65 protein-coding genes and 1 pseudogene (2 of these 66 only partly in view) are annotated in these 54,388 nt (G+C 65.2%); 3 read left to right on the forward strand and 63 right to left on the reverse strand.

The genetic code is table 11. The features are described 5' to 3' along the window. Both C5B85_RS11780 and C5B85_RS11785 read right to left on the reverse strand, forming a co-directional pair. A protein-coding gene (locus C5B85_RS11780) for an Hsp70 family protein (protein WP_104286224.1) crosses the window boundary here: on the reverse strand, positions 1-1,522 show its 5' portion. 77 nt of this gene lie to the left of the window's left edge; 1,522 of the gene's 1,599 nt are visible here — the first part of the coding sequence; it begins with the start codon at positions 1,520-1,522; its stop codon lies off the left edge, out of view. A gap of 68 nt (positions 1,523-1,590) precedes the next feature. After that, positions 1,591-2,394 carry a hypothetical protein gene (locus tag C5B85_RS11785; RefSeq protein WP_146077943.1) on the reverse strand — a complete coding sequence of 268 codons (804 nt, stop codon included), beginning with the start codon at positions 2,392-2,394 and terminating at the stop codon, positions 1,591-1,593. A gap of 654 nt (positions 2,395-3,048) precedes the next feature. Here C5B85_RS11785 and C5B85_RS11790 point away from each other — a divergent pair. Then, positions 3,049-3,873 (forward strand): helix-turn-helix domain-containing protein, encoded by an 825-nt coding sequence (locus C5B85_RS11790; RefSeq protein ID WP_104286226.1) that lies wholly within the window; start codon positions 3,049-3,051, stop codon positions 3,871-3,873. 26 nt (positions 3,874-3,899) lie between these two features. On the opposite strand, the gene C5B85_RS11795 is transcribed toward C5B85_RS11790, so the two are convergent. The 9 genes from C5B85_RS11795 to groES form a co-directional block, all read right to left on the reverse strand. Next, positions 3,900-4,646 (reverse strand): hypothetical protein, encoded by a 747-nt coding sequence (locus tag C5B85_RS11795; RefSeq protein ID WP_104286334.1) that lies wholly within the window; start codon positions 4,644-4,646, stop codon positions 3,900-3,902. 549 nt (positions 4,647-5,195) lie between these two features. Further along, a complete protein-coding gene (gene guaA / locus C5B85_RS11800; RefSeq protein ID WP_104286227.1) occupies positions 5,196-6,803 on the reverse strand; it encodes a glutamine-hydrolyzing GMP synthase in 1,608 nt (535 codons plus the stop codon). 52 nt (positions 6,804-6,855) lie between these two features. Continuing rightward, complete coding sequence (locus C5B85_RS11805; protein WP_104286228.1) at positions 6,856-7,395, reverse strand: DUF3817 domain-containing protein; 540 nt, start codon at positions 7,393-7,395, stop codon at positions 6,856-6,858. Positions 7,396-7,400: 5 nt separating this feature from the next. Then, on the reverse strand, positions 7,401-8,351 hold the full coding sequence (locus C5B85_RS11810; protein ID WP_104286229.1) for an SURF1 family protein: 951 nt from the start codon (positions 8,349-8,351) through the stop codon (positions 7,401-7,403). Further along, positions 8,351-10,195, reverse strand: a complete 1,845-nt coding sequence (locus C5B85_RS11815; RefSeq protein ID WP_104286230.1) for a glycerol-3-phosphate dehydrogenase/oxidase — start codon at positions 10,193-10,195, stop codon at positions 8,351-8,353. Before C5B85_RS11815 ends, C5B85_RS11810 begins: the two co-directional genes overlap by 1 nt. A gap of 92 nt (positions 10,196-10,287) precedes the next feature. Continuing rightward, positions 10,288-11,412: a GuaB3 family IMP dehydrogenase-related protein gene (locus C5B85_RS11820; RefSeq protein WP_104286231.1), complete on the reverse strand. Its 1,125-nt coding sequence runs from the start codon at positions 11,410-11,412 to the stop codon at positions 10,288-10,290. Between the two features lie 81 nt (positions 11,413-11,493). Beyond that, positions 11,494-12,999: an IMP dehydrogenase gene (gene guaB, locus C5B85_RS11825; RefSeq protein WP_104286232.1), complete on the reverse strand. Its 1,506-nt coding sequence runs from the start codon at positions 12,997-12,999 to the stop codon at positions 11,494-11,496. A 131-nt stretch (positions 13,000-13,130) separates the two neighbouring features. Next, positions 13,131-14,069 carry an EamA family transporter RarD gene (gene rarD, locus C5B85_RS11830; protein ID WP_258070752.1) on the reverse strand — a complete coding sequence of 313 codons (939 nt, stop codon included), beginning with the start codon at positions 14,067-14,069 and terminating at the stop codon, positions 13,131-13,133. A gap of 135 nt (positions 14,070-14,204) precedes the next feature. Further along, positions 14,205-14,498: a co-chaperone GroES gene (groES, locus tag C5B85_RS11835; RefSeq protein ID WP_068479200.1), complete on the reverse strand. Its 294-nt coding sequence runs from the start codon at positions 14,496-14,498 to the stop codon at positions 14,205-14,207. Positions 14,499-14,636: 138 nt separating this feature from the next. Between groES and C5B85_RS11840 the strand changes: the two genes are divergently transcribed. After that, positions 14,637-15,854 (forward strand): class I SAM-dependent methyltransferase, encoded by a 1,218-nt coding sequence (locus C5B85_RS11840; RefSeq protein WP_104286336.1) that lies wholly within the window; start codon positions 14,637-14,639, stop codon positions 15,852-15,854. 26 nt (positions 15,855-15,880) lie between these two features. Here C5B85_RS11840 and C5B85_RS11845 read toward each other — a convergent pair whose 3' ends face one another. The 10 genes from C5B85_RS11845 to glmS form a co-directional block, all read right to left on the reverse strand. After that, a complete protein-coding gene (locus C5B85_RS11845) occupies positions 15,881-16,624 on the reverse strand; it encodes a hypothetical protein (RefSeq protein ID WP_104286233.1) in 744 nt (247 codons plus the stop codon). Between the two features lie 102 nt (positions 16,625-16,726). After that, positions 16,727-17,386 carry a hypothetical protein gene (locus tag C5B85_RS11850; RefSeq protein WP_104286234.1) on the reverse strand — a complete coding sequence of 220 codons (660 nt, stop codon included), beginning with the start codon at positions 17,384-17,386 and terminating at the stop codon, positions 16,727-16,729. 156 nt (positions 17,387-17,542) lie between these two features. Next, entirely contained in the window at positions 17,543-18,154 is a 612-nt protein-coding gene (locus C5B85_RS11855) for a DUF4190 domain-containing protein (RefSeq protein ID WP_104286235.1), read from the reverse strand. Between the two features lie 143 nt (positions 18,155-18,297). Next, the gene (locus tag C5B85_RS11860; RefSeq protein ID WP_104286236.1) at positions 18,298-18,864 is read right to left on the reverse strand and encodes a hypothetical protein; all 567 of its coding nucleotides are present in this window, start codon (positions 18,862-18,864) and stop codon (positions 18,298-18,300) included. Beyond that, positions 18,861-20,441, reverse strand: coding sequence for a tRNA (adenosine(37)-N6)-threonylcarbamoyltransferase complex transferase subunit TsaD (tsaD, locus tag C5B85_RS11865; RefSeq protein WP_104286237.1), 1,581 nt, complete (start codon positions 20,439-20,441; stop codon positions 18,861-18,863). Before tsaD ends, C5B85_RS11860 begins: the two co-directional genes overlap by 4 nt. Further along, positions 20,441-21,049 (reverse strand): tRNA (adenosine(37)-N6)-threonylcarbamoyltransferase complex dimerization subunit type 1 TsaB, encoded by a 609-nt coding sequence (gene tsaB / locus C5B85_RS11870; RefSeq protein ID WP_104286238.1) that lies wholly within the window; start codon positions 21,047-21,049, stop codon positions 20,441-20,443. The genes tsaD and tsaB overlap by 1 nt, the downstream gene beginning before the upstream one ends. A 10-nt stretch (positions 21,050-21,059) precedes the next feature. Further along, positions 21,060-21,659, reverse strand: a complete 600-nt coding sequence (gene tsaE / locus C5B85_RS11875) for a tRNA (adenosine(37)-N6)-threonylcarbamoyltransferase complex ATPase subunit type 1 TsaE (protein ID WP_104286239.1) — start codon at positions 21,657-21,659, stop codon at positions 21,060-21,062. A gap of 13 nt (positions 21,660-21,672) precedes the next feature. Beyond that, on the reverse strand, positions 21,673-23,538 hold the full coding sequence (locus C5B85_RS11880) for an alanine racemase (protein WP_104286240.1): 1,866 nt from the start codon (positions 23,536-23,538) through the stop codon (positions 21,673-21,675). Continuing rightward, complete coding sequence (locus C5B85_RS11885; protein ID WP_104286241.1) at positions 23,535-23,909, reverse strand: holo-ACP synthase; 375 nt, start codon at positions 23,907-23,909, stop codon at positions 23,535-23,537. Before C5B85_RS11885 ends, C5B85_RS11880 begins: the two co-directional genes overlap by 4 nt. Before the next feature lie 6 nt (positions 23,910-23,915). Then, positions 23,916-25,766, reverse strand: coding sequence for a glutamine--fructose-6-phosphate transaminase (isomerizing) (gene glmS, locus C5B85_RS11890; RefSeq protein WP_104286242.1), 1,851 nt, complete (start codon positions 25,764-25,766; stop codon positions 23,916-23,918). A 60-nt stretch (positions 25,767-25,826) separates the two neighbouring features. On the opposite strand from glmS, the gene coaA reads away from it, so the two are divergent. Further along, entirely contained in the window at positions 25,827-26,777 is a 951-nt protein-coding gene (gene coaA, locus C5B85_RS11895) for a type I pantothenate kinase (RefSeq protein ID WP_104286243.1), read from the forward strand. 353 nt (positions 26,778-27,130) lie between these two features. Here coaA and C5B85_RS11900 read toward each other — a convergent pair whose 3' ends face one another. The 42 genes and pseudogenes from C5B85_RS11900 to C5B85_RS12105 form a co-directional block, all read right to left on the reverse strand. Next, positions 27,131-28,267: a mannitol-1-phosphate 5-dehydrogenase gene (locus C5B85_RS11900; protein WP_104286244.1), complete on the reverse strand. Its 1,137-nt coding sequence runs from the start codon at positions 28,265-28,267 to the stop codon at positions 27,131-27,133. After that, entirely contained in the window at positions 28,267-28,701 is a 435-nt protein-coding gene (locus C5B85_RS11905; protein ID WP_104286245.1) for a PTS sugar transporter subunit IIA, read from the reverse strand. Before C5B85_RS11905 ends, C5B85_RS11900 begins: the two co-directional genes overlap by 1 nt. A 40-nt stretch (positions 28,702-28,741) precedes the next feature. Next, entirely contained in the window at positions 28,742-30,271 is a 1,530-nt protein-coding gene (locus tag C5B85_RS11910) for a PTS mannitol transporter subunit IICB (protein ID WP_104286246.1), read from the reverse strand. A gap of 106 nt (positions 30,272-30,377) precedes the next feature. Further along, a complete protein-coding gene (locus C5B85_RS11915; RefSeq protein ID WP_068479230.1) occupies positions 30,378-30,635 on the reverse strand; it encodes an HPr family phosphocarrier protein in 258 nt (85 codons plus the stop codon). Between the two features lie 267 nt (positions 30,636-30,902). Next, positions 30,903-32,267 carry a phosphoglucosamine mutase gene (gene glmM, locus C5B85_RS11920; RefSeq protein WP_104286247.1) on the reverse strand — a complete coding sequence of 455 codons (1,365 nt, stop codon included), beginning with the start codon at positions 32,265-32,267 and terminating at the stop codon, positions 30,903-30,905. Between the two features lie 15 nt (positions 32,268-32,282). Next, on the reverse strand, positions 32,283-32,768 hold the full coding sequence (rpsI, locus tag C5B85_RS11925) for a 30S ribosomal protein S9 (RefSeq protein WP_104286248.1): 486 nt from the start codon (positions 32,766-32,768) through the stop codon (positions 32,283-32,285). Between the two features lie 26 nt (positions 32,769-32,794). Next, positions 32,795-33,238, reverse strand: a complete 444-nt coding sequence (gene rplM, locus C5B85_RS11930) for a 50S ribosomal protein L13 (protein ID WP_104286249.1) — start codon at positions 33,236-33,238, stop codon at positions 32,795-32,797. Positions 33,239-33,430: 192 nt separating this feature from the next. After that, positions 33,431-33,760, reverse strand: a complete 330-nt coding sequence (locus C5B85_RS11935; RefSeq protein ID WP_104286250.1) for a hypothetical protein — start codon at positions 33,758-33,760, stop codon at positions 33,431-33,433. Positions 33,761-33,794: 34 nt separating this feature from the next. Then, positions 33,795-34,718 carry a tRNA pseudouridine(38-40) synthase TruA gene (locus C5B85_RS11940; RefSeq protein ID WP_104286251.1) on the reverse strand — a complete coding sequence of 308 codons (924 nt, stop codon included), beginning with the start codon at positions 34,716-34,718 and terminating at the stop codon, positions 33,795-33,797. Between the two features lie 97 nt (positions 34,719-34,815). Continuing rightward, positions 34,816-35,388, reverse strand: coding sequence for a 50S ribosomal protein L17 (gene rplQ / locus C5B85_RS11945; protein ID WP_104286252.1), 573 nt, complete (start codon positions 35,386-35,388; stop codon positions 34,816-34,818). Positions 35,389-35,433: 45 nt separating this feature from the next. Further along, positions 35,434-36,429 (reverse strand): DNA-directed RNA polymerase subunit alpha, encoded by a 996-nt coding sequence (locus tag C5B85_RS11950; protein ID WP_104242647.1) that lies wholly within the window; start codon positions 36,427-36,429, stop codon positions 35,434-35,436. A gap of 149 nt (positions 36,430-36,578) precedes the next feature. After that, complete coding sequence (rpsK, locus tag C5B85_RS11955; protein WP_068479244.1) at positions 36,579-36,977, reverse strand: 30S ribosomal protein S11; 399 nt, start codon at positions 36,975-36,977, stop codon at positions 36,579-36,581. 42 nt (positions 36,978-37,019) lie between these two features. Beyond that, positions 37,020-37,394: a 30S ribosomal protein S13 gene (gene rpsM, locus C5B85_RS11960; RefSeq protein WP_068479246.1), complete on the reverse strand. Its 375-nt coding sequence runs from the start codon at positions 37,392-37,394 to the stop codon at positions 37,020-37,022. A 193-nt stretch (positions 37,395-37,587) separates the two neighbouring features. Next, the gene (gene rpmJ / locus C5B85_RS11965; protein ID WP_008361054.1) at positions 37,588-37,701 is read right to left on the reverse strand and encodes a 50S ribosomal protein L36; all 114 of its coding nucleotides are present in this window, start codon (positions 37,699-37,701) and stop codon (positions 37,588-37,590) included. Between the two features lie 69 nt (positions 37,702-37,770). Then, complete coding sequence (infA, locus tag C5B85_RS11970; RefSeq protein ID WP_066056559.1) at positions 37,771-37,992, reverse strand: translation initiation factor IF-1; 222 nt, start codon at positions 37,990-37,992, stop codon at positions 37,771-37,773. A 131-nt stretch (positions 37,993-38,123) separates the two neighbouring features. Further along, positions 38,124-38,963, reverse strand: a complete 840-nt coding sequence (map, locus tag C5B85_RS11975) for a type I methionyl aminopeptidase (RefSeq protein WP_104286253.1) — start codon at positions 38,961-38,963, stop codon at positions 38,124-38,126. A gap of 80 nt (positions 38,964-39,043) precedes the next feature. Then, complete coding sequence (locus tag C5B85_RS11980) at positions 39,044-39,262, reverse strand: hypothetical protein (protein WP_104286254.1); 219 nt, start codon at positions 39,260-39,262, stop codon at positions 39,044-39,046. A 142-nt stretch (positions 39,263-39,404) separates the two neighbouring features. Further along, entirely contained in the window at positions 39,405-40,550 is a 1,146-nt protein-coding gene (locus tag C5B85_RS11985; RefSeq protein ID WP_104286255.1) for a CaiB/BaiF CoA-transferase family protein, read from the reverse strand. A gap of 15 nt (positions 40,551-40,565) precedes the next feature. After that, complete coding sequence (locus C5B85_RS11990; protein WP_258070756.1) at positions 40,566-41,738, reverse strand: acyl-CoA dehydrogenase family protein; 1,173 nt, start codon at positions 41,736-41,738, stop codon at positions 40,566-40,568. A 216-nt stretch (positions 41,739-41,954) separates the two neighbouring features. Next, a complete protein-coding gene (locus C5B85_RS11995) occupies positions 41,955-42,578 on the reverse strand; it encodes an adenylate kinase (RefSeq protein ID WP_104286257.1) in 624 nt (207 codons plus the stop codon). Next, complete coding sequence (gene secY, locus C5B85_RS12000; RefSeq protein WP_104286258.1) at positions 42,575-43,933, reverse strand: preprotein translocase subunit SecY; 1,359 nt, start codon at positions 43,931-43,933, stop codon at positions 42,575-42,577. Before secY ends, C5B85_RS11995 begins: the two co-directional genes overlap by 4 nt. A gap of 72 nt (positions 43,934-44,005) precedes the next feature. Next, positions 44,006-44,479 carry a 50S ribosomal protein L15 gene (gene rplO, locus C5B85_RS12005; RefSeq protein ID WP_104286259.1) on the reverse strand — a complete coding sequence of 158 codons (474 nt, stop codon included), beginning with the start codon at positions 44,477-44,479 and terminating at the stop codon, positions 44,006-44,008. After that, a complete protein-coding gene (gene rpmD / locus C5B85_RS12010) occupies positions 44,476-44,664 on the reverse strand; it encodes a 50S ribosomal protein L30 (protein ID WP_068479261.1) in 189 nt (62 codons plus the stop codon). The genes rplO and rpmD overlap by 4 nt, the downstream gene beginning before the upstream one ends. Beyond that, complete coding sequence (gene rpsE / locus C5B85_RS12015; RefSeq protein ID WP_104286337.1) at positions 44,664-45,353, reverse strand: 30S ribosomal protein S5; 690 nt, start codon at positions 45,351-45,353, stop codon at positions 44,664-44,666. Before rpsE ends, rpmD begins: the two co-directional genes overlap by 1 nt. 32 nt (positions 45,354-45,385) lie before the next feature. After that, entirely contained in the window at positions 45,386-45,757 is a 372-nt protein-coding gene (rplR, locus tag C5B85_RS12020) for a 50S ribosomal protein L18 (protein ID WP_068479263.1), read from the reverse strand. Positions 45,758-45,759: 2 nt separating this feature from the next. Further along, the gene (gene rplF, locus C5B85_RS12025) at positions 45,760-46,296 is read right to left on the reverse strand and encodes a 50S ribosomal protein L6 (RefSeq protein WP_104286260.1); all 537 of its coding nucleotides are present in this window, start codon (positions 46,294-46,296) and stop codon (positions 45,760-45,762) included. A 6-nt stretch (positions 46,297-46,302) separates the two neighbouring features. Next, complete coding sequence (gene rpsH, locus C5B85_RS12030) at positions 46,303-46,701, reverse strand: 30S ribosomal protein S8 (RefSeq protein WP_068479267.1); 399 nt, start codon at positions 46,699-46,701, stop codon at positions 46,303-46,305. A 125-nt stretch (positions 46,702-46,826) separates the two neighbouring features. After that, positions 46,827-47,414 carry a 50S ribosomal protein L5 gene (rplE, locus tag C5B85_RS12035; RefSeq protein WP_104286261.1) on the reverse strand — a complete coding sequence of 196 codons (588 nt, stop codon included), beginning with the start codon at positions 47,412-47,414 and terminating at the stop codon, positions 46,827-46,829. A 125-nt stretch (positions 47,415-47,539) separates the two neighbouring features. Further along, positions 47,540-47,884, reverse strand: a pseudogene (rplX, locus tag C5B85_RS12040) (50S ribosomal protein L24); the annotation flags it as partial. A 3-nt stretch (positions 47,885-47,887) separates the two neighbouring features. Beyond that, positions 47,888-48,256, reverse strand: coding sequence for a 50S ribosomal protein L14 (rplN, locus tag C5B85_RS12045; protein WP_068479273.1), 369 nt, complete (start codon positions 48,254-48,256; stop codon positions 47,888-47,890). Positions 48,257-48,295: 39 nt separating this feature from the next. Beyond that, on the reverse strand, positions 48,296-48,592 hold the full coding sequence (gene rpsQ / locus C5B85_RS12050) for a 30S ribosomal protein S17 (RefSeq protein WP_104286263.1): 297 nt from the start codon (positions 48,590-48,592) through the stop codon (positions 48,296-48,298). Continuing rightward, a complete protein-coding gene (gene rpmC, locus C5B85_RS12055; protein ID WP_068479277.1) occupies positions 48,592-48,921 on the reverse strand; it encodes a 50S ribosomal protein L29 in 330 nt (109 codons plus the stop codon). Before rpmC ends, rpsQ begins: the two co-directional genes overlap by 1 nt. Before the next feature lie 2 nt (positions 48,922-48,923). After that, positions 48,924-49,340: a 50S ribosomal protein L16 gene (gene rplP, locus C5B85_RS12060; RefSeq protein WP_068479279.1), complete on the reverse strand. Its 417-nt coding sequence runs from the start codon at positions 49,338-49,340 to the stop codon at positions 48,924-48,926. 2 nt (positions 49,341-49,342) lie between these two features. Beyond that, a complete protein-coding gene (rpsC, locus tag C5B85_RS12065) occupies positions 49,343-50,101 on the reverse strand; it encodes a 30S ribosomal protein S3 (protein ID WP_104286264.1) in 759 nt (252 codons plus the stop codon). Then, positions 50,101-50,484: a 50S ribosomal protein L22 gene (gene rplV / locus C5B85_RS12070; protein WP_068479284.1), complete on the reverse strand. Its 384-nt coding sequence runs from the start codon at positions 50,482-50,484 to the stop codon at positions 50,101-50,103. Before rplV ends, rpsC begins: the two co-directional genes overlap by 1 nt. A gap of 24 nt (positions 50,485-50,508) precedes the next feature. Beyond that, positions 50,509-50,790, reverse strand: a complete 282-nt coding sequence (gene rpsS, locus C5B85_RS12075) for a 30S ribosomal protein S19 (RefSeq protein WP_068479286.1) — start codon at positions 50,788-50,790, stop codon at positions 50,509-50,511. Positions 50,791-50,801: 11 nt separating this feature from the next. Continuing rightward, entirely contained in the window at positions 50,802-51,641 is an 840-nt protein-coding gene (gene rplB, locus C5B85_RS12080) for a 50S ribosomal protein L2 (protein WP_068479288.1), read from the reverse strand. A 25-nt stretch (positions 51,642-51,666) separates the two neighbouring features. Then, complete coding sequence (rplW, locus tag C5B85_RS12085) at positions 51,667-51,966, reverse strand: 50S ribosomal protein L23 (RefSeq protein WP_068479290.1); 300 nt, start codon at positions 51,964-51,966, stop codon at positions 51,667-51,669. Further along, positions 51,963-52,610: a 50S ribosomal protein L4 gene (gene rplD, locus C5B85_RS12090; RefSeq protein ID WP_104286265.1), complete on the reverse strand. Its 648-nt coding sequence runs from the start codon at positions 52,608-52,610 to the stop codon at positions 51,963-51,965. The genes rplW and rplD overlap by 4 nt, the downstream gene beginning before the upstream one ends. A 6-nt stretch (positions 52,611-52,616) precedes the next feature. Beyond that, positions 52,617-53,270, reverse strand: a complete 654-nt coding sequence (gene rplC / locus C5B85_RS12095; protein WP_068479294.1) for a 50S ribosomal protein L3 — start codon at positions 53,268-53,270, stop codon at positions 52,617-52,619. Positions 53,271-53,278: 8 nt separating this feature from the next. Then, positions 53,279-53,587 (reverse strand): 30S ribosomal protein S10, encoded by a 309-nt coding sequence (rpsJ, locus tag C5B85_RS12100; RefSeq protein ID WP_068479296.1) that lies wholly within the window; start codon positions 53,585-53,587, stop codon positions 53,279-53,281. A gap of 382 nt (positions 53,588-53,969) precedes the next feature. Continuing rightward, positions 53,970-54,388 carry the end of an acyltransferase family protein gene (locus C5B85_RS12105; protein ID WP_181064410.1) on the reverse strand. The gene runs 1,696 nt beyond the window's last position, so 419 of the gene's 2,115 nt are visible here — the last part of the coding sequence; its start codon lies off the right edge, out of view; it ends in the stop codon at positions 53,970-53,972.

The following is a 54,388-nucleotide window of genomic DNA, read 5'->3' on the forward strand; positions in this document are numbered from 1 at the left end:
CTTCCATCTCAATCGATGACCCGCTCGCGGGGTCCGTGGTTATCACCGTCACGAGGCCTTCGCCCGAAATCTTGATCTCGATCTCGATAGGCGAGTTCCGAGGCATAGGCTTTGGGAGCGGGAGAATCGCGTCTTTAAGCAGGCGGTTGTCGACTACCGTCGTTGACTCTCGCTCGCCCGCCTGCTCGTAGAGGCTGACTTCGACCGACGTCTGGCCTTCGCTGTTCGTAGCGGCCCGAATCGGCTCTGGGGCCATGGGAATGCCGTCGTTTGAGTGAGCGAAGAAATCAATGTAGCCGACCTCATCAAACTCGTCTTTGGAGAACCGAATGCCGACTGAACGCGACAGCGTGTTCTTTACGGTTAAGGTCGCCGAGGAGCCTGGCAGAAATGGTCTTGGTGCGTCCCCGGGGTGGCTGTTTACCGGTCGATCCTCATCGCCAGTCTCGAGAATCTCCTCGACCGCAGCCTGGCCGTAGATAGCAGCACCCTTGGCGACCGCCAAATCAAACTCGGTGTCCTGTGCGTCCCAGCCGAGCTTGTCCTTCAACGTGAACCGCACCGCTGGCATCCGAGACGAGCCACCAACAAGGAGCACACGGTCGATACGCAGTCCGGGAACTTTGGCTTCGGCAATCTCGACTGTGCGCTGAGCGATATCCACCGTCTGCAGAAGTAGGTGTTGGGTGGCGACTTCGAACTCGCTCCTGGACACTTCTACACTGGCCTTGGTGCCGTTGAAGGACGGACGGATCGTGACGTTATCGCGCTTTGTCAAAGACTTTTTTGTGTTCTCCGCTTCAAGACGGAGATCTAGCATGAACTCCTCGTCATGGCGGGGGTCTTCGTCACCTAGGTCTGCCGAAGACATGAACTTCTCGACGATAAGTTCAACCAGAGCTTCATCCCAGTCCGCGCCCCCCAGTTTGCGGTTGCCGTCCACGGCAATAACCTCTACTCTGCCGTTGCCGACCGTCATGACTGTGGTGTCAAACGTCCCGCCGCCTAGGTCGTAGACGAGGACCGTTTCAGCCCCCTCGTTGCGGGCCCCGATCGAAAGCGCAGCAGCAACCGGTTCCGTGACGATGCCCACGACCTCGAGACCGGCAATCGTTCCCGCCTGACGGGTGGCCTCGCGCTCCTGTACTCCGAAGTAGGCCGGGACCGTGATGACAACCTTCGAGACGTCAAGCCCTGTCGTATTGTTCGCCGCGTTGACGAGCTCCTTTAGGATCAACCCGGAGATCGCCTCGGGCGTGTACGTCTCACCCTGAAACTCCTGCGGGTACTCGCTACCCATGTGCCGCTTTATAAGCAGACATGAGTTGTCCGGGTCAGAAATTGCGATTCGTTTGGCCTCGGCTCCCACGATCGCGGAACCAGGGCTCTCAAAATAGACAGCCGATGCCGTGGTCGAGTCGCCTTCAAAGTTCGGGATTATCTCGGGGGCACCCAGGTCGCTAATCCGCGCAATCGCTGAGTACGTGGTGCCAAGGTCGATGCCGTAGGCAAAGTCGTTCATTCGCGCTCGTTTCGTTCTAGATGTGCATCATTGCGAGGAAAATATCGAACTACGAAGTTGGTCTTTTGCTACTCCGCAGACGAAGTCGACGTGGCCGACTGTTCGGTTGACGGGTCGCGGGATTCTGCGACGCTCTGGTTGTTCGCATGGACGGCCCGCTCGACATAGCGATGGGCAATCACTCGGGCAGGCAACATGGTCCGTCCGGCTCCGGAATAGGCGAACCCTTGGCGCTGAACGCGCGCGACGACCCCATCCAATTCAGGGCGATCAGTCACTTTCACACGAACTACCGCGTGCTGCCTAGCGTTAACGGCGTCGCCGGCGCAGGCACCGACCGAGACGATGTCATACAGCTCGAGCAGCTCCTCGATCGCGGTTGCAAAGAATGTGAAATCGTCAGCAACTTCGGAGTCGTTTGCGTGGTGGCCAGAACTCATCTCAGAAGCTTGGGCATGCAAGGACGCAAGACGCTCGAAGACGGGCTTCAAGAGCGACCGCACCTGATCTTGGTGCAAGGCCTCGTTCCTGGCATGTAGCTGGCGATTAGCCTCCTCGTAAGCCGCAGAACGAGCCTGAAAGCCCTCGATTGACGAGTTCAGCATCGCTATCGTCTCAAGAAGTGCGCGGGCCGCCATCCCAGACTCAGAAGCTGATTCTTCCTCCGGAATCGAGTCCGTGGAGGGCGCAACCACGACTGCGGAGACAGTTTCTTGTTCAGTTCCGCTCGGACGCGCTGACTCAGTCTGCTCAAGTTGCGTGGTGGGTGCACCCAAATCTTCAATGCTGGCTCGAACGTCAGGATCAGCCTCTCGCGGGATCGCGTCAGAGTCGGCCTGCACGGAATCAGGGTCGTGAACAAGTGGATCCATCCCAGCACCTCCCCTTAGTAGGTGGTCACATTCTCTCTATCTGGCGAAACGATAGTGTCACACTATGGTCAAGCGCAAATATCCACACACTACCCGGACAAAATAGTATGAAAATTCGCGAAGATACACATGTGCACCATAACGACCACGACTCTGTGATAAACGCTGGGACACAGCGGTGAGGATGACGACAGGTTTGCGTGCCTGACGAACCGCCACGAGACCTGTGATCAAACCAAAAAATTGCACGAATCTTCTTGCACTAACAGCCCAGAAACGCGGCGCGGCTGACCATCGAAGACTCTCGACACGCCGCAGAGGATTACACCTCGCATGAACTACAGCCGAACGAGGGCAAAGCTATCACTGACCTGCAGATCAGTCAAAGGTAAACATTACCCATCGTTGTGTCGGATGAGCCAGACTTCTTCAAGAGTGTCGCAGCACCTCGAATTACCCTACTTACCCGGTTATCAAAGATCTCGAACCCCGGTGACATGACCCATAGAATTGGCCAGCACCCGGGTGCCATCTACCGCGATACTTATCCGGACAATTCCCAACTCGAGGAGGTGCCGCCTCACTCCAGTAGATGAAAAACAAGTAGGCCATGCCGAAGATCCACTACCCCACAACGATACTGAGAGGCCGACTTTGACCACAGAGATCCCCGCGCCCCCGCAGAACGAGGACCCCCTCGAGCAGTTCGCCGCCGATCTGCGCAAGCTGCGCATCGCCGCGGGCTCACCCACGTACGAGCTCTTGAGCAGCCAGACGGGCGTCTCAAAGAGCGTTCTCGCTGCCGCGCTCTCGGGAAAGTCCGTCCCGTCGGCCCGCACCGTGTCAGCCCTCGTCCGTGCATTCGGCGCGGACATGGAGGCCTGGCTGGAACGGAGAGACGGACTTGCGGGCGGACAAAGGCCGCCCGTCCCCACCGGAGAAGCCTCAGAACCGCCCGCCGCCTGGTGGCGCCGTCGATCGACCGTGATCGCCAGCCTCGGGGGCTTCGCGGCCGGCGCCGCGATAGCGACCCTCGTGACGCTGCTTGTCGTTCCGCTCGCGGTGACGTCGTCGCTCGAGAGTGAGGCGAGGGCCGACCTTGCCGATCAGCCGCGCATCACCGTCGACAATGGTGATGACCCTGCGTTCACGGAATGCGTCGACGACGCCGCCGTTGCGACGGCCGTGACAGGTCCGGACGACGCACTCCTGGAGATCATTTGGTCGAACGAGTGCTACGCCGGTTGGGGCCGCATCACGCGCTACGACGAGAAGATGGTCGGCAACACCGTGTCAGTAGCGATCTATCCCGAGACTGCGCCCGATGGTCCCGACCGCCAACAGGCCACCGAGCACGGAGTCCAGGGGGCCTATACGACCCTGCTCGTGAGGAAGACGCCGGACACGCTCTTGTGCGCCGTCGGCAGTTACACGATCGACGGAGCTCGCATCGACATGGGCGAGCCCATCTGCATTTGATCGCCGGGCCGCCGCTGTGCCCGGCCTTAGCGACGCACCGGTAGGGTGCGGTCCTCGAAGCCGACTTCCGGGTCCACATCCAGGAGGTACAGCTCTTCTTCGTTGACGAGCTTGTTGCGCACTGCGTAGTCGACAAGGCGAGCGCGCCGGTTGGTTGCGTACGAGCGGGCTCCGCCGCGAAGCCCCTCGACGCCGATGCGGTCAAGCTTCTCGCACACATTGTCGAGCTTGCGGTTGAATGCAGTGACCGTCCAGCCGAGCCGCTCTGCGGCGCGGGCGCTCGTGGGGATATCTCCGAGGCCGTTCTCGCCTCGCAGCAACACCGACTCGCACAGGGCGAGCAGGAGCAGTCGCTGCGCTGGAGTGAGCGCGATATGCGTAAGCTCCCTGGCGGACGACTCCTGACCGACGCCGGAGCCAGCGGGGAGATCCATGTAGACCGGCGAAGCAGCATGCACTTTCACCTCGTACTGTCGTTCGCCCGCCGCGAAGTGGATGCTGGTTCGCTCGAAGACGATAGGGAGACGCGCGCCCGGCAGAAGCCGAGCCTGTACTCGCCCAGATCCGTCGACGACGCTCAGCGTCATGCGGGTGCCGATGTTCGACACGAACCAGATCCCGTCCTTCGCCGCAATCCGAAGGAGCTTGCGGTGAAGGAAAGGGTTCGCGTCGAGGCGAATGTCGGCATCCCGGCCGATCTCGATGCGCTCGCCCGGCATGACCGAGACCCACTGACCCTGATATTCGACAGACAGCCCGTGGTCGGGATTCATTTCGAGAAGCTGGTTGGCAGCGTCTTGAAGCAACTCGTGATCCACCAGGCGCACAGACGGCTCATCCTCGCGGGGCAAAGTTGGGAGCATGCCCGTGTCAACGGGTACCTGGGGAAGTGGGTCAGCTGGGAATCGTGGTGCCATGTCGCGAACTCTCTGAGCGGGGAGGTGAATTTGCAAGTCGTGGAACACCCCAACCATGCCACTACCCAGCGACGTTGACCAGACACGTTTTGGCTCGTAAACAGCGGTTTTTGTCCTTCCGGACGTCGGAAAATCTTGATCCGGAAATCCGGAATCCCGACTCGCAGAACCGAAAACCTTTCGCTTACTCCGTTTTGACCTCAACTACCAGGCATTTATGCCCGGACACTATTGCCCGGAGCTTTCGCAGGTCGCCCGACCCGACAGCGTCGAGTCAACCGAACCGAGTTCGGGGCCCAACCTTGCGGTCACATGACTCTGCGCAGATTTCACATTCCTTGGCACAGAATGCACGAACGGGGACGCACGATGTGCATCCCCGTTCGGCTCAGCTCTCGCCGAGGACTACTCCCACTCGATGGTTCCCGGCGGCTTCGAGGTCACGTCGAGCACCACACGGTTCACGTCGTCGACCTCGTTCGTGATCCGGTTCGAGATACGGGCAAGCAAGTCGTACGGGAGGCGTGTCCAGTCAGCCGTCATGGCATCCTCGCTCGAGACTGGGCGCAAGACGATCGGGTGGCCGTAGGTGCGGCCGTCTCCCTGAACGCCCACAGAACGCACGTCGGCGAGCAGCACAACCGGGCACTGCCAGATCTCAGTGTCGAGGCCGGCAGCGGTCAGCTCCTGGCGCACGATCGCGTCGGCCTCGCGGAGCAAATCGAGGCGCTCCTGGGTGACCTCGCCGATGATCCGGATGCCGAGACCCGGGCCAGGGAACGGCTGACGGGCCACGATGGGCTCCGGCACACCGAGCTCGCGGCCGACGGCGCGGACCTCGTCCTTGAAGAGCGTGCGCAGCGGCTCGACGAGCTCGAACTGCATGTCCTCCGGAAGACCACCGACGTTGTGATGGCTCTTGATGTTCGCCGTACCGGTGCCGCCACCGGACTCGACGACGTCAGGGTACAGGGTGCCCTGCACGAGGAAGCGGATGCGCTCCCCCGACTCCTGGGCCTCCTTGATGAGGTCGACCTCGGCCTGCTCGAAGCTGCGGATGAACTCGCGGCCGATGGTTTTGCGCTTGGCCTCCGGGTCGGTGATGCCTGCCAGTGCCGTGAGGAACTGCTCGCGTGCATCCACGGTCACGAGGCGAACGCCGATCGCGTCGACGAAGTCCTCCTCGACCTGGCGCCGCTCGTCTTGGCGAAGCAGGCCGTGGTCGACGAACACGCACGTGAGCTGGTCGCCCACCGCCTTGTAGACAAGGGCAGCCGCGACGGCGGAGTCGACGCCGCCGGAGAGGCCGCAGATGACCTTGGCGTCACCGATCTGCTCGCGGATGCGCGCAACCTGCTCGTCGATGACGGACGCGGGCGTCCAGTCGCTCGGAATGCCGGCGGCGCGGTGCAGGAAGCCCTCGATGAGCGCCTGACCGTGCTCCGAATGCAGCACCTCAGGATGCCACTGCACGCCGTACAGGCCGCGCTCGGTGTTCTGGAACGCCGCCACTGGCGTGTCCTCCGTCGTGGCAAGCACCGTGAAGCCCTCAGGCGCGCGGGCAACGGAATCGCCGTGGCTCATCCACACCGTCTGCTCGCCGGGCTGACCGTCGAGCAGGCTCGACTCGCCCGCCTCGAGCTTGACGGCGGTGGAGCCGTACTCGCGGCGGCCCGTCTTCGCGACCTCCCCACCGAGCTGCGTCGCCATGACCTGGAAGCCGTAGCAGATGCCAAGCGTCGGAACGCCGAGCCCGAGGATGCCGGCATCGAGCGACGGAGCCGCCTCGGCGTACACGCTCGAGGGGCCCCCCGACAGGATGATGCCAACTGGGTTCTTCGCGGCGACTTCTTCTGCCGAGATCGTGTGCGGCACGATCTCCGAGTAGACGCTCGCCTCGCGAACGCGCCGAGCGATGAGCTGCGCGTACTGTGCGCCGAAATCGACGACGAGCACGGGGCGCTGATCTGTCGACTGCTGAGGAGCTGCGGCCTGCGGGTCGGTGGTTGCCATGGACACCTTTCGGGTGGTGCAGAGAATGCGGCTGGAAAAGATGGGTGAGGCGCTACTTCGAGCGACGCTCGTGCTCGGCCAGCGACTGCTGTACGTCGCTTTCGAGCTGCTCGCGCTCCGACTCGCTGAGGCTCGCCTCGAATTCGCGGAGCTCCTGCTCCTCGCCATCTGCGGCGAGTCGCTGCTCTTCGCGGAGCACGAGGTCGCGCTTCGCCCGGCGGGACATGAACCACTCGGTGATGAACGACAGGAACGGCACGATACCGCCGGCCGCCATCGCGATCAGCCAGACGATCGGCCAGCGCATCTGCTGCCACAGCACGTAGGAGGCGATGAGGTACACGACGTAGAACCAGCCGTGCACGATGAGCACCCAGAGGCTCAGGTTGAGCGCCGTCGTCGTGTCCTCCTGCACGAGGGCGATGAACCCGAACGGGCCGAACGCCTCGACCTCGAGGTGGAAGACGTACTTCAGGAACATCTCCACGCACAGCAGGAGCAGCAGCACGCCCGTGACGTACGCCGTCACCTGATAGAAGCGGAGCGCCCGTCGGAAACCGGGATTGGCATTCAGCAGGGCGTCGTGAGGCATGGCCTCTAGTCTAGGCGAACGGCCTCGCCCTTCGTTCGCTCGTCGAGCATGGCTTTCAAGCGGTCGCGTTTGAACTGCTCCGCCAGCACGCTCGGCGCCTCCGAGGCCTCCCGGCGTTCCTTCTCGAACTCGTCACGCACGAGGCGCCACCACATGAAGATCGCGAATCCGGCGAAGAGCGCCCATTCGATCGCGTAGAAGATGTTGAGCCAGTTGAGCTGCGGCGCTTCGAGCGCCTGCTGAGTGATCGCCGCGATCTCGCCCGTACCACCCGCTGCGCCGAGCACGGACTGCATCGAGGCTTCGTCGAGGCTCACATAGACGCCGTAGTTCTGGTCCGCGGGCTCTGCCCAACGGTTGATGAGGTGCGTCGGCGCCATGGCCGTGAGCGCCTGCGGGTCGTCGCCGCGGTTCACCTGAGGCGCCTGCCCGTATTCGAGCCGGCCAGCAAGCTCGAGCTCGCTGTCGCTTTCCCCGTTTTGCAGGCGTGTGGCCAGCTCTCGAGCCGAGGCCTCGTCCTGTGTCCACCCCACCGCGACAGCGAGACCGGGGGCCTCGTCTGCGACAGTGAAGGCGCCTGCCTCATCGTCCGTTACGGCGACGTGCCCGATGACCCAGTACCCGAGCGCCTCCCCCTGGAGACGGTCGGCGACGACGTCGAAATCACGCGCATCTACAACACCCTCGAACGTCACCTGCCGCCCGACGGCGGCGTCAGCGATGCGCTCCTGCGGCTGCGCCAGCTCGCCGAGACCGACGGGCGGCTGAGTCGCGTCCTGAGCAACGGTCTGACCGTGCTCGAGCGACAGGAAGGCCGACTCCAGTTGCCAGCGACCCAACCAGGCGAAAATCGACGCGATGACAAGAGCGAGGGCAAGCACACCCAACCATTTGGGGCGGACGAGCACTCGAGCCATCGACGGTGACGCTGGCTGGGCGCGGGCAGCTGAGGACATTACGACTTCTGGGCGTCCTTCGACTCGGCCTTCGCGGTTGCAGCTTCGACATCGGCAGTCTCATCGACCTCGATCATCGGAAGGGACGGGGCGGTCCCGAATGGCGTGTTGTCGCCGGCGTGACCGAGCACGGAGTCGATGTCGGGGGCCTCGAGGCGAATGCGGTCGGCCGACTCGTCGTCCGGCTGCTCCTGGCTTGCGAGCTCAGCGGCGACGCGCTCCACGTAGGTGTCGATTTCGCGCTGGGTGCGCTCTTCGTCCCAGCCGAGCGCGTCAGCCATGAGGCGAGCGGCAACCGGGGCCGCTGAGATGCCGCGGTCCCATGCCTCGATCGAAATGCGGGTGCGGCGGGCGAGCACGTCGTCGAGGTGCAGCGCACCCTCGTGTGTCGCCGCATAGGTGATCTCGGCCTGCAGGTAGTCGTCGGCGCCCGGCATCGGCTCAGCCAGCTTCGGGTCCTGACGGATGAGGTCGAGGATCTCGTCCGTGAGCGTGCCGTAGCGGTTCAGCAGGTGCTCGATACGCACTCGGTGAAGACCGAAGGCTCGAGCGATCTTGCCGCGCCGGTTCCAGGCTGCCTTGTAGCCGACGGCGCCGAGCAGCGGGATGTCCTTGGTCGTCGAGACGGGGATCTTGCCGTCGAGCGCATCGGCCGCTGCGTCGATCGCGTCCTTCGCCATGATGCGGTAGGTCGTGTACTTGCCACCCGCGATGAGCACGAGGCCAGGCACGGAGTGCGCGACCATGTGCTCGCGGGACAGCTTTGAGGTCTCGTCCGACTCGCCGGAGAGCAGCGGACGCAGACCCGCATAGACGCCTTCGACGTCGGCGCGCGTGAGCTTCACCGCGAGGACCTCGTTGACGTGCTTGAGGATGTAGTCGATATCGGCTGCCGTCGCAGCCGGGTGCGCCTTGTCGAGCTTCCAGTCGGTGTCGGTTGTGCCGATGATCCAGTGGCGGCCGTTCGGGATGACGAAGAGCACGCTCTTCTCCGTGCGGAGCAGAAGGCCCGACGCGGACTGGAAACGGTCACGCGGTACGACGAGGTGGACGCCCTTGGACGCGCGCACCCGGAAGGACGCGCGCTCGCCGACCATCTTGTTGGTGTCGTCGGTCCACACGCCGGTCGCGTTGACAACCTGCTTGGCGCGGATCTCGAAGCGCTCGCCCGTCTCGAGGTCGACGACCTGGGCGCCGACCACGCGCTGGCCCACCTTGAGGAAGCCCTCGACGCGGACCCGGGGCGCGACGTGCGCGCCGTAATACGAGGCAGTACGGGCGAGTACCGCGACGAAGCGCGCGTCGTCGACACCCGCGTCGTAGTACGTGAGCCCGCCGGAGAACGAGTTCTTGGAGAGCCCTGGCGACATCTTCGCAACCTGGCTGCGCGTGTAGTGACGGTGCATGGGCACACCGGGCTTGACCTCGCCCGTCTTCGCGAAGAGGTCGTACATGAGCATACCGGCACCGATGTAGAAGCGCTCGAGCGGGTTCTTCAGCGGGTACAGGAAGCGGATGGGCTTGACGAGGTGCGGGGCGAGCCGCTGCAGGAGCAGACCACGCTCGAGCAGTGCCTCCCGAACGAGCCCGAAGTTCATCTGCTCGAGGTAGCGGATGCCGCCGTGGATGAGCTTCGACGAGCGGCTGGACGTGCCGGACGCGAAGTCGCGAGCCTCGACCATGCCGACGCTGAGGCCTCGCGTGACGGCATCGAGCGCAGCACCCGCGCCGACGACGCCGCCGCCGACGACGAGCACGTCGAGGTTCTTGGTCTTGAGGGATTCGATCGCCGCAGCACGTTCCTGCGGGCCGAGCTTGTCGCTTCGAGAGACGCTGTTCGCCATAACCTGCTCCTCGTTCTCAGTTGCTGCTTGTAGGGGGAAGTCTGAACGCCGAACCTTTGACCGAGCCGTCAGCCGGCTCCGCGATGGTGCGGCTAAGCCGTCGGCGTGTAGGGCGCCACGACCATCTCGGCCCGCTGGAACTCCTTGAGCTCCGAGTAGCCGGTTGTCGCCATCGCGTGGCGAAGAGCGCCGGTGAGGTTCGAGATGCCGTCCGCGCTGTCTGCCGGTCCAGCGACGATCTCCGCCATCGGCGCGACCTGGCCAACCTGCACGCGGTTTCCGCGCGGGAGCTTCTCATGGCGTGCCTCCGCACCCCAGTGCCAGCCGCGTCCAGGTGCATCCGTCGCGCGCGCGAGCGCCGCACCGATCATGACGGCGTCCGCGCCGGAGGCGATGGCCTTCACCAGGTCACCGGAGGTGCCGATGCCGCCATCCGCGATGACATGCACGTAGCGTCCGCCTGACTCGTCGAGGTAGTCGCGACGAGCGCCAGCGACGTCTGCGATGGCCGTCGCCATTGGGGCGTGGATGCCGAGCACACGACGCGTCGTCGAGGCAGCTCCACCGCCGAAGCCGACGAGCACGCCAGCCGCGCCGGTGCGCATGAGGTGCAGAGCGGCCGTGTAGGTCGCAGCCCCGCCCACGATGACGGGCACGTCGAGCTCGTAGATGAACTGCTTGAGGTTGAGTGGCTCCTGGTTACGGGAGACGTGCTCGGCAGACACGGTCGTGCCGCGGATGACGAACAGGTCGGTGCCCGCCTCGAGCACGTCGTTCATGAACTGCTGCGTGCGCTGCGGTGACAGGGCACCCGCGACCGGCACTCCTGCCTCGCGGATCTGCTGCAGGCGCTCCTTGATGAGCGTGCCCTTGACTGGCTCGCGGTAGATCTCCTGGAGCTTGGCCGTGGCCTGCTTCGCGGGAAGGTCAGCGATCTGGGCGAGCAGCGGGGCCGGGTCGTCGTAGCGAGTCCACAGGCCCTCGAGGTCAAGCACGCCAAGGCCGCCGAGCTTGCCGAAGCCGATCGCGGTCTCCGGTGACATGACCGAGTCCATTGGGGCGGCCAGCAGTGGGATGTCAAACGTGAACGCATCGATCTTCCACGTGATGGAGACATCCTCCGGGTCACGGGTTCGCCGCGATGGCACGATGGCCACATCGTCGAAGGAGTACACGCGGCGGGCTCGCTTTGCGCGGCCGATCTCGATCTCAGTCACCTGCCTAGCCTAGCCCTCCCCCGTGCTCGCTGCTGCGGCGCGGCGGCGGGGAGACCCCGACGCGCCGCGCCGTCCAGACTGCTAGCGCCGGTAGTTGGGCGCTTCCGACACCATCTGCACATCGTGCGGGTGCGACTCCTTGAGGCCCGCCGGCGTGATGCGGACGAAGCGGCCCTTCTCCTTGAGCTCTGGCACTGTGCGCGCGCCGACGTAGAACATCGACTGGCGCAGCCCGCCGGTGAGCTGGAAGACCGACTGCCGGATGGAACCGCGGTACGCGACCTTGCCCTCGATGCCCTCGGCGATGAGCTCGTCGTCGCTCGGAACATCAGCCTGGAAGTAGCGGTCCTTCGAGTACGAGGTGCGCTCGCCGCGCGACTGGAGCGCGCCGAGCGAGCCCATTCCGCGGTAGCTCTTGTACTGCTTGCCGTTGACGAAGATGAGGTCGCCAGGCGACTCGTCGGTGCCCGCAAGCAGCGAACCCACCATGACGGCGGATGCGCCGGCGACAAGCGCCTTCGCGATCTCCCCCGAGTACTGGAGGCCGCCGTCAGCGATGACCGGCACGCCTGCGGGAGTCGCGGCGAGCGACGCCTGGTAGACGGCCGTGACCTGCGGCACGCCGACGCCTGCGACGATACGCGTCGTGCAGATCGAGCCGGGACCGACACCGACCTTGACGGCGTCTGCACCCGCATCCACAAGCGCCTGCGCGCCCTCGCGGGTTGCGATGTTGCCGCCGACGACCTGCACGTGGCCCAGCACCGGGTCGCTCTTGATGCGTCGGATCATGTCGAGCACGCCGGCCGACTGACCGTTGGCCGTATCGACGACAAGCACGTCGACGCCGGCCGCCACGAGTCGCTCCGCGCGCTCCCAGCCGTCGCCGAAGAAGCCGATCGCAGCACCCACGCGCAGGCGTCCCGCGTCGTCCTTCGTGGCGTTCGGGTACTTGTCGCTCTTATCGAAGTCCTTGACCGTGATGAGTCCGGCGAGCTTGCCCTCTCCATCGATGAGCGGGAGCTTCTCGATGCGGTGCTTGCCGAGGAGCTTGTACGCGTCATCGCCCGAGATGCCGACCGGCGCAGTGACGAGGCCCTCCCCGGTCATGACCTCGTGCACACGGGTAGAGCGCTTCTCCGACTCTGGAACGAAGCGCATGTCGCGGTTCGAGATGATGCCGACGAGCTTGCCGGTCTCCTCGTCCACAACGGGGAGTCCGGAAACGCGGTACTGGCCGCAGATCTCATCCACCTCAGCGACCGTCGCGTTCGGAGTGGTCGTGACGGGGTTCGTCACCATGCCGGACTCCGAGCGCTTGACGCGGTCGACCATCTCGACCTGGTCGTCGATCGACAGGTTGCGGTGCAGAATGCCCATGCCGCCCTGGCGCGCCATGGCAATCGCCATGCGCGCTTCCGTGACCGTGTCCATGGCCGCCGAGATGAGCGGGACGCGGAGGCTGATGCCTCGCGTCAGCTGCGTCGTCGTGTCCACCTCAGACGGGATGACGTCGGTGTGCCCAGGAAGCAGCAGCACATCGTCGTAGGTCAATCCGGTGAAGCCAAAGGGGTCCGACTCGGTCATTACGCTCCAGGAGGTATCTGGGATGCGCCGTTCGGCGGCATCCTCATGGTTCGGGAAACAGCTCAGTGGTGGTGGAACAGCCCAAGCCCCGGACGCATTCCCGGGACCGCGGACTCCTCAGCCTTCGAGTCTCAACCTCGTGTCGGCGGACCGAGTTCATCCGCGACCGAGGGAATCTTGGCGCCAAGTCTAGCCGTCCGCACGAGGTCGACAGTGAAGAGGATGAGCGCGACCCAGACGATCGCGAAACCGATCCAGCGCTCCAGCGGCATGGGTTCCGAGAAGACGGCGACGGCGAGCACGAACTGCAGAATCGGCGCGATGTACTGCATGAGTCCGAGCTCGATGAGCCGCAGGCGCCTGGCGGCGGCGGCGAAGAGCAGGAGTGGAACGCTCGTGACGACTCCGGCGAAGAGCAGGACCCCCGTGTTGGCCGGCGAGATCGTCCCGAACGTGATGCCGCCCCCGAAGAGGATCGTCCACACGAGGCAGATCGCGCCGATGGGGAGGATCAGAGTGGTCTCCACGGCGAGGCCGGAGAGCGCATCCGCCTGCACCCCGACGCGTTTCTTGACGAGCCCGTAGAGGCCGAAGGTCATCGCGACACCGAGACCGAGCCACGGGATGCGGCCGTAGCCGAGCGAGATGACCAGCACCGCCACAAGCGAGAGTCCGACGGCGACCCACTGCAGAGGACGCAGCTTCTCCCGCAGGAAGACGAGCCCGAGCGCGACAGACACGATCGGGTTGAGAAAGTAGCCAAGTGCGGCGTCGAGCGTATGCCCCGTCGCGACGGCCTGCACGTAGAACAGCCAGTTCGCCGAGACGAGAATGCCTGCGATGCCGAGGCCGAGCACCACGCGCTTCTTCGAGATGAGTTCCCTGAACGGCCGCCACGCTCGCATGATGAGCACGCCGAGCAGGCAGAAGACGACGCTCAGGATGATTCGCCAGGCGATGAGCTCAACGGGGGTCGTCGGCGCTGTTGCCACCACGTAAAGGGGCATGAACCCCCAGAGCGCATACGCGCTGAACGCCAGCCAGAGGCCGGACCGAGGAGATTCCGTCACCTCGCGATCGTACGCCCGCGTGGAGGCCCGGCGAGCCGCCGCCCGGAAACACGAATGGCGCCCGACCCCGGAGGGTGGGCGCCATCACGCGACGTTCAGTCCCGAAGGACCTGGCAGTCTCAGTGAAGCGGGAGACTAGACGATCTTCGCGAGGATGTCGCGAGCGGAGAGCACAAGAAGCTCCTCGCCGCCGTACTTGACCTCGGTTCCGCCGTACTTGGAGTAGATGACCTTGTCGCCGACCACGAGGTCGAGCGGCACGCGGTTGCCGTTGTCGTCGATGCGGCCGGGGCCGACTGCGACAACTTCACCCTCCTGGGGCTTCTCCTTGGCGGTGTCCGGAATCACAAGACCCGAAGCCGTGGTCTGCTCGGCTTCGACCTGCTTGATGACGATGCGATCCTCGAGCGGCTGAATGTTCACCGACACGGTTGACCTCTTTCTCAGCGATAGGAAGTTCAGAATTAGCACCCTCCCCATGAGAGTGCTAACTCCGAGTGTAGGGGCGATGCGGCGGCAACTGCAACGCGGTGACGCCTCGTGGCGTACGCCGGTAGCGTAGTGACGGTGCAACGCGACGAACTCCTGGCCCTCCTCACCCCCGAGGCGATGACGCTCCTCGACGACGCGCCAGCCGTCGAATCCTCGGCCGACGCGCTTGCGCTCGTGACGAAGCTGCGGGCCGCCGGCGGCTCGCCTGAGGTCGTGGCCGCCGTCGTCACGCAGTCGAAGCTGAGGCGCCGCGCGGTCGCCAAGTTCGGCCCGTTCGCCGAGCGGATGCTCTTCACCGACGCCGGCCTCCAGCAAGCGACGCGCCTGCAAGTCGCCGCCCACCACGCGAACCGGTTCAGGCAGGCTGGCGCCGTGAGCGTCGCGGATCTCGGCTGCGGAATCGGCGCGGACGCCATGGCGTTCGCCTCGCTCGGGCTCGAAGTCACGGCCTACGACCTTGACGAGGTCACGGCAGCGATTGCGGCCCACAACCTCGCCCCGTTCCCCAACGCGCGGGTCAAGCACGGGCGGGCGGAGGACGTCGATCTCGGAGGTTTCGAAGCCCTCTGGTTCGACCCGGCCAGACGCACCACCAGCGCAGGAGGCACGGCACGGCACTTCGACCCGGCCGACTGGAGCCCCGCCCTCGACTTCGTCTTCGCGGCTGGCCGTGAGCGACCCACCGGCATCAAGCTCGGCCCCGGCATCGACCACGCGTACCTCCCGGACGATGCCGAGACGCAGTGGGTCTCGTCCGGTGGCGATCTTGTCGAGGCGACCGTGTGGATGCACGACACGGCCAGGGCTGGCATCCGTCGGTCTGCGCTTGTCATCGGCAAACAAGGCACCGACGAGCTCACGACCAGCGAGAAGGTGCACGACGCCGAGGTCGGCCAGCTGGGTGCCGTGCTCTACGAGCCGGATCCTGCCATCATCCGCGCGCGGCTCATCGGCGACCTCGCGCGCTCCCTCGGCGCGACGATGATCTCCGAGAGCATCGCGTGGATGACCTCGGACGAGTTCACCTCGACGCCCTTCGCGAGCGCCTTTGCCGTCCGGGAGGTGCTTCCGCTGCACACTTCATCGCTCAAAAGCGAACTGCGGAAGCGCGGCATCGGGATCCTCGAGATCAAGAAGCGCGGCGTCGACATCGACCCCGCGGAGTTCAGGCGCAAGCTTGCACTCAAGGGTGACCTGTCGGCAGTGCTGATCCTGACGAGGGTCGGCGACAAGCGAGTTGCCATCCTCGCCGACCGCCTGAGCGCGGGAAGCGGTCCGAGCTCAGAGAACTGAGGCAGCCGCCCGGAGTCTGATCCGAGTCAGACGGTCAGGACGACAATGAGCGTCGCGATCGCGACAAGCACTGCGAGGCCACCCGTCACGAGTCCGACGATGCCGAGCGTTCGGCCAAGGCCCTTGGGAGAGCGAAGCCCGGCGATGCCGAGGCCCACGGCTCCGAGGCCGAACACCAGCGACACGATGTACGCCCATCCCGGGAGCAGAAGGAGGAGCAACGCAAGAGCACCGAGTGCGACCGCGATGATGCCGAGCACGGGCGCTGGGGCTTTGGGCTGCTGCCCGTAGCCCTGGACCCCGAACTGCTGGCCGGGCTGCTGACCATATTGAGCCTGCTGCGTTGGCGCGTACTGTCCCTGCTGTGGGGCGCCGAACTGCGGCTGGCCGTACTGGTCCTGCTGCGGCTGGCCATACTGCGGCTGACCGTACTGATCCTGTTGGGGCTGCCCGTACTGCTGCGCTGGAGCCTGTTGCGCGGGGGCCGGATGCTGACCGTACCCGCTTCCGTAGCCCGGCTGCTGCTGGCCGTAGCCGCCATCACCCTGCCCGTAGCCGGACTGCTGCTGGCCGTAGCCATCCGGCTGCTGCCCAAACTGCTGACCGTTCGGCTGGGGATCCTGCCCGTACTGTGACTGAGGTTGCCCGTACGTGGGCTGCCCGTACTGGGCCTGGCCGGGCTGCTGCGCGCCGTACGGGGGCTGCCCGTTCTGCGGCTGGCCTCCCTGGTGGGGCTGCTGCGGGTACTGGGGGCCGTTCGGGTCAGACATGGTGTCCTTCTCAGTCGTCGACAAGGCTGCAGATACTGGTCAAGCTTAGAGTGCGGGCGGATGCATCCGCCCGCACTCTCGCTGAGTCCTGTCAGCTGATGATCAGTATCCGCCGTACCCCATGTCGTTGAACGCCGCCATGAAGGTGATGATGCTGAACACAACCAGCACGACGTTCAGAACGATCGCGCCGATCGAGACCCAGAATCCTGCCGTCCGGAGCGCCCCGGCCTGGGGCTCCCTGGTCTTGGCGAGGATCGCGCAGATGAGTCCAGCGATGCCGAGCGGGAGTCCGAGGATCGGGAGGAGGCAGAAGATCACGCCAGCTCCACCGAGCACAAGCGCGACGATACTGAGCGTTCGCTTCGGAGCGGTCGACTGAGCGGGGTATCCGGGAGTCGCGTAGCCCTGAGGTGCGCCGTATCCGGGAGCCTGCCCCTGCGTCTGCGGAGCTCCGTAGGCGGGAGCAGCGCCAGCCGCAGCCTCACCAGCGGTTGGTGCCTGACCGTACGGGGCAGCGCTCGGGGTAGCCGCGGGCTCACTCGGCGGCGTGTAGCTCACAGAGCCCGATGCAGTCGGCGGCGTGTAGTCAGTGCCAGACACGGAGGGTGGCGTGTAGTCGGTCCCAGAAGCCGAAGGCGCCGAGTAGTCAACCGACTCTGCAGGCGGTGTGTAAGCGGCAGGCGCCTCGTACTGGGGAGGAGTGCTTCCCTCTTCTGGAAGCTTGGGCTTGTCGCCTGGGACCTGGTTGCTATCGCTCATTGCGGAGCTCCTTCCGGTTCACCGTTCTCGCGGTGCTTGGGGTTGGTGTTCACGTGCGTGGAGCAGGTGACGCCGAACGTGCGGGCGTGCGCCATTTCCAAGGTTCCCAGGGTTTGACTGGGAACCGTCACACAAGGTTCGGAGATGCTGTCGCCCTTAGTACGAGCTGAGGCCGCCGAGGAGACCGATTCCGCCGAAGAAGAGCAGAGCCAAGACGATCAGGAGCAGGAACCCGAAGACCGAGATGAATCCGAGCACGATGGACGTGATGGCGAGGGCGCGACCACGCGGCTCGCGTCGGAGCGCAATGAAACCGCAGACGATTCCGGCGATACCGACCATCCACCACACGAACTGCAGGACGGGGATGAGGGCGACGAGGAACGAGCCGCCGCTGAGGCAGAGCGCAACGATGCTCAGCGTGAGCGCTCCGGCCCCGGATGCCCTCGGGGTGGTGTACGGAGCAGGAACGTAGGGGGCGATCGGGTAGGCGAGGTGCTCCGGTGGCGCGGCCGGACCGCCGCCTGCGAATCCCTGACCGTATCCGTTCGGAGCGGAGCCGCCAATCGGGAAACGAGGGTCGGGGTTGGCGGGCTCTCGATAAGCGGGCTCGGGGTAGTTCGGCGTGGAGAACAGCGGGGCATGCGCGCCTGGCGCGCCAGCCCCACGGCCGTCATCCTGCGCGTCTCGGAGCTCGTCGGCTGGTCGTGCGCCTACGTTCGGGGCGGCGATCCGCTCACCGGGGTTTTCTGGTGTTGACCAGGTCATGTCCGCTCCTTTCGAAGGGTCTTGGGATGCTCCCACGATACGGCGGCGACCGAGTCACCGCGTCATACCGATGGCCACGGGTCTGTCATCCCGGAGGATGACTTCGCCTGCGATGCGATGCCGCGACGGACTGGACCTCGTGCTCAGGCGACGACGAAAGCGAACGAGATGCAGCCCACGACAACTGCCGCTGAGAGCAGGAGCGCGATGATCCAGCCGCGGTGGCGACGCGCGAGCACCGCGAGCAGCACGGAGACCGCGCCGATGCTCGCCCCGAGGTAGAGGGGCCAAAACGGAGACGGACTGGTCGCGGCTGACAGCACGATGGCGAGCAGGGCGGCGGTGAGAGAAAGGAGCACCGAGACGACAAGGGCCACGCGGCTGAGGCCGAGGCCTGTTGTCTCGCCTGTGGAGGTGGAGCGGGCGGATGCGGTTGGGCGGACGGATGCGGGAGCCGTGGCGGTCGCCTGGACGTGCGCAACCGCGGGGTCGGCCTCGGCTTCGCCGAGCGCCGACTCCGACGGCACCGCGACTGCTCTCCCCTCGGCCGGAGTCTCGGCCGTCTTCTCGGCCGGGCTGTCGGCCGCATGCTGGCGTGGGGTGAGCGCGGAGTATGCGGCGTTGCTGGTGTCGTCGACCGGAGTGCGGTCGATGGGCGGCAGCTCTACCGGCTTCCGCGGCGGCAGCTTCGGCTGTTCTGGCATGGTCATGCGTGCTCCCCCATGGATGTTGTCCCCGCTGACACGTGCGGTGTCGCCACCGGCAAAGTGGAGTCTGCCGCGAAATCGAGAGGCGCCTGCGGCTTGCCGGCAGCGACCAGCATCGCCCCGACCGCGGCGATCATCGCCCCGTTGTCCGTGCAGAGTCGGAGCGGCGGGATGCGGAGCTCAATTCCGGCGGCGGCGCAGCGCTCCTCCGCCAGTTCGCGCACGCGGGCGTTGGCCGCCACTCCTCCACCGAGCACAAGCCGAGGAACTCCGAGCGCGGTACAGGCCGCGACGGCCTTCGCCGTGAGCACGTCGGCGACGGCCTCGCGGAAGCTCGCGGCCACGTCCGCCACCGGCACCGGCTCCCCTGCGTCCTCCTTCGCCTCGACCCACCTGGCGACGGCCGTCTTCAGACCGGAAAACGAGAAGTCGTAACGATGCTTCTCGAGGTCTTTCGGCTTCGTGAGGCCGCGCGGAAACCGGATGGCCTTCGGGTCGCCGCCCGCGGCCGCCTTGTCGATCTCCGGCCCGCCCGGGTAAGGCAGGCGCAGGAGGCGGGCCACCTTGTCGAACGCCTCACCGGCAGCGTCGTCGATCGTCTCGCCGAGCAGTGCCACGTCGTCGACGAGGTCCCGAACGTGCAGCAGCGACGTGTGACCGCCCGAGACGAGCAGCGCAACAGCTGGAAGTTCGAGCTGCCCGACGTCGTCGCGCAGCACATCCGCCGCCACGTGCCCGACAAGGTGATTGACGGCGTAGAGCGGGATGCCCGTGGCGACGTGCAGGGCCTTGGCCGCGGCAGTCCCGACCATGAGCGCGCCGGCAAGACCCGGCCCTTGCGTGACGGCGATCGCGTCGAGCTCGTCGAGCCTGACACCCGCCGTCTTGAGCGCCGCCTCGATGGTGGGCACGATGGCGTCAGCGTGCGCGCGCGCGGCGATCTCAGGCACCACACCGCCGAATATGGCGTGCTCGTCCATGGACGAGGCAACCTCGTTGGCGAGCAGCTCACGGCCGCGGACGATGCCGACGCCGGTTTCGTCGCACGACGATTCGATGCCGAGCACAAGCGGCGCATTCAGGGCGCCGCCCGAGGCCCGAGCCTCGGCGGAGATCCGGACCCCCGGCAGCCTGCCGCGCATCACGATCGCATCCACTCCCTCTCTTGGGTAGTACTTGGGCCGGCGCCCGATGTCCTCGAAGCCGAGCCCAGAGTAGAGCGCGCGTGCGGCGTCGCCGTTCTCGCGCACCTCGAGGAACACCTGCTTCGCGCCGCGTGCCTCGGCCCAGGCGAACAGCTCCGCGAGCATCCGAGTGGCCCAGCCGCCGCGCCGCAGACGCTCGTCGACGGCGATCGTCTGCACGTCGGCCTCGCCACCGCCCTGGAGCGCCATGACACCGGCGGCTGCGAGGATCTCGCCCGTCGAGGTGTCTTCGACGACGACGTATCGGGTGTGCTGGCTCTTGACCTCGCCGGCAAGCATGGATGGCGACCAGGGGTCGAGCGGGAAGGCGGCCTCGTCGAGTCGGACCATCGAGGGGATGTCGGCGTCAACCGCATCCCGCAGAGCGACGCGCATCAACCCGTCACCCGCTTGGGGCCGTTGGATGGCACGGCGTCAGCGCCGCGCAGGTAGATGATCGAGTTCGCCTCTGCATCGAGCCCGTGCACCTCACGGTCGAGCCAGGCGAGCGCTAGGTGGGCGGCCGAGATCGTCCGCGTGTCGAAGACATTGGCAGCATCCGGAACGTCGTCCGGCTTGTGCAGCTCGCACGAGCTCGCGACCAGCAGCCCCTCTTCGTAGCGTGAGCAGGCGAGTTCCCCGCGCCGGGCGTCGGTCGTCACGAGCAGATCCCCGCCCACCTCCGGATGCGCGGCACGCCATTCGTGGGCGGCCGCGTCATGGCTGGGCATCGGAATGAAACGCACGCCGCGCGCGAACGCGAAAGTCCGTGCCGCCGCGACGCCCACGCGGAGGCCGGTGAACGGCCCGGGACCCATGCCGCCGACAACCTGAGTGACGTGCTGGGGCGAGAGCCCGGCATCCGCGAGCACCTCCGAGATGGCGACGCCGACAGCCTCTGCGTGGTGTCTGGTGTCTGCGCTGCGCCGTTCGGCGAGTACGCGGCCATGCGGGGTGACGATCGCGACATCCGTGCCCGCTGACGTATCGATCGCTAAGAGCATGTGACCGATTCTACGCGGGCGAGGCGCCGAACTCGGCCCGCAGCGCACGGCCGAGCGACGCCTCGAGGGGCCGGTTGAACACGCCGGTTGTTGTGAGCGTCAGGCGACGGGGGTCGACCGGCTCGTCGTCGTGCTCGTGGTCGTGGTCGTGGTCAGAGTTCTGGTCATGGTCATCTCGCTCGGTGCCGCCGGCGGGTGCAGACAGCGCCGTCGAGCGCTCGATCGTGACCTCGAGCCAGCGATCGGTGATGAGCGGAACAGCCTCGCTCCCCCACTCCACCACGGTCACGCTCGCAGCGAGGTCCAGGCCGAGGTCATCGAGCTCCGCGGGGTCTCCGAGACGGTAGGCGTCGACGTGGATGAGCTCAGGACCGCCGACCAGCGACGGATGCGTACGGGCCAGCACGAACGTGGGACTCGTGACCGGGCCCCTCACTCCAAGAGCCCTACCGAGCCCGCGTGCGAACGTGGTCTTGCCCGCTCCGAGCGGTCCCGTCAGCACGAGGACGTCGCCGGCAGCGAGCTGCGCGCCGATGAGCTCACCTGCCCGCACCATGTCCTCGGCTGTCGCGAGCTCGACGGAGATTCCAGGCGTCACGTTGTCACCCATCTGAAACCGCCTCTCATTCCGCGTAGCGCTCTCGGCGCACGATACGTGGCCCGAACGCGGCGACAAACGCCTGCGGTTCCAGACCAGACCACGAGGCCCATTCGCGCAGGTGGATGTCACGTGGTTCCGAGCCGAAGACCGAGACCGGCATGCCGATCCAGGCCTCCTGGTCCTGAAGGTCGACGATCACCTGATCCATCGCGACACGCCCGATGATGGGTCTCCGCTCGCCCCCGACGACCACTTCGCCTCGGCCTGCCACCCTGCGCGGAATCGCGTCGGCGTACCCGAGCGGAACGAGTCCGAGTGTGGTGGGCTCTTCGGCGATCCAGTCGTAGCCGTAGGAGACCCCGTGACCCGCCGTCACCCGCTTGACGTGCACGAGTTCGCTCATGAGAGAGACCGAGACTTGCGCATTCGGGTCGTGGAAGCCGTACACCGCACGGGTCGCTGAGTCGCTGGTTCGTTCGTGGTCGACAAGCGTGCTGGCGCGGGCAGCTCCGCCCACGTAGTCCAGGTCGGCCTGTGTGGCGACAAGCGGGAGCAGCCCGTACTCGAGCGCTAGGTCCGCCATGAGCCTGGCACCGTGGCCGTAGGCGTCCGCCGAGACGTCGACGCTGAAGGTCCTGGCCGCGTGCCTGGCACCCATCCCGGTGGCGAGCGCACCGGAGAGCTCACGAGCTCGCTCCCCCATCCGGGTGCGCAGCAGCTCCACGTCGACGGTCAGCTCACGGCGTGGAGCGAGCGCGCCGCCGTCACTCCGCGCTTGCTCGTGTGACACCCCCGCCGATGCCGCCGCGCCGACGCGAGAGTAGTGACGAGGAATGCGCGTGCTGAGCCGCGTGACAACTTCGTAGTTGATGGTCCCTGCCGCCGCCGCCCACGCGTCGGCGCTCGCTGAACGGGCGGCGTCGATAACCTGCAGGCGGGGCTGATCGTCGCACTGCTCGAGGCGTGATGACGCGGCGATGGCACCCTCGAGCGGCTCGATTCGCAGCTCAAGGGCGTCGACTGACACCACGCGCCACCCGGCCCCGGTGTCGTCGGTGAGCTCGAGGGAACCCGCAGGAACCGGCGGCAGCCCGACGGCCTGGCCGACATCGACGCGGAACCCGCGTTGGTCCTCGCAGATCGGCGCGCTCAGCGAGAGCGCCGGATGCAGCGCCACAGGGCACTCGGTGCCTGCCGAGAACGGGGAGAGCCCATAGAGGGAGACCCCGAGCCGCACGAGGTCGAAGCGCGACCCGGGCAGCGACATCGATCCGGCCGTCGCGGCGAGGTGGCGGACGGAAGGACTCAGACCGCAGCGATCCGCGAGCTCGAGCGCACGCTCGAAAGACGTGAGCTGCGCGAGGTCCGCCTCGGCTCCCGCACCGGCGAGGTGGCTGAACAGCCCCTCCAGGCGGATGAGGCCACGAGCCTCGAGCTCCGCCGCCTTCGTGAAGGCCGATTCCCACTCGATCGCGCTGATGCCGTTTCGTCCGAGCCCAGTGTCGAGCTTGAGATGCACAACCACCGAACGTTCCGAGTGTTCCAGCCGTCCCAAGCCGATATCAAGGAGCTCGAGTTGCGCGAGCGACGAGATGCCCAGCTCGACGTCAGCGTCGAGAGCGGCGAGCCAGCCCGTGCGCGCGCCGTGCATCCAGGTCAGGATCGGAGCGGTGAAACCATCCGCTCGGAGCGCTAGCGCCTCACGGAGGTCGACCACACCGAGACGTTCGGCTCCGCCCTCGAGCGCGGCCCTCGCCACCTCGCTGGCACCGTGCCCGTACGCGTTCGCCTTGACAACCGCGAGGAGCGGTGTGCCGGTGAGGTCGGCAACGGCCCGCACGTTGGCACGGACGGCGTCGAGGTCGACGTCGATGCGCGGACCGCTCACGCGAGTGCTCCGGCTGGAGCGGCACGCTCGGCGATCACAAACGCCGTCGCCGTCGTGCGCTCGTGAGTCAACGAGAGATGCAGGTGGTCGACTCCGACCGACGCCAGGTGCAACCGAAGCGCAGGCGAAAGCGCGAACTCCGGCCGCCCCGCAGGGCCACTCTCGACCTCGAAGTCGAGAAAGCTGAGCGACCCAATGCCGCCCAGCGCCTTCACTGCCGCCTCGCGCGCCGCGAAACGTGCGCCGAGAGACGCAAGCGATCGCTCGCGCTCGGCCGGTGTGAAGAGGCGTTCGCGAAGGCGAGGTGCCCTCTGCAGAGCCCGCGCGAATCGCGCGAGCTCCACAGTGTCGACTCCGATCCCGACGATCACGCTCTGCTACTCGACGGTGACGGACTTCGCCAGGTTGCGCGGCTGGTCCACGTCGAGACCCTTCGCCGTCGCAAGCTCGATCGCGAAGATCTGCAACGGCACGACTGCCAAGAGCGGCTCGAAGAAAGGCTCGGTCGGTGGGACCGCGATGACCTCATCCGCATACGGCAGAACCGCGGCGTCGCCGACCTCGCAGATCGCGAGCACGCGGGCCCCGCGGGCACGGATCTCCTGGATGTTCGAGACGATCTTCGGGTGCAGGGTGTCGTCGTGGCGAGGGCTCGGCACGATGACGAAGACCGGCTGGCCCGGCTCGATGAGTGCGATCGGACCGTGCTTCAGCTCGCCGGCCGCGAACCCCTCGGCGTGGATGTACGCGATCTCCTTGAGCTTGAGCGCGCCCTCGAGCGCGATCGGGTAGCCGACGTTTCGACCCAGGTAGAGCACAGAACGGGTGTCAGCCATCCAGTTCGCGAGCTCATGGATGCGCTCGCGAACGCCGAGCACGGTGCGCACCTTCTCCGGGATCGTCTGGAACTCCGTCAGGAGCTCCTCGCGACGCTCGTCGGTCATCGTTCCGCGCACCGTCGCCGTGTAGATGCCGAGCAGGTAGAGCGCCGTGATCTGAGCGAGGAACGCCTTCGTCGATGCGACGGCGACCTCTGGGCCTGCGTGCGTGTAGACAACCGCATCGGACTCACGTGGGATGGTCGCACCCTGCGTGTTGCAGATCGAGAGCGTCTTCGCGCCGCGCGACATGGCGTAGCGGACCGCCATGAGCGTATCCATCGTCTCGCCCGACTGGCTCATCGAGACGATGAGCGTGCGCGAATCGAGGACCGGGTCACGGTAGCGGAACTCGTGCGCCAGCTCGACCTGCACGGGCACTCGTGCCCACTTCTCCATGGCGTACGCGCCGACCTGCGCAGAGTATGCGGCCGTTCCGCAGGCGACGATGATGATGCGGTGGATGTCGTTGAAGAAGTCATCCCCGAGCGAGTCAAGGTCTGGCAGGTGCACACGGCCCTCGACGATGCGCCCGCGGAGCGTGTTGGCCACTGCCTCCGGGTCCTCGTCGATCTCCTTGGCCATGAAGCTCGGCCATCCGCCCTTCTCGGCAGCAGACGCATCCCAGGACACCTCGAATGCCTCGGCGGTCGCAGGCTCTCCGTCGAACGTCGTGATCTCGACCGAATCGGGGCGCACGAGCACGATCTGCTCCTGCCCGACGGCCAGCGCGCGAGGCGTGTACTCGACAAACGCGGCGACGTCAGAGCCCAGGAAGTTCTCACCGTCGCCGAGGCCAATGACGAGCGGCGAGTTGAGACGCGCGCCGACGACAAGACCGGGCTCATTTGCATGCACCGCAATCAGCGTGAAGGCGCCATCGAGGCGGCGCACCACCGCGCGGAATGCCTGCTCCAGGCTGCCGAGCTCCCGGTAGACGTGGCCGATCATGACGGCCGCGACTTCCGTGTCGGTCTCCGAATGGAACGTGTAGCCCAGCTCGACCAGCTCGGCCTTCAGCTCGGCGAAGTTCTCGATGATGCCGTTGTGGATGACGGCGAGCTTGCCTTCGTCGGCGAGGTGCGGGTGCGCATTCGCGTCGGTGGGGCCGCCGTGCGTCGCCCACCTCGTGTGACCGATGCCCGTGTGACCGTCCGGCAGCGGGTGGCGCTCCAGATCTTCGCGCAGCACCTTCAGCTTGCCCGCGCGCTTGCGGGTCTCGATCCGACCTTCGTCGTCGATGACCGCGACACCAGCGGAGTCGTACCCCCGGTACTCAAGTCTTGCGAGACCGCCCATCAGGATGTCGAGGCTCTCTCGTGGACCAACGTAACCAACAATTCCGCACATACCGGCCATCTTAGGGGCACGGCTCATGCCAGGCCGGACACCGCACTAGACTCGCGTTCTATGTCCGCAACTGGTCAGATTCCGCGCAGCGGAGGAGACTCGCCCTTCGTCGAGATCCTCCGCCAGGACTGGGCCGACCTCGCACCCTCGACTCCGATGTCGCTCGACGAATCCGACCTCATCCGGCTCCGCGGTCTCGGGGACCACCTCGACCTCGACGAGGTCCGCGACGTCTATGTGCCGCTCTCGCGCCTCATCAACCTGTACGTCTCGAACGCACGGTCCCTGCACCGCGCCACGAGTGGATTCCTCGGCGAGCGCAGCGCATCCACCCCGTTTGTCATCGGCGTGGCCGGCTCGGTCGCGGTCGGCAAGTCGACCGTCTCACGTCTGCTGCGTGAGCTCCTCCGGCGATGGGAGGACACCCCACGTGTCGAGCTTGTCACCACCGACGGCTTCCTCTACCCCAATGCAGAACTCGAACGCCGCGGCCTCATGGAGCGCAAGGGCTTCCCGGAGTCCTACGACCAGAGGGCGCTCCTGCGCTTCATCACGAAGGTCAAGAGCGGCGCCGCGGAGGCACGCGCGCCGTTCTACTCGCATCTCAGCTACGACATCGTCCCGGACGCGGAGATCCTCGTGAACCGGCCGGATGTCCTCATCGTCGAGGGCCTCAACGTGCTGCAGCCTCCACGTGCGCACTCACTGGCCGTGAGTGACATGTTCGACTTCTCGATCTACGTCGACGCGCGTTCCGAGGACATCGCTCGCTGGTACGAGCAGCGATTCCTGTCGCTGCAGCGCGGAGCCTTCACGAACCCGCGCTCGTACTTCAGGCGCTTCGCCGAGCTCAGCACGGATGAGGCGCTGGAGCATGCCCGCAGCATCTGGTCCCGCATCAACGGCCCGAACCTGCGCGAGAACGTCATGCCCACGCGGTCGCGCGCGCAGTTGGTGCTGCGCAAGGCGAGCGACCACACGGTGCGCAGCGTTCTCCTGCGCAAGGTCTGACGGTCGGAGCCGCGGGGTCTTCGGCTCGCGCATCCGCCAATCCGCGCGATTCCGGATGGCTTTCTCACTTCCGGATGGGTTGCAAGCCATCCCGAAGCGCGAAAGCCATCCCGAGACAGCGAACGCGTCCGGACGCCTCTCGGCAGGGCGATTGACCAATCCACCCGACTCCGGATGGATTCCTCGTCTCGGGATGGGTAGCAAGCCATCCCAAGATGAGGAACCCGTCCCGAGACTGAGCCGGCATCCGAACGCCGGCCTGCGTCATCCGGCGACCGTCAGTGCAACAGACAGCAGGAAGCCCCTCCCGAGCGAACCCGGGAGGGGCTTCCTGAACTGCGTGAGTTGGCTGCCTAGGCGGTGCGTGCTGCCTGCGCCTGCTCGACCTCAGCGACAACCGCAGCGAAGAGCGCCCCGCTCTCGAGGCCGGTGACCTCGCGAGTGAACGTCTCCGCGTCTAGCGTGGCGAGCTTCTGCTGAAGCTCGACACTCTCCTGGTCGGCTTCGAAATCGAACCGGAGCGCGGCCCCGATCGCTCGCACAAGCGCGTCGTAGGGCAGACCGGCTGCCGCAGCTTCCGACGCGGGGCGCACGAAGCGCTCCTTCGCCGAGAGCTTCCGCAGCGGCTGACGGCCGACGCGTGCTGGCTGGTCCGGCAGATCCCGGTTCGCGAACCGCGAGAGCGTCGTCGCGACGTACTCAGCGTGGTCGTCCTCCGAGAAGCCGAACTGCGAGACGAGCACACGGCTCGTCTCGCCGAGCACCGCTTCGACCTCCGCCGCGACCGCGGGAAGCGCAAGCGCATCCTGCATGTTCGAAGCGCCCGCGACGAAGCCGTGGTAGGCGATCGTCGCGTGGCCCGTGTTCACCGTGAAGAGCTTGCGCTCGATGTACGGGTTGAGGTCGTCCACGAAGTGGGCATTCGGAATGCTCGGCTCGGTGCCGTCGAACGGCGTCCGGTCGATCGTCCACTCGAAGAAGTCCTCGACGGTGACGTCGACTCCTTCTACGGCCTGCTCCGGAACGATGCGGTCGACCGCCGTGTTGGCGAAGACGGCTCGGTCGGCGAGTTCCTCAGCGCCATCGAGGACAAGCCCCTTGAGCGTGTCGGATGCACCGATCGCGTTCTCGCACGCCATGACGGCCAGCTTCCGCGACTCAGCCGCGCGGGCCGCGAGGCCCTTGCGGATGACGGGCGCGATGAAGCGAAGCACGTTCGGCCCGACGGCGCACGTGACGATGTCGGCAGCTGCGATCTCCTGCACGACGTCGTCCTCGTGCGTCGCCGAGTTGATCGCCCTGAAGCGATCGACGACGTGGCTCTTGGCGGCTGGCCCGACTTCGTGCACCGTGTAGGTGTCGACGGCCTGGAGCGCACCGATGAGGTCGGCGTTGACGTCGGCGTAGACAACCTCGTACCCGGCTTCATGCAGGACAAGCCCGATGAAGCCGCGCCCGATGTTGCCCGCTCCGATGTGAACTGCCTTCATTACTCGTTCACGTCCCCGAGGAGCTTCGCAAGCTCTTCCGGCGTCTCCGCCTTCAGGAGGGCTTCCACGTTGTCCTCGTCGCTGAACACGATGGCGACGCTCGAGAGGATCTCGAGGTGCCCCCCGTCCTTGCCCGCGATGCCGATGACAAAACGGGTCTCGTTTCCGCCCCAGTCGATCGGCTCGTCGTAGCGCACGACTGACAGCGCGGAACCAAGGATGCTGTCCTTGGCCTCGTTCGTTCCGTGCGGAATGGCGAGGTAGTTGCCCATGAACGTCGAGACGCTCTGCTCGCGATCGTGCATTGCCTGGATGTAGTCCTGCGTCACGGCGCCAGCCGCGACAAGCAGCTCACCCGCCTCCGTGATGGCTTCTTCGCGCGTGCGCGCGGTTCCGCCGAGACGGATGCTGTCAAGGCTCAGTACGTCTGCCACTTCAGGGTTCCTTTCGTTGGGTGTCCGATTCTCCAGCAGCTCAGCTGTTGGAGAGTCGAGCCACGACTTCCTCGTACCGGGGGCTGTTCATGAAGTTTTCCACGGAGACGTGGATAGCTTCTGGGGACTTGAGTTTCGCCCGGTCCGTGAGGTCCTGGTGGGTGACGATCAGGTCAGGCGTGTTGTCGAGGTTGGCGATGGAGACGTTCTTCACCGTCACGCCCTCGATTCCGGCCTTCTTGATCTTGTTCCGCAGCACCGAAGCACCCATGGCGCTCGAACCCATTCCGGCGTCACACGCAAACACGATGTTGGTGATCTGGCGTGTGTCGGTCGCGAGACCGCCAGTAGCCTGCGTCGCGAGGCCCGAGAGAGCCTCGGACTTCTTCCCCTTGTTCGCCTCGGTCTGCGCGACGGCGTCGGCGAAGCTGTTGGCTCCGGACGCCTCGGCAGCGAGGTCCTTCTTGCGCGAGGCGAGGAGGATGGCCGCTGCGATGGCGAAGGTAACCGCCGCCGAGAGAATGACCGAGAGGATGACACCGAGGTGGCTTCCCTGCGCGGTCATGATGAGGATCGCGAAGATAGATCCTGGCGAGGCAGGAGCCACGAGGCCCGACTGGAAGATGACATTCGTGAGAACGCCGGTTGCGCCACCACCAATGACGGCCAGGATCAGAGCAGGCTTGGCGAGCACGTACGGGAAGTAGATCTCGTGGATGCCACCGAAGAACTGGATGATGACTGCGCCAGGAGCGCTGGCGCGTGCGACGCCGACCCCGAAGAAGCAGAACGCGAGGAGCAGGCCGAGTCCGGGGCCCGGGTTCGCCTCGAGCAGGAAGAGGATGCTCTTCCCCGCTTCCTCCGACTGCGCGACACCAAGGGGCGTCAGCACACCCTGGTTGATCGCGTTGTTGAGGAAGAGGATCTTGGCAGGCTCGATGAGGATGCTCGCGAGAGGGAGGAGTCCGGCTTCGACCAGGAAGTCGACGCCCTCACCCAGACGCTCGGTGAGCCACGTGATGATCGGAGCGATCGTGAAGAATCCGGCGATCGCCAGGATCATCGCGAGGATACCGGCCGAGAAGTTGTTGACGAGCATCTCGAAACCGGCACGGATCTTGCCGTCCCAGATGCTGTCGACCTTCTTCATGACCCAGGCCGCGAGTGGGCCCATGATCATGGCTCCGATGAACATCGGGATGCCAGCGCCCACGATGACACCCATTGTCGCAATCGCACCGACGACTCCGCCGCGCGTGTCGTAGATCATCTTTCCGCCCTGGAAGGCGATCAGGAGCGGAAGGAGGTAGGTGATCATCGGCCCGACAAGGCCCGTTGGCGCTTCGCCGTCTTCCGTGAGCGCCCAGCCTCCGAGCTGCGACCAGATCTCGGCGCCACCAGGGAACAGTTCGTTCAGCCATCCGGTCTGGATGAACAGGGATGTGATGAGGCCCCAGGCGATGAACGCCGGAATATTCGGCATGACCATGCCGGAGAGGAAGGCACCGAAGCGCTGGACCCCGACGCGGGCGCCCTTCTGCTGGGTTGCCGTAGTGGCTTCTGCAGTCATTATTGCTCCAAGCAATCCCCATGCGCGGGGATAGGAGGGGAAAGGTCAGTACGACCGTTCCCGGATTTCAAGAATTGGCCGAGCGGCCGTGAGCGCGCGCAGCGGCTCAAGCGTCGTGGTCGGTCTCCAGGAGTGCCACGAGCTGGTCAGCGACGGCTTCGTCGCCATCAACGGAAAGGGTGATCTCGTCTCCCTTGGAAACGCCGAGCGAGAGCACTCCGAGGATGCTCGCCGCGTTGACGCTCTTGTCACCCTTTGCGATCGTGACTGGGACGCCGGCTTCGGTTGCTGCCTGCACGAAGATCGCTGCGGGGCGTGCGTGAAGGCCGTGCTCCGAGGCGACGGTGATCTTGCGTTCGATCATGAAGAGCTCCTTAGGATTGGCGGGATTTCCGCGTGTTGAGCATATCCACGCGGGAAGCTCCAGATGCGAGATTGTCACCAAAACTTTGCCTCGGTGTTTGTTTCGATCGCACACTGGGATGAGCGCACCTCGCGAAAGGCTCCCTGAGGGTGCCCGGCGCGAAGCTGACCATGCAAGGAGTCTCTCGCAGATCGAGAACGGGGTTCCGCCACACCATGGACTGGTGTAGCGGAACCCCGTTCTTGGATTCGGTCCGCGAAATCTTCGCTAGAGAGCGAGACGCTCGCGCACGACAGCGGCGAGCGCTTCGGCGTGGCGTTGCGCGGTTTCCTGCTCCCCCGCCTCGATCATCACGCGAACGAGCGGCTCGGTTCCGGACGGGCGCAGGAGCACTCGTCCGGTCTCGCCAAGCTCACGCGCGACCTGCGCGACGGCGGCTTGCAACGGTTCATCGCTTGCACAGTCTTCCTTGCGCACCCCAGGGACGTTGATGAGCACCTGCGGGTACACGCGCATGACGGAGGCGAGCTCGGCCAAGGTCTTGCCTGTGCGCCGCATCTCCGCCGCGATGTGCAACCCGGTCAGGATGCCATCCCCGGTCGTCGCGAAGTCGGTGAGGATCACGTGCCCCGACTGCTCGCCGCCGAGGGCAAGGCCACGCTCGTTGAGTTCCTCGAGCACGTAGCGGTCGCCGACCTTGGTCTCAATCATGCGGATGCCGGCTTCGCGCATAGCGATCTTGAGTCCGAGGTTGGACATGACGGTCGCGACGAGAGTGTCCTCGCGAAGCGCTCCGCGTCTGCGCATCGAGACCGCGAGGATCGCCATGATCTGGTCGCCGTCGACGACCTTCCCATCTGCGTCGATCGCGAGGCACCGGTCGGCGTCGCCGTCGTGCGCGATGCCGAGGTCGGCTCCGAGCTCAGTAACGGTTCGTGCCAACTCGCCCAGGTGCGTCGACCCGACACCCTCGTTGATGTTGAGACCGTTCGGGGCGTTGCCGATGACAGTGACCTGCGCGCCCGCATCCGTAAAGACCTCGGGCGACACACCGGCCGCCGCACCGTGGGCGCAGTCGAGCACAACGTGCAGCCCCCGGAGCGGCGACGTGCCGTCCTCGCGGAGCGGCAGGCTCCGCAGCAAGTGCAGCGCGTAGCGGTCTTCAGCATCTGCGAACCGCTCGATGCTGCCGACACCCGCGCCTGTGGGGGTGAGCTTTTCGCCACCGAGGAGTGCCTCGATCTGGTTCTCGAGATCGTCGGCGAGCTTGCGCCCGCCACGGGCGAAGAACTTGATCCCGTTGTCGGGAGCGGGATTGTGCGAGGCCGAGATCATGACCCCGAAGTCGGCGCCGATCTCTGCTGTGAGGAACGCCGCCGCCGGCGTCGGGATGACTCCGGCGTCGAGCACGTCAACACCGGATGAGGCAAGCCCAGCCGCGACAGCTGCCGAGATGAACTCACCTGAGACCCGCGGATCGCGGGCTAAAACAGCACGAGGCCGCCGCCCGTGCTCGCGAGCAGATGTCGCGAGCACGATGGCAGCGGCCTGGGCGAGGCTCAGGGCAAGCTCGACCGTGAGGTGGTCGTTCGCAAGCCCACGAACCCCGTCCGTTCCGAAAAGCCTAGGCATTCGAAATGTCTGGACTTAGCGCTTCGAGTACTGAGGCGCCTTACGGGCCTTCTTGAGTCCGGCCTTCTTGCGCTCCTTGACGCGAGCGTCACGAGAGAGGAAGCCAGCCTTCTTGAGCTCCGCGCGGTTGTTCTCGCGGTCGATCTCGTTGAGAGCGCGCGCGATGCCGAGGCGAAGCGCGCCGGCCTGGCCCGAGGGTCCGCCACCAGAGATGCGCGCGATGACGTCGTACGCGCCACCGAGGCTCAGGATCGTGAACGGGTCGTTGATCAGCTGCTGGTGCAGCTTGTTCGGGAAGTAGTCGGCGATGTCGCGGCCGTTGACCGTGATGGTGCCGGTTCCCGGGACGAGACGCACGCGGGCGATAGCCTGCTTGCGACGGCCGACGGCTGCACCTGGAACGGTGAGCGCCGGACGAGGAGCCTGTACGGCTGCCTCTGCCTCTGGGGTTTCGGTCGAGTAGCTCTGCGGCTGCTCGATGGACTCTGCAATGGTTGCCACTGTGTTCTCTTTCCTAGCTCGGGCCGCTACTGGGCAACCTGGTCGAAGACGTACGGCTTCGGCTGCTGGGCTGCATGCGGGTGCTCAGCACCTGCGTAGACCTTGAGCTTCTTGAGCTGGTCGCGTCCGAGGGTGTTCTTGGGGAGCATGCCGCGGATCGCCTTCTCAACGGCGCGCGTCGGGTGCTTCTCGAGCATCTCCGAGTAGGAGGTCGCCGTAAGGCCGCCCGGGTAACCCGAGTGGCGGTAGGAGAGCTTCTTCTGGAGCTTGGAGCCCGTCAGCGCGACCTTCTCAGCGTTGATGACGATGACGAAGTCGCCCATGTCAACGTGCTGAGCGAAGGTTGCCTTGTGCTTGCCGCGGAGCAGAGCTGCCGCGTGGGTTGCGAGACGGCCGAGAACGACATCAGTCGCGTCGATGACCACCCAGTCATGGGTGATGTCACCGCCCTTTGGTGTGTACGTGCGCATGAATGTGCACCTTTCGTCGAAATGAGGAGGTCGTGAATCCCGCTCTGTCGTGATGGTTGCGGAGAGTCCTCCGAGAACCGTGTCCCGGGGAGGCTCAGCCACGAACGTCACCGTCGAGGGCTCAACTTCGAAGCCGACACCGAAGTGCAGACAACTTGAGTAGCTTACGTCAGCAGCAGCTCGTACGCAATGTCACAGTGATATGGCGGCAAGTCGTCGTGCCCGGATCGTCCTGAATCGGGCCGCCGCTCCGAACACACCGACCATGAGCATGGTGCCGACTCCCCCTGCGATGAGCGAGGCGGCGAAGAAGAACGATCCGAGGTAGACGTCGGGAGCCGTCGGGTCCAGCGCCGGGATCATGGCGCTGAGCGTCCCGTACGCCGACACGAGCAGTGCGACGCCAAGAGCGACCCAGGCACAAGTGGTGATGGCGCGTGGCCACAGTTTCGAGGTCAGGCTCAGCAGGATGAACACGACAACAGGCAGTGCCAGCGCGGCGTAGCTGATGAAGTCGACCATGCTCCCAGTCTGACGCCCGCCGCGATCCTGGGAATCAGTCGAGAGATGTAGATCCGGCTTCGACTGCGGCCGGGCTCGCAAGTGGCTCGACGAGGTGGAGCGTGGGTCGCTGGGCTCGGGTGATCTGCTGGCGGCCCAGGAGATCGTTGTCGGCGGGGTACCCGACGCCGGTGAGCGTGAGCCCGCGGGCTGACAGGACAGGGAAGGCGCCGCTGCGCTCAGTGGCGTGCAGCAGTGCAGGGACGTCGGCGAGCCGGATGCGCCCGGCACCGGCCTCGGCGCACATCCCGACGAGTGACCTCACCATTGAATGGCAGAAGGCGTCGGCCTCGAGCTTCGCGACGAGGACACCGTGCTCGTCTCGAGTCCAGTCGAACCGTTGCAAAGTGCGGATCGTCGTCGAATGCGGCCGGGGCCTGCAGAAGCCCGCGAAATCGTGCAGGCCTATGAGCTTGTCGGCCGCAGCTTGCATGAGCGCGGGGTCGAGGGAGCGCGTGACGACCGCGGTCCTGTGACGCTCGATGGGATTCGGGCGCGTGAGTCGGTCCGCGATGCGGAATTCGTAGCTCCGCGAGACAGCTGAGAATCGCGCGTCGAACCCGGTCGGCGCAAGCGCGACTCGCGACACAACAACGTCACTGTCGCGCCCGAGCACGCCGTTTGTCCGCCTGAGGAGGATGTCTGCCACGTCGTCGTCCGAGCGGCGCCGGACGTTGTCGATCGCGAGGTCATCGAGGTCGAGATGGGCGACCTGCGCCGTGGCGTGAACTCCGGCGTCGGTTCGTCCAGCGACCGTGAGGAGGGGCCCAGGCGGGAGGTCGCGAGCGACGAGCCGTATGGCGTCCTCGAGCGCCCCCTGGACGGTGCGTAGCTCTGGCTGCGCAGCCCACCCGCTGAAGGCAGTCCCGTCGTAGGCGATGTCAAGACGGAACCGTGTCGTGCCTTGTCCGTGCCCCATGCGCCCATCCTCCCCTACCCGAGCCTGATTTTCAGCGACACGACGAAGCCCCCAAGCATTCGTTGGAATGCTCGGGGGCTTCTGGCGTCAGCGTCGACTACTTGGCGTCGTCGGCCTTCTCCTCGGTGTCCGACTCTGCGGCGTCTGCCGCGTCGGCTGCCTCGGAAGGCTGCGTGCCACCGTCGGCCGTGGGCTCGGAAGCCTCGGTGTCGCCTGCGGCTGCGTCGACCTCGTCTGCCGCGACCTCGTCGACCTCTGGCTCAGCAGGCGCCGCGGCTGGCGCGGTCTTCACTGCAGATGCCTTCGGGGTGACGGGCTCGAGGACGAGCTCGATGACTGCCATGGGAGCGTTGTCGCCCTTGCGGTAGCCGGTCTTGATGATGCGGGTGTAGCCGCCTTCGCGACCTTCCATCTGCGGTGCGATCTCCGTGAAGAGCTCGTGCACGACGGTCTTGTCGGTCACAACCTGCAGCACGCGACGGCGAGCGTGGATGTCTCCGCGCTTTGCGAACGTGATCAGGCGCTCAGCGAGCGGGCGGAGGCGCTTGGCCTTCGTCTCGGTCGTCTGGATGCGCTTGTGCGTGTACAGCTGCGCCGCGAGCGTAGCGAGCATGAGGCGCTCGTGTGCGGGGCCGCCTCCGAGGCGAGGACCCTTGTTGGGCTTAGGCATTCGTCATTCTCTTTCGTGTGAAGTCGGTCTGGCGGGCAGGTCTGTTTAGACGTACTCGCCGGTGTCGTCGCCGGCACCGTAGAAGTGAGCACCCTCGAACCCGGGAACCGAGTCCTTGAGCGAGAGGCCGAGCTCGGTGAGCTTGTCGCGCACCTCGTCGACCGACTTCTGACCGAAGTTGCGGATGTTCATGAGCTGGGTCTCGCTCAGAGCCACGAGCTCGGAAACCGTATTGATGCCCTCGCGCTTGAGGCAGTTGTACGAGCGCACGGAGAGATCGAGGTCCTCGATCGGCATCGAGAGCTCGTTGGTGAGGACGGCGTCGACCGGCGCTGGGCCGATCTCGATGCCCTCTGCCTGCTCGTTCAGCTCGCGAGCGAGGCTGAAGAGCTCGACGAGCGTGCGACCGGCCGAAGCGATCGCATCGCGCGGCGAGATGGCCGGCTTCGTCTCCACGTCCACGACGAGGTTGTCGAAGTCGGTACGCTCACCGGCACGTGTCGCGTCGACACGGTAGGTGACCTTGAGAACCGGCGAGTAGATCGAGTCGATCGGGACCTGGCCGGCCTCAGAGAACTCGTTGCGGTTCTGGGTCGCCGACACGTAGCCACGGCCACGCTCGATGGTGAGCTCGAGTTCGAACTTGGCATCGTCGTTGAGCGTCGCGATGACGAGCTCCGGGTTGTGCACCTCGACACCGGCAGGTGCAGAGATGTCAGCAGCCGTCACTTCGCCAGCCCCGGTCTTACGGAGGTAGGCCGTGATCGGCTCATCGTGCTCGCTGGAGACGACCAGCTGCTTGATGTTGAGGATGATCTCGGTGACGTCTTCCTTCACACCAGGGATGGTCGTGAACTTGTGGAGGACACCGTCAAGACGGATGCTCGTGACTGCAGCTCCAGGGATGGAGGACAGCAGGGTGCGACGCAGTGAGTTGCCGAGGGTGTAGCCGAAGCCGGGCTCGAGCGGTCCGATCGTGAACTTCGAGCGGTTCTCGGAGAGGCTTTCCTCGGTGAGCGTTGGACGCTGTGCGATAAGCACTATGGGTTCCTTTCGGCAAAGTGTCCGCTATATGACACTTGGCGATTCAGCCGACGCACGTCGTCGACCGGGTGTGGAGTTCGAGCGGGGACGCCGAACATCCACCACAAGGCCCTCCCTTGCGGGAGAGCCTCGCAGCGGACGAGAGGCTAGACGCGGCGACGCTTCGGGGGGCGGCAGCCGTTGTGAGCCTGAGGAGTGACGTCGTTGATCGAGCCGACCTCGAGGCCTGCGGCCTGAAGCGAGCGGATCGCGGTCTCGCGACCGGAGCCCGGTCCCTTGACGAAGACGTCGACCTTCTTCATGCCGTGCTCCTGCGCCTGGCGAGCTGCTGCTTCTGCGGCGAGCTGTGCGGCGAACGGGGTCGACTTACGCGAACCCTTGAAGCCGACTCCACCCGAGGATGCCCAGCTGATGACAGCGCCGGACGGGTCGGTGATCGACACGATCGTGTTGTTGAATGTCGACTTGATGTGGGCCTGGCCCACTGCGACGTTCTTCTTGTCCTTCTTGCGCGGCTTACGAGCGGCGCTCTTTGGGGTAGCCAATTTTCTCTCCTACGAAATCTGCGGGCGCTGTCGCGGCGGCGACTAGCGTGCCTTCTTCTTGCCGGCGACCGTGCGCTTCGGGCCCTTGCGGGTACGAGCGTTCGTCTTCGTGCGCTGTCCGCGCACGGGAAGGCCGCGGCGGTGGCGGAGACCCTCGTAGCTGCCGATTTCGACCTTGCGGCGGATGTCAGCTGCGACCTCACGGCGGAGGTCACCTTCTACCTTGAAGTTGCCTTCGATGTAGTCGCGGAGCTGAACCAGCTGCTCGTCGTCGAGGTTCTTGACGCGGATGTTGCCGTCGATGCCGGTGTCCTCGAGCGCCTTGAGTGCGCTCGTGCGGCCGACGCCGTAGATGTAGGTGAGTGCGATCTCAACGCGCTTTTCGCGTGGGAGATCGACGCCTGCGAGACGTGCCATGGGATTTCTCCTGTGGGTTGAGGTGTGATGCACCGGATGGGCCCCGGCCTCGGTCCGAAGGTGTCCCCGCCAGACATTGACAGCTGGCGGTTCTTACTGGTGCTGTTTCGTATTCAGTTGTGACGTCGGGTGCTTGTGCACCCAGGGGCGTCTCTCACGTCGTGCCCGCACGTGAGAGAGGAGCCCCGAGCGATTAGCCCTGGCGCTGCTTGTGGCGCGGGTTCTCGCAGATGACCATGACGCGACCGTGACGGCGGATAACCTTGCACTTGTCGCAGATCTTCTTGACGCTGGGGTTGACCTTCATTGAAGTTCCTTCTGTGATCGCTGGCCTCGTGCTGGGCATACGTATGCCCAGCCGTTCCTTACAGCGTGCCTACTTGTAGCGGTAGACGATGCGGCCGCGGGTCAAGTCGTACGGGCTCAACTCCACGATCACGCGGTCCTCAGGAAGGATGCGGATGTAGTGCTGACGCATCTTGCCCGAGATGTGAGCAAGAACCTTGTGTCCGTTCGAGAGTTCTACGCGGAACATTGCGTTTGGCAATGCCTCGACAACCGAACCCTCGATCTCGATGACGCCGTCTTTCTTGGCCATAGCCTCACTGTCGTTTGCTATTGAATGCACGCTGGTCGTGCGGATGGACGGTGACGACGCGCGCGAAATCGCAACGCAAAAGACACCAAGCGTCAACTCTAGGTGGTCTTCCCCCGGAGTGCAAGTGCGGTCTATACTCCCGAGCCGGCCGGCGGTGTCGGGACAACTCCGAACAGGGCAAGGCCCGCCGCTCCCCCGTCGTGGGCGGTCGAGACCCAGATGCCGTCGGCGTGTACGAGGATCGTGTGCTCCCAGTGGGCTCCGAGCGTGCCGTCCGCCGAGCGCACCGTCCAGTCATCGTCGTCGATGACAACGTCGGGTCCGCCGAGGGTGATCATGGGCTCGATGCAGATGGCAAGCCCAGGCTTGACGACCGGGCCTCGTCCGAACACGCGGATGTTGTGCACGGTCGGCTCCTCGTGCATGCTGCGGCCGATGCCGTGCCCCGCGAAGTCTTCGAGGATCCCGAAGTCGCCGGACTGCTCGATGGACTCCTCGACCGCTGCGCCGACCTCGGCGAGGTGCTTCGCCGTCGCAAGCTTCGCGATACCTGCCCACAGCGAGCGTTCGCAGGCCTCGCTGAGACGTGTCCCGTCTGTCACTGCCGCGGCGTCTGCACCGTCACCAGGGACGATGAAGGTGCGCGCCGAGTCCCCGTTCCAGCCTTCGAACATGGCGCCGGCGTCGATCGAGACCAGCTGGCCTGCTCTGAGCGGCTCGGCGTTCGGGATGCCGTGCACCACGGCGTCGTCGACGGAGGCGCAGATCGTGTGGCGGTACCCGGGCACTAGCGCGAAGTTCGGCACGGCACCGTTGTCGCGCACGACACGCTCCGCGATGGTGTCGAGCTCCAGCGTCGTCACGCCCGGCCGGATCGCCTCGGCGACCGCGTCAAGCGCGAGGGCGGTGATTCTGCCAGCTGGGACCATGGCCGCGAGCTCGGCTGCGGTCTTGTAGATGCTCTTGCGCATCACAAGAGTCTACGACCAGCTCTGCCGTGCTGAGGCGGAAGCAGCCACCTGGTCGAGCTTTCTCGTCGACGATCGCCGGCTCAGGCGAGCAGCAGTTGGAGGCCGACCATGCCCCCGAAGACGAGGGCCCACCCCACAAGGTCAGCGAACCAAGAACTCAAGATCAGCGGGATGAGCATCCACAGCGCCACGATCGCGGAGAACACGGATGCGATGACAACCACGCGCGTCAGCAGATTCAGGCGCTCGTGGAGGAGAGGCTCCCCCACTGAATCCTCGAGTTCATGGTGGGTGCGCATCCGGACCTCCCGTAACCGCGGAACACCCACGATCTGCGGGCATTCATCGACGCTAGCCCGACACTGCGATTCGGACCCCGAACAAGCGACAACGCTTCTGCAACACCGGCCTTGCGCGGGTCACGGTTGCGTAACCGGAGCGCTAGCGCCAGTCGACGGAGGCACCCACGGAGCCAAGATCTGGTGACGGATGTCCGTACCGCGCCGGCGTCCGCGACAGGTGGATGGGGTTGGCTGTCGACCGCACCGATTCCCCCGTTCCTTCTGCCAGCTCGACGACGGGCTCGAGCCCGAGCGTCTCCGCGAAGGCGAACGCCTCGGCAACATCGTTCACTAGGCCAGCCGGAACCCGAGCTTCCTTGAGACGCGCCACCCAGTCGTGAGCGTCCCGTTCGACAAGGCGAGCGACCAGCAGCGCTCTCAGCTCCGACCGGTGGTGCACGCGGAGCTGATTTGATGAGAAGCGGGCGTCGCTGGCGAGCCCTGGGCATCCCAGCGTCTCGACGAGCGAACCGAACTGCCGATCATTGCCGACCGCGATCACGAGCGGCCGGTCCCGCGCCTCGAACAGTTCATACGGCGCGATGCTGGGATGCGCATTGCCGAGCCGCGGTGGAGCCTGCCTTCTCGCCAGCGTGCTCGATGCCTGGTTCGCGAGCGCCGACAGGAGGCTCGTCATGAGATCGACTTCGACGCGCTGCCCCGATCCGGTGTGGTCCCGCTCGCGCAAAGCGAGGAGGATACCCGTGACTGCGTTCAACCCCGTCAGCACGTCGACGAGGGCCACACCGACCTTGCTCGGTTCACCGTCCACCGGCCCAGTGATGCTCATGAGTCCGCCGACGGCCTGCACCAGTAGGTCGTAGCCAGGCAGTGCTGCACCTCCGCCTGCGCCGAACCCTGTGACGGAGCAGTACACGGCAGAGGGGTTCTCGGTGCGCACCGTCTCGTAGTCGAGACCGAAGCGCGCCATGACTCCGGGCCTGAAGTTCTCGACCACGACGTCAGCCTCGACGGCGAGGCGCCTCGCCGTAGAGAGGTCGTCATCGAGCATGAGATCGAGGACCAGCGAGCGCTTGCCCCTGTTCACGCCCCCGAAGTATGTGGACTGGCCACGAGCGTCGACAGGCGGGGCCCAGGCGCGTGTCTCGTCGCCTCCCGGGGGCTCGACCTTGATGACGTCAGCACCGAAATCTGCGAGCATCATCGTCGCGTACGGACCGGCGAGTACTCGAGAGAAGTCCGCGACCCTCACCCCGCTCAGCACACCCTCGTGCCCGGTCGCCATTTCCACGTGCGGCCCCTACCTGAACGCTGGGATGCCGGTGAGCTTGTTGCCAAGCACGAGCGTGTGGATCTCATCGGTGCCCTCGTAGGTGCGCACCGACTCGAGGTTGTTGGCGTGACGCAGCGGCGAGTAGTCGAGCGTGATGCCGTTGCCGCCGAGAATCGTCCGCGCTTCGCGAGCGATCGCTATTGCCTCGCGAGTGTTGTTGAGCTTCCCGGCGGAGATGTGGTGAGGCTGGATGCGACCGGCATCTTTCAACCGACCGAGCTGGAGCGCAAGCAGGTACCCCTTGTTGATCTCGAGGGCCATGTCGACGAGCTTCTGCTGAGTCAGCTGGAAGCCGGAGAGTGCCCGGTTGAAGGGCTGCCGCTCCCCCGCGTAGGCGAGGGCCGCCTCGAAGCTATCCCTGGCAGCGCCCATGACGCCCCACGCGATGCCGTAGCGAGCTTCGTTGAGGCACTCGAACGGGCCACGCAGCCCACGGGCATCTGGCAGCATCGCCTCGGCAGGCACCCTGACCTCGTCAAGATCGATGTCGCACTGCACCGAGGCCCGCATGGAGAGCTTGGGGCCAATCGGCGTGGCTGTGAAGCCAGCGGTCGCCGTTGGCACAACGAAGCCCCGGATTCCGTCGTCCGTCTGCGCCCAGATGATGGCGATGTGTGCCAAGGATGCCAGCCCGATCCAGCGCTTTGCACCCGTGATGACCCAGTCGCCGCCCTCACGCTTCGCGTGGGTGCGCATCGTCCCGGGATCGGAGCCCGCGCCCGGCTCCGTCAGGCCGAAGCAGCCGATCACCTCGCCGGCGGCCATGCGAGGAAGCCACTCGGTCTTCTGCTCCTCGCTGCCGTGCTTCCAGATCGCGCTCATCGCAAGGGAGCCCTGCACTGACACGAACGTCCGGATTCCCGAGTCTCCCGCTTCAAGCTCAGAGGCGGCGATCCCGTACTCGACGGCGCTGCGCCCAGCGCATCCGTAGCCGCTCAGATGCATGCCAAGCAACCCCTCGCTTGCGAGCACCGGCACCAGGTCGAGGGGGAAGACCGCGTCCTCATACCAGGAGGCGATGCCCGGCCGAATGTGCTCGTCGACAAGGCGCCGCACACGCTGGCGCAGCGCGAGCTCTTCAGCGCTCAGTAGCACATCGAAGTCAATGAGGTCGTGGGGCTCAGCTACGGGCGAGGACATCAGCGTCTCCATTCCTGGACAACCTTGTCTGCAGGGATCATGAGGCGCTTCCAAGGCGGAAGCGCAGCCTGGCCAACGCTAGCGGAACCCGACGAGCCCAAGCTAGGTACGAAAAGCCCCACCGTGGCGCACCCTCGGACGTTCTAGCTCGCACGCAAAGAGGACCCACGCGGAGTTCTCTCCGCGAGGGTCCTCGCATGCGGTGGAAGCTAACCCCTACTTGCCACTCAGGCGGTGCAACGGGTGCCGAAGGCCACGCTGCTCGAGCGCGGCGAAGATGCGGTTGCGGACTTCCTCGACGGTGCCGAACCCGTTGACGCTGACAAGCACGCCACGGGCGGAGTACGTCTCGAGCAGCGGCGCGGTCTCCTGCAGGTACACGTTCTGACGGTGACGGATGGCCTCTTCTGTGTCGTCCGCGCGACCCTGCTCGAGGGCACGACGGCGAAGGCGCTCAACGACGCTGTCGACCTCGACCTTGAGCTCGATGACGGCGTCGATGGCCGTCCCCTTGTCAGCGAGCAGCTGCGTGAGGAAGGCCACCTGCTCGAGGGTGCGGGGGTAGCCGTCGAGCAGGAAGCCTGCTTCCGCGTCAGCCTCGGTCAGACGGTCACGCACGAGTTCGTTGGTGAGCGAATCGGGAACGAGATTCCCGCTCTCGATGATCTCGCGAACCTGGATGCCAAGGTTCGTGCCGTTTTTGATGTTGGCCCGGAAGATGTCACCTGTGGAGATGGCTGGGACACCGAACGCCTCGGCAATGCCGACGGCCTGAGTTCCCTTGCCTGCCCCGGGGGGACCGACGATGAGCAGGCGGAAGGTCTGGTCGTGATGTGTCATCGGAGAAGCCCCTCGTAGTTGCGTTGTTGGAGTTGAGCGTCGATCTGCTTCACCGTCTCGAGGCCGACACCGACGACGATGAGGATGGAGGCGCCGCCGAACGGGAAGTTGGCGTTGGCGTTGACCGTGGAGAGCGCGATGAGCGGGATGAGCGCGAGCACACCCAGGTACAGGGAGCCGGGGAAGGTGATTCGCGTGAGGACGAAGTTGAGGTACTCGGCGGTGGGCCGACCTGCGCGGATGCCCGGGACGAAGCCACCATGCTTGCGCATGTTCTCAGCGACTTCCTCAGGGTTGAACGCGATCGCCACGTAGAAGTACGTGAAGCCGATGATCAGGAGGAAGTAGACCGCCATGTAGAGCGGGTGGTCACCAGTCGTGAAGTTGTTCATGACCCAGGTGACCCACTCGGGTGGGGTCTCCCCCGCTGCGGGCTGATTGAACTGCGCGACGAGCGCGGGGAGGTAGAGCAGCGACGAGGCGAAGATGACGGGGATGACACCAGCCTGGTTGACCTTGATCGGGATGTAGGTGCTGTTGCCCCCGTAGGTGCGACGCCCGACCATGCGCTTGGCGTACTGCACCGGGATACGACGCTGCGACTGCTCGACGAACACGACCGCCATCATGATCAGCAGGCCGATCGCGATGACGATGACAAGCGTCGTCATGCCACCGGTGCCAGCGGCGATGGCGCCGAATGCCGACGGGAAGGACGCCGCGATCGACGTGAAGATGAGCAGCGACATGCCGTTGCCGACGCCGCGCTCGGTGATGAGCTCGGCCATCCACATGATCACTGCGGTACCGGCGGTCATCGCTGCGACCATGAGGACGATGCGCACCATGTTGATGACGGCGTTCTCCGGCGTTGCGGCCGACTCGTTGAGCATGTCGAGGACGTTCTCGCAGGCGGCGTTGCCCGTTCCGAACAGTGTCCCGGACTTTGCGACAGTGGCGAGGGTTGTCGCCTGCAGGATCGCGAGGGCGATGGTCAGGTAGCGCGTGTACTGCGTGAGCTTCGACTGACCGGCCTGACCCTCCTTGTGGAGCGCCTCGAAGTGCGGAATGACCACACGCAGCAGCTGCGTGATGATCGAGGCCGTGATGTACGGCATGATGCCCAGCGCAAAGATCGACAACTGCAGCAGCGCGCCACCGGAGAACAGGTTGACCATGTCATAGAGACCGGCCATCTGCGTACCCGTGTCGAGACACTGTTGCACGTTGACGTAGTTCACAAAGGGGCCAGGAACCGTGGTGCCGATCCGGTAGATGGCGACCATAGCGAGCGTGAAGAGGATCTTGCGACGAAGATCCGGAGTCCTGAACACTCGTGCGACGGCACTGAACACTACGTTCCTGCTTTCATTTCTCGTGAAAGAGACAAGCGGGGGTCGGCAACCGCCGACCCCCGCTTGGAGTTGCTACTTGACGGAACCGCCGGCGGCAACGATCTTCTGCTCTGCTGAGCTGGAGACCTTGTCGACCGCGACGTTCAGCTTAACCGCAATCTCGCCGTTGCCGAGCACCTTGACGGGCTCGTTCTTGCGAACCGCGCCCTTTGCCACGAGGTTGGCGATGGTGACATCGCCGCCCTCGGGGAAGAGCTCGGCAAGCTTGGCGAGGTTGACGACCTGGTACTCGACGCGGAACGGGTTCTTGAACCCGCGCAGCTTCGGCGTACGCATGTGCAGCGGCATCTGGCCACCCTCGAAGCCGATACGCACTGTCGTGCGTGCCTTCGAGCCCTTGGTGCCGCGACCGGCGGTCTTGCCCTTGGAGCCCTCACCGCGACCAACGCGCGTCTTGGACTTCTTGGCGCCGGGAGCGGGACGGAGGTGGTGGACCTTGAGCTGAGGCTCTGAGGTCACGTCCTTCTCGTTCTCGTTCTTGCTCATTCGGAAATCTCCTCAACTGAGACCAGGTGAGCGACTGTCTTGACGTAGCCACGGTTCACCGAGTTGTCCGGCTTCACGACGGTGTCGCCAATGCGCTTGAGGCCGAGCGAGCGCAGGGTATCGCGCTGGTTCTGCTTCTCGCTGATCTTGGACTTGATCTGGGTCACCTTGAGACTCGCGGCCATCAGGCACCAACCTTCTGTGCTTCGGCTGCTGCCTTGGCCGCGTTGGCCTCGGCACGCAGGATGCGCTGCGGGACGACCTGGTCGACAGGCAGGCCACGACGAGCTGCGACGGCGCGCGGCTCCTCAAGCTGCTTCAGGGCCGCGACGGTTGCGTGCACGATGTTGATCGTGTTCGACGAACCGAGCGACTTCGACAGGACGTCGTGGATTCCCGCGCACTCAAGTACGGCGCGGACGGGGCCACCGGCGATAACACCGGTACCTGCAGCGGCGGGGCGGAGCAGGACGACGCCTGCAGCTGCCTCACCCTGCACGGGGTGCGGGATCGTCTTCAGGACGCGCGGGACGCGGAAGAAGTTCTTCTTCGCCTCTTCAACGCCCTTGGAGATGGCCAGCGGGACCTCACGGGCCTTGCCGTAGCCAACGCCCACGAGTCCGTTGCCGTCTCCGACGACGACGAGCGCGGTGAACGCGAAGCGGCGACCGCCCTTGACGACCTTGGAGACGCGGTTGATGGTGACGACGCGCTCCAGGAACTGGCTCTTGTCATCACGGGAGTTGCGGTCACGACCGCCACCCTGGCCGCGCTCGCCGCGACCGCCGCCGCGACGGTTGTTGTCGCGTCCGCTTCCGCCTTCGCGCTGTGCCGACTCGCTCGACGCGGCCGTCTCAACGGGCGTGTCGGTCATGTTGTCGGGCGTGTTGGTGTCGATTTTCTCGGTCACAGGTTCAGCCCTGCCTCTCGTGCTCCATCAGCGATGGCCGCGACGCGACCGGCGTACTTGTTGCCGCCGCGGTCAAAGACCACGCTTTCGATGCCGGCGTCCTTGGCGCGTGCGCCGACGAGCTCGCCGACACGCTTTGCCTTGGCGGACTTGTCGCCCTCGAATGCGCGCAGCTCAGCTTCCATGGTGGAGGCGGATGCGAGCGTGATGCCCTTGGTGTCGTCGACAACCTGGACGAAGACGTGACGCGCTGAACGCGTGACGACGAGACGGGGACGCTGCGCGTCGCCCGAGACCTTCTTGCGAAGGCGGACGTGGCGGCGACGAGTCGCGGCCTGCTTGCTCTTTCCTCGAGTTCCGAGTCCCATGGTTACTTACCTGACTTTCCGGCCTTGCGGCGGATCTGCTCGCCCTCGTAACGCACGCCCTTGCCCTTGTAGGGCTCGGGGAGGCGGAGCTTGCGGATGTTCGCTGCGACCTCGCCGACGGCCTGCTTGTCGATTCCGACAACCGTGAGCTTGTTGTTGCCCTCGACCTGGAACGAGATGCCTGCGGGGGGCTCAACGTTGATCGGGTGCGAGTAGCCGAGTGCGAACTCGACGCCCGTGCCCTTGGAAACGATGCGGTAACCGGTTCCAACGACCTCGAGCTTCTTGGTGTAGCCCTCGGTGACGCCGATGATGTTGTTGTTGATGAGCGTGCGGGTCAGGCCGTGCAGTGCACGTGACTCGCGCTCGTCGTTCGGGCGCGTGACGAGAACCTGACCGTCTTCGAGCTTGACCTCGATGGGGTTCGAGACGACGAGTGCGAGCTCGCCCTTCGGGCCCTTGACGGTGACGTTCTGCGCGTCGATCTTGATGTCAACGCCGGCTGGGACGCTGATCGGGAGACGACCAATTCGTGACATGACGGATTACCACACGTAGGCGAGGACTTCTCCGCCTACGCCCTTCTGCTCGGCCTGGCGGTCCGTGAGGAGACCAGAGGAGGTGGACAGGATGGCAATGCCGAGGCCGCCGAGGACGCTAGGCAGCTCGGTCGAGCGCGCGTACACGCGGAGACCTGGCTTGGAGACGCGCTTGATGCCGACGATCGACCTCTCGCGGTTCGGACCGAACTTAAGCGAGAGAGTGAGGGTCTGGCCCACTCGTGCATCTTCGACTGTCCAGTCGGTGATGTAACCCTCGCGCTTGAGGATGTCGGCAATGTGGGACTTGAGCTTCGAGCTCGGCATCGACACGGAGTCGTGGTGCGCCGAGTTCGCGTTGCGCAGTCGCGTCAGCATATCTGCGACGGGATCTGTCATCGTCATGATGAGTGCCTTTCGCCTGGTTTCGCGGGGCCGTACACGGCCCCGCGACCTGTGGTGGACGGGCCGTTGCGGTTGCAACGGCCCGATGGGGTCACGGCGTACGCCGTGACCCTCGGGTGTTCAGACTAGCTCTGCTGGAGACCTGCGTGGAACGGGAACCCGAGCTTGCCCAGGAGGGCACGGCCTTCGTCGTCGTTCTTCGCCGTCGTTACGACGGTGATGTCCATACCGCGCGTGCGGTCGATCTTGTCTGGATCGATCTCATGGAACATTACCTGCTCCGTGAGGCCGAAGGTGTAGTTTCCGTTGCCGTCGAACTGGCGGTCGTTGAGACCACGGAAGTCGCGGATACGGGGAAGAGCGAGCGAGAGCAGGCGGTCGAGGAACTCCCACATGCGGTCGCCGCGCAGCGTGACGTGCGCGCCGATCGGCTGGCCTTCACGCAGCTTGAACTGCGCGATGGACTTCGTGGCCTTCGTTACCTTGGGCTTCTGGCCCGTGATCGCCGTGAGGTCCGTGATGGCACCTTCGATGATCTTGCCGTCGCGAGCTGCCTCGCCAACACCCATGTTCACGACGATCTTCACGAGACCGGGAACCTGGTGGACGTTGCTCACGCCGAGGTCTGCCTGCAGCTGAGCCTTGAGCTCGTCGCGGTACTTCAGCTTGAGACGGGGCTGGATTTTGCCAGCCTCCGTGGCGATGTCAGTCATATCTACTCGTCGTCCTTCTTCTTCGGTGCGGCGGCCTTAGCCTTCGTCGCTGGCTTCTTCTCAGCCTTCTCAGCCTTGTCGGCCTTGGCAGCCTTCTCGACCTTCGCAGGCTTAGCTGCGCGGCGCGAAGACTTGAAGACGCGCGTGCGCACCGTCTTGGTCACGCCGTCCTTCGTGACCTCTTCGACCTGCACACCGGTGCGAGCCGGCTGCTTGGTCTCGGGGTCGACGAGTGCGACGTTTGAGATGTGGATGGGGGCTTCGACGGTCTCGATGCCACCAGTCTTCGTGCCACGCTGCGTCTGACCGACGCGAACGTGCTTGGTCACGAAGTTGATGCCCTGGACGAGGACGCGGTTCTCCTCGCGGAGCACCTCGAGGACCTCGCCCTGCTTGCCGCGGTCTCCACCGCGAGCCTGCGTCGGACCAGAGATGACCTGAACCAGGTCGCCCTTGCGGATCGTTGCCATGGGTTAAATCACCTCCGGAGCGAGCGACACGATCTTCATGAACTTCTTGTCGCGAAGCTCGCGACCGACCGGTCCGAAGATTCGAGTGCCACGCGGCTCGTTGTCACCCTTGAGGATGACCGCTGCGTTCTCGTCGAACTTGATGTACGAGCCGTCGGGACGACGGGTCGACTTGACTGTGCGAACGATGACGGCCTTGACGACCTCACCCTTCTTGAGGTTGCCGCCAGGGATCGCGTCCTTGACGGTCGCGACGATGACGTCACCGATTCCCGCGTAGCGGCGGCCGGAGCCACCGAGTACGCGGATCGTGAGGAGTTCCTTGGCGCCGGTGTTGTCGGCGACGCGGACTCGGGATTCTTGCTGAAGCATCTGTCAAATTCCTTCGCTGAGAGGTCGAAGAGGCGAGGCCTACTTCGCCTTCTCCAGGATCTCGACCAGGCGCCAGCGCTTGGTAGCGCTGAGGGGACGGGTCTCTGCAATCAGGACGAGGTCGCCGATGCCGGCCTGGTTGTCGGCGTCGTGCACCTTGACCTTGCTCGAGCGGCGGAGCACCTTGCCATACAGGGGGTGCTTGACGCGTTCTTCGACCGAGACGGTGATGGTCTTGTCCATCTTGTCGCTCGTGACGTAGCCGCGGCGGGTCTTGCGGTCGTTGCGCTCGAGCGCTTCTTCCGCTGCCTCGGGCTGTGTCGTGCTGTCAGCCATTACTTGGTCTCCTCGTTCTCAGCCTCGGGCGCAGCCGCTGGGGCTTCGGCCTTCTTCGAAGCCTTGGTGGCCTTCGACTTCTTGGCCGGCTTTTCGACCGGGGCCGGGGTTGCGCGGATCCCGAGCTCACGCTCGCGGATCACCGTGTAGATGCGCGCGATGTCGCGCTTTACCTGACGGATGCGTCCGCGCTCTTCGACCTGGTTGGTCACGGCCTGGAAGCGCAGGTTGAACAGCTCTTCCTTGGCCTTCTTGAGCTCCTCGACGAGACGTCCGTCTTCGAAGTTGTCGAGCTCGGTGGTGGCGAGCTCCTTGGTACCAATCGCCATGATTACTCGCCTTCCTCGCGCGAAATGATGCGTGCCTTGAGCGGCAGCTTGTGGATGGCGCGTGTGAGGGCCTCGCGAGCGAGCTCCTCGCTGACGCCGGCGACCTCGAAGAGGACGCGGCCGGGCTTGACGTTCGCAACCCAGGAGTCGACTGCACCCTTACCGGAACCCATGCGGGTTTCGGCGGGGCGAGCGGTCATCGGGCGGTCCGGGTAGATGTTGATCCAGACCTTGCCGCCACGCTTGATGTGACGGGTCATTGCGATACGAGCTGCCTCGATCTGACGGTTCGTCACGTACGACGGCGTGAGTGCCTGGATGCCGAACTCGCCGAACGATACGGTGTTGCCACCCTTCGACATGCCGCTGCGGTCCGGGCGGTGCTGCTTACGGTGCTTGACTCGACGTGGAATCAACATGGTTACGCCTCAACTCCTGCGGCGACCTGCTTCTCGTTGTCGCGGCGCGGGCCACGGCGTGAGCGGTCGTTACGGTCCCCACGGGACGACTTCTGGTTGGCCTGTTCGCGGGCGAGTTCCTTGTTGGTCATGTCGCCCTTGTAGATCCACACCTTCACACCGATGCGACCGTAAGTGGTCTTGGCCTCGTAGAAGCCGTAATCGATGTTGGCGCGGAGCGTGTGCAGCGGAACGCGTCCCTCGCGGTAGAACTCCGAGCGGCTCATCTCAGCGCCGCCGAGGCGGCCCGAGACCTGAATGCGGATGCCCTTGGCACCTGCACGCTGAGCGCCCTGGAGGCCCTTGCGCATTGCACGACGGAAGGCAACACGAGCAGAGAGCTGCTCGGCGATGCCCTGCGCGACCAGCTGAGCGTCAGCCTCGGGGTTCTTGACCTCGAGGATGTTCAGCTGGATCTGCTTGCTCGTGAGCTTCTCGAGGTCGGCGCGGATGCGCTCGGCCTCTGCTCCGCGTCGTCCGATGACAATGCCGGGGCGTGCCGTGTAGATGTCGACGCGAACACGGTCACGTGTGCGCTCGATCTCGATACGGGAGACGCCTGCACGGTCGAGCGACTTCTGGAGGTACTCGCGGATGCGAATGTCTTCCTTGACGTAGTCGCTGTAGCGCTGACCCGGCTTGGTCGAGTCTGCGTACCAGCGGCTGACGTGGTCGGTCGTGATTCCGAGACGGAAGCCGTACGGATTGATCTTCTGGCCCATTACTTGCTGCTCCCCTTCTCGGCCTCGGCGAGCTCCGGCGTCGCCAGCACAACCGTGATGTGGCTTGTGCGCTTGTTGATGCGGAATGCTCGTCCCTGTGCACGCGGACGGAAGCGCTTGAGGGTTGCACCCTCGTCTACAAACGCCTTGGCGATGTAGAGGTCGCGCTCGTCAAGGAACTGGCTGTCCTTGTCGGCCTTGACACGTGCGTTGGCGATTGCGGATGCAACGACCTTGTAGACCGGCTCAGAGGCACCCTGAGGTGCGAACTTCAGGATTGCGAGCGCTTCGAGCGCCTGCTTGCCGCGGATCAAGTTGACGACGCGACGAGCCTTCTGAGGGGTGACGCGGATGTGCCGCACGCGTGCGGTTGACTCCACCATATTTTCCTCCTTCACGTCGCCGCGTTAGCGGCGACGACCCTTCTTGTCGTCCTTCTCGTGTCCACGGAAGGTGCGGGTCGGTGCAAACTCGCCGAGCTTGTGGCCGACCATGGTTTCGGTGACAAACACGGGGATGTGCTTGCGTCCGTCGTGCACGGCGATGGTGTGGCCGAGCATGTCCGGCACGATCATCGATCGGCGCGACCAGGTCTTGATGACGTTCTTCGAGCCAGCTTCGTTCTGCTTGACCACCTTCTGGAAGAGGTGTTCGTCGACGAAGGGGCCCTTCTTGAGACTGCGAGGCATCTTCTGATCTCCTACTTACGCTTCTTGCCGGCAGGGCGACGGCGGACGATGAGCTTGTCGCTCTCCTTGTTGGGGCGACGGGTGCGGCCTTCTGGCTTACCCCAGGGGCTCACCGGGTGACGTCCACCGGACGTACGACCCTCACCACCACCGTGCGGGTGGTCGACCGGGTTCATGACGACACCACGAACAGTCGGGCGAACGCCGAGCCAGCGCTTGCGGCCGGCCTTGCCCAGGTTGATGTTCGACTGCTCGGCATTGCCGACCTCGCCGATCGTCGCGCGGCAGCGCACGTCGACGTTGCGGACTTCGCCGCTCGGCAGACGCAGCTGGGCGTAGGGGCCATCCTTCGCGACGAGGCGAACGGAAGCTCCAGCCGAGCGCGCCATCTTCGCGCCGCCGCCTGGGCGGAGCTCGATGGCGTGGATGACCGTACCGGTCGGGATGTTGCGCAGCGGGAGGTTGTTGCCCGGCTTGATGTCGGCGCCAGCGCCCGACTCGATGATGTCGCCCTGCTTGAGCTTGTTGGGAGCCAGGATGTAGCGCTTGGATCCGTCGAAGAAGTGCAGCAGCGCGATACGAGCGGTGCGGTTGGGGTCGTACTCGATGTGAGCGACCTTGGCGTTCACGCCGTCCTTGTCGTTACGACGGAAGTCGATAACGCGGTACTGGCGCTTGTGGCCACCACCGATGTGACGGGTCGTGATGCGTCCCTGGTTGTTGCGGCCACCCGACTTCGTCAGGGGGCGGAGCAGCGACTTCTCAGGGGTCGAGCGCGTGATCTCGGTGAACTCGGACACCGAGGCTCCACGACGACCTGGCGTCGTGGGCTTGTAATTGCGAATAGCCATGTGAATTCGTCCTCTGTGCTCTCGATTAACCGGCGTTCGAGAAGATATCGATGGTGCCGGACTTGAGCGAGACGATGGCGCGCTTGGTGTCCTTGCGCTTGCCGAGCCCGAAGCGGGTGCGGCGCGTCTTGCCCGTGCGGTTCAAGGTGTTGACCTTGTCGACCTTGACGTCGAAGATCTGCTCGATGGCGAGCTTGATCTCGGTCTTGTTCGAACGGGGGTCAACCTCGAAGGTGTACTTGCCCTGGTCGATCAGGCTGTAGCTCTTCTCGGAGATCACCGGCGCGAAGATGATGTCGCGCGGGTCCTTGTTGTTTGCGCTCATGCGCCCTGCTCCTTGCTGGTCTTGCTCTCGACGAACGCGTCGTAAGCAGCCTTCGTGAAGAGGATGTCGTCCGAGACGAGGACGTCGTAGGCGTTGAGCTGGTCCACGAACAGCACGTGAAGTGCCTCGAGGTTGCGGACGCTCAGGAGGCTCAGCTCGTCGCTGCGGTCGAGGACAACGAGGATGTTGCGTCCCGTTGCGACCTTTGCGATGGCTGCGGCAGCGACCTTGGTCGAAGCCTTCTCACCCGTGACGAGGGAGTCGACGATGTGCAGGTGGCCACCGCGTGCGCGGTCGCTCAGTGCGCCGATGAGGGCTGCTGCGATCATCTTCTTGGGGGTGCGCTGCGAGTAGTCACGCGGCGTCGGTCCGTGGACGATGCCACCACCCTTGTGCTGCGGCATGCGGACCGAGCCCTGACGGGCGCGGCCGGTGCCCTTCTGCTTGAAGGGCTTACGGCCGGAGCCGGAAACCTCTCCACGGTTCTTCGTCTTGTGCGTGCCCTGACGAGCAGCCGCACGCTGAGCGACGACAACCTGGTGGATCAGCGGGACGTTGGTCTGCGCGTCGAAGATGGCGGCAGGCAGTTCGACCGAGCCGGACTTCTTGCCGGCTGCGTCGGTGACGTCAATCTTGGTTGCCATAGGAAACTAGGCCCCCTTCACTGCGTTGCGAACGAAAACGAGACGACCCTTGGGGCCGGGAACAGCACCCTTGACGAGGAGGATGCCCTTCTCGGCGTCGGCTGCGTGAACCGTGAGGTTCTGGACGGTGACGCGGTCGCCACCCATCCGGCCAGCCATGCGCGTGCCCTTGAAGACACGGCTCGGGGTCGCGGAGGCACCGATGGAGCCGGGGCGACGGTGGTTCTTGTGCGCACCGTGCGATGCGCCGACACCGGAGAAGTTGTGACGCTTCATGACACCGGCGAAGCCCTTGCCCTTGCTGGTGCCGACGACGTCGATCTTGGTGCCGGGCTCGAACGTGTCTGCGCCGAGCTCCTGACCGATCGTGTACGTGGCTGCATCAGCGGTGCGGAGCTCGGTGATGTGACGGCGCGGCGTGACGCCCGCTGCTGCGAACTTGCCGGCTGCCGGCTTGTTCACCTTGCGCGGGTCGATTGCGCCTGCGGCGATCTGAACGGCTTCGTAGCCGTTCTTTTCGACGGTCATGATCTCGGTGACGACGTTGGTGCTCACCTGGATGACCGTGACGGGGACGAGACGGTTTTCAGCGTCCCAGACCTGGGTCATGCCGAGCTTCGTGCCCAGCAGACCCTTGAACGTCTTGGTAGCGGTAGACATGTGTTTCCCTAGAGCTTGATCTCGATGTTGACGTCGGCCGGAAGGTCGAGGCGCATGAGCGAGTCGACGGCCTTCGGCGTCGGGTCGACGATGTCGATCAGACGCTTGTGGGTGCGCATCTCGAAGTGCTCGCGGCTGTCCTTGTACTTGTGAGGGCTACGGATCACAGCGATCACGTTCTTCTCGGTAGGAAGGGGCACCGGGCCGATGACGGAGGCGCCAGCACGGGTTACGGTGTCGACGATCTTGCGCGCCGAGCTGTCGATGACCTCGTGGTCATACGACTTCAGTCGAATGCGGATCTTCTGTCCCGCCATGGTTGACTCTCTCTCTCAATGACGTGCCGCCATTGCGGCTTCGCATGCAACCCCGTGGCGTCTTCACGCCGGGATTCGCACCACTGTTTTTCTGTCAAGTTCACCTGCTCGGAGCACAGGAGTGTACTCAAGCTGATGGACGGCCTTCCAGACGCAACCTCGGTGAGGTGTTGTCCTTTGGCCGGAGCTTTGCTCTGCTGCCGGCGGCCTAAGCTGCACACCAGGCGTCTTGCGACAGTTGCCGTAGACGCGGGGCGCTTATGCACACTCCGGGCAGTGATTCGAACACACGACTAGCGCCGCGCCCCGAAATACTGAACTCACCGAGTTTAGACCGGACGGACCTGTTCTTGCAACCCGGGCGTGTCGCGAAGTGAGTTGATCACTCTGAGCGGGCGTCCTCGAGGCCCTGAGCGATGACGTCGGCGAGGAACACGGAGTACTCGCGGCCCACGTGCGTCGGGTCCGAATGTACTGAGATCCCGGCGACCACGAGCGGGCAGAGCCCGAGGTCCACGTCGCAGAACCAGCCCGAGGTCTGAACTACGGCAGCCCCGCCGGCGGCCATCCGCTCGGCCTGGTGGTCCCGACGCTCGACGTACTCCGGGCCGAAGCTGCTCGTGCATGATTCCTCGGCCTCGTCCAGAGTCGACGCTGCGAGACAGGCGTCGAGCGAATTGGCTGGTGTGACGGCGTCGAGCCAGACCACGTCGATACCGAGGTCGGTCAGCTCGCGCACGAGCTCCACGGAGCCTTCGCCAAGAGTGGTGCCCTCGTTCCATTCGAGGTCGCCGAACTGCT

This window comes from Pseudoclavibacter sp. AY1F1, from assembly GCF_002931075.1.
GTDB lineage: Bacteria > Actinomycetota > Actinomycetes > Actinomycetales > Microbacteriaceae > Pseudoclavibacter.

Excerpts from the sequence above, each read along its gene's own strand:
- C5B85_RS11850 (WP_104286234.1), bottom strand. The coding sequence starts at position 17,386 with ATGAGCGATAGCAACCAGGTCCCAGGCGACAAGCCCAAGCTTCCAGAA.
- C5B85_RS11995 (WP_104286257.1), bottom strand. The coding sequence starts at position 42,578 with ATGACACATCACGACCAGACCTTCCGCCTGCTCATCGTCGGTCCCCCC.
- C5B85_RS11910 (WP_104286246.1), bottom strand. The coding sequence starts at position 30,271 with ATGACTGCAGAAGCCACTACGGCAACCCAGCAGAAGGGCGCCCGCGTC.
- C5B85_RS11940 (WP_104286251.1), bottom strand. The coding sequence starts at position 34,718 with ATGGGGCACGGACAAGGCACGACACGGTTCCGTCTTGACATCGCCTAC.
- tsaE (WP_104286239.1), bottom strand. The coding sequence starts at position 21,659 with ATGGGTGACAACGTGACGCCTGGAATCTCCGTCGAGCTCGCGACAGCC.
- rplO (WP_104286259.1), bottom strand. The coding sequence starts at position 44,479 with ATGAGCAAGAACGAGAACGAGAAGGACGTGACCTCAGAGCCTCAGCTC.
- coaA (WP_104286243.1), top strand. The coding sequence starts at position 25,827 with ATGTCCGCAACTGGTCAGATTCCGCGCAGCGGAGGAGACTCGCCCTTC.
- rplQ (WP_104286252.1), bottom strand. The coding sequence starts at position 35,388 with ATGCCTAAGCCCAACAAGGGTCCTCGCCTCGGAGGCGGCCCCGCACAC.
- rplF (WP_104286260.1), bottom strand. The coding sequence starts at position 46,296 with ATGTCACGAATTGGTCGTCTCCCGATCAGCGTCCCAGCCGGCGTTGAC.
- guaA (WP_104286227.1), bottom strand. The coding sequence starts at position 6,803 with ATGGCAACCACCGACCCGCAGGCCGCAGCTCCTCAGCAGTCGACAGAT.
- C5B85_RS11855 (WP_104286235.1), bottom strand. The coding sequence starts at position 18,154 with ATGACCTGGTCAACACCAGAAAACCCCGGTGAGCGGATCGCCGCCCCG.
- glmS (WP_104286242.1), bottom strand. The coding sequence starts at position 25,766 with ATGTGCGGAATTGTTGGTTACGTTGGTCCACGAGAGAGCCTCGACATC.
- C5B85_RS11935 (WP_104286250.1), bottom strand. The coding sequence starts at position 33,760 with ATGGTCGACTTCATCAGCTACGCCGCGCTGGCACTGCCTGTTGTCGTG.
- rpsJ (WP_068479296.1), bottom strand. The coding sequence starts at position 53,587 with ATGGCGGGACAGAAGATCCGCATTCGACTGAAGTCGTATGACCACGAG.
- rplE (WP_104286261.1), bottom strand. The coding sequence starts at position 47,414 with ATGACTGACATCGCCACGGAGGCTGGCAAAATCCAGCCCCGTCTCAAG.
- rplV (WP_068479284.1), bottom strand. The coding sequence starts at position 50,484 with ATGGTGGAGTCAACCGCACGCGTGCGGCACATCCGCGTCACCCCTCAG.
- rplW (WP_068479290.1), bottom strand. The coding sequence starts at position 51,966 with ATGAGCGCAAACAACAAGGACCCGCGCGACATCATCTTCGCGCCGGTG.
- rpmD (WP_068479261.1), bottom strand. The coding sequence starts at position 44,664 with ATGGCCGCGAGTCTCAAGGTGACCCAGATCAAGTCCAAGATCAGCGAG.
- rplB (WP_068479288.1), bottom strand. The coding sequence starts at position 51,641 with ATGGCTATTCGCAATTACAAGCCCACGACGCCAGGTCGTCGTGGAGCC.
- infA (WP_066056559.1), bottom strand. The coding sequence starts at position 37,992 with ATGGCCAAGAAAGACGGCGTCATCGAGATCGAGGGTTCGGTTGTCGAG.
- rpsQ (WP_104286263.1), bottom strand. The coding sequence starts at position 48,592 with ATGGCTGACAGCACGACACAGCCCGAGGCAGCGGAAGAAGCGCTCGAG.
- tsaD (WP_104286237.1), bottom strand. The coding sequence starts at position 20,441 with ATGCGCGTCGCTCTGCGGGATGCGGTTGACGCCGACATCCCCTCGATG.
- C5B85_RS11815 (WP_104286230.1), bottom strand. The coding sequence starts at position 10,195 with ATGGCGAACAGCGTCTCTCGAAGCGACAAGCTCGGCCCGCAGGAACGT.
- rplP (WP_068479279.1), bottom strand. The coding sequence starts at position 49,340 with ATGTTGATTCCACGTCGAGTCAAGCACCGTAAGCAGCACCGCCCGGAC.
- rpsH (WP_068479267.1), bottom strand. The coding sequence starts at position 46,701 with ATGACGATGACAGATCCCGTCGCAGATATGCTGACGCGACTGCGCAAC.
- C5B85_RS11980 (WP_104286254.1), bottom strand. The coding sequence starts at position 39,262 with ATGCGCACCCACCATGAACTCGAGGATTCAGTGGGGGAGCCTCTCCTC.
- rpsE (WP_104286337.1), bottom strand. The coding sequence starts at position 45,353 with ATGACCGACACGCCCGTTGAGACGGCCGCGTCGAGCGAGTCGGCACAG.
- C5B85_RS11785 (WP_146077943.1), bottom strand. The coding sequence starts at position 2,394 with ATGGATCCACTTGTTCACGACCCTGATTCCGTGCAGGCCGACTCTGAC.
- C5B85_RS11990 (WP_258070756.1), bottom strand. The coding sequence starts at position 41,738 with ATGTCCTCGCCCGTAGCTGAGCCCCACGACCTCATTGACTTCGATGTG.
- rplD (WP_104286265.1), bottom strand. The coding sequence starts at position 52,610 with ATGGCAACCAAGATTGACGTCACCGACGCAGCCGGCAAGAAGTCCGGC.
- rpmC (WP_068479277.1), bottom strand. The coding sequence starts at position 48,921 with ATGGCGATTGGTACCAAGGAGCTCGCCACCACCGAGCTCGACAACTTC.
- C5B85_RS11915 (WP_068479230.1), bottom strand. The coding sequence starts at position 30,635 with ATGATCGAACGCAAGATCACCGTCGCCTCGGAGCACGGCCTTCACGCA.
- C5B85_RS11845 (WP_104286233.1), bottom strand. The coding sequence starts at position 16,624 with ATGTCTGACCCGAACGGCCCCCAGTACCCGCAGCAGCCCCACCAGGGA.
- C5B85_RS11795 (WP_104286334.1), bottom strand. The coding sequence starts at position 4,646 with ATGAATCCCGACCACGGGCTGTCTGTCGAATATCAGGGTCAGTGGGTC.
- C5B85_RS11805 (WP_104286228.1), bottom strand. The coding sequence starts at position 7,395 with ATGCCTCACGACGCCCTGCTGAATGCCAATCCCGGTTTCCGACGGGCG.
- rplR (WP_068479263.1), bottom strand. The coding sequence starts at position 45,757 with ATGGGACTCGGAACTCGAGGAAAGAGCAAGCAGGCCGCGACTCGTCGC.
- C5B85_RS11985 (WP_104286255.1), bottom strand. The coding sequence starts at position 40,550 with ATGGCGACCGGGCACGAGGGTGTGCTGAGCGGGGTGAGGGTCGCGGAC.
- glmM (WP_104286247.1), bottom strand. The coding sequence starts at position 32,267 with ATGCCTAGGCTTTTCGGAACGGACGGGGTTCGTGGGCTTGCGAACGAC.
- rplC (WP_068479294.1), bottom strand. The coding sequence starts at position 53,270 with ATGTCTACCGCTACCAAGACGTTCAAGGGTCTGCTGGGCACGAAGCTC.
- rplM (WP_104286249.1), bottom strand. The coding sequence starts at position 33,238 with ATGCGCACGTACACACCAAAGGGCGGTGACATCACCCATGACTGGGTG.
- rpmJ (WP_008361054.1), bottom strand. The coding sequence starts at position 37,701 with ATGAAGGTCAACCCCAGCGTCAAGAAGATCTGCGACAAGTGCAAGGTT.
- rpsC (WP_104286264.1), bottom strand. The coding sequence starts at position 50,101 with ATGGGCCAGAAGATCAATCCGTACGGCTTCCGTCTCGGAATCACGACC.
- rplN (WP_068479273.1), bottom strand. The coding sequence starts at position 48,256 with ATGCTTCAGCAAGAATCCCGAGTCCGCGTCGCCGACAACACCGGCGCC.
- map (WP_104286253.1), bottom strand. The coding sequence starts at position 38,963 with ATGCGCAAGAGCATCTACAAGACCGCAGCCGAGCTCGCGGCCATGGTC.
- C5B85_RS11810 (WP_104286229.1), bottom strand. The coding sequence starts at position 8,351 with ATGTCCTCAGCTGCCCGCGCCCAGCCAGCGTCACCGTCGATGGCTCGA.
- rpsS (WP_068479286.1), bottom strand. The coding sequence starts at position 50,790 with ATGCCTCGCAGTCTCAAGAAGGGCCCCTTCGTCGACGAACACCTCTTC.
- guaB (WP_104286232.1), bottom strand. The coding sequence starts at position 12,999 with ATGACCGAGTCGGACCCCTTTGGCTTCACCGGATTGACCTACGACGAT.
- tsaB (WP_104286238.1), bottom strand. The coding sequence starts at position 21,049 with ATGCTCTTAGCGATCGATACGTCAGCGGGCACGGATGTCGCGATCGTC.
- C5B85_RS11860 (WP_104286236.1), bottom strand. The coding sequence starts at position 18,864 with ATGACCATGCCAGAACAGCCGAAGCTGCCGCCGCGGAAGCCGGTAGAG.
- C5B85_RS11900 (WP_104286244.1), bottom strand. The coding sequence starts at position 28,267 with ATGAAGGCAGTTCACATCGGAGCGGGCAACATCGGGCGCGGCTTCATC.
- rpsM (WP_068479246.1), bottom strand. The coding sequence starts at position 37,394 with ATGGCACGTCTCGCAGGCGTCGATCTCCCACGCGAAAAGCGCGTTGAG.